The following is a 57,671-nucleotide window of genomic DNA, read 5'->3' on the forward strand; positions in this document are numbered from 1 at the left end:
TACTCACTTTATTGATCGAAGTCGGCTTTTTGATGCGTCAATACTGGCATATTAAAGCCATGTCAACGTCGTTTAGTTTTTGACACAGGTTATTCATGGAGTGTTGTTGGTATGAAATTAATTGAACTGAAAGAAGCCAAGCTCAGATTCAGCCTGGGCGAGATCAGAGGTGGTGCAAAAGTAGAGCACTATCCGACTCAAAAAGGTTTCTGCCTGCACCTGCTGGATTCAGAACAGACTCATACCCCGTACACCGTTCGCTCTCAGCGTGACCGTCGAATGCCCAAGCATTATTCCACTCTGGAAGCGGTAACCAACGAACTGAAAAACATTGGCATTGAAACCTTTACTGTTGACCTGACCAAAAAGCCGGAGCCGCGTATCGAACGATAAACTGAGACGTACCCTAGCAAATCTATGGCTTGGACCTATCTGCAAAAGAAAAGTCATAGTTACCCATAGGAACTATCCACATAAAAAAACAGGAGCCTGAGCTCCTGTTTTTTTATGGTTAACGATCAGCGAGGATCAGGACTGCTGCTCTTTAGCGCGAGCCACTTCCTTGATACTCAGCTTGATGCGGCCACGGGAATCGATATCCAGTACAACCACTTCAACCTGCTGACCCATCTGCAGATAGTCAGACACTTTCTCAACACGCTCGTCAGCAATCTGGGAAATGTGCACCAGACCATCACGACCCGGCAGCACGCTAACAAACGCACCAAAGTCTACGATACGGGTCACTTCACCAGTATAGATCTGACCAACTTCTGCATCAGCAGTGATGCCGTAAACGCGATCGTAAGCAGCCTGAGCCTTTTCCTTGTCGTCTGCAAAGATCTTCACCATACCACTGTCGTCGATATCAACAGAAGCACCGGTGTCTTCACAGATAGAACGGATAGTCGCACCGCCTTTACCGATAACATCGCGAATCTTGTCCGTATCGATCTTCAGGGACATAGTCATCGGTGCGTTTTCGTTCAGCTCGGAACGGCTTTCGCTGATGACTTTGTTCATCTCATCCAGAATGTGCAGGCGCGCATCGCATGCCTGATCCAGCGCGATTTCCATGATCTCTTCGGTGATACCGGCAATCTTGATATCCATCTGCAGGGCAGTGATACCTTCAGAAGTACCGGCTACTTTAAAGTCCATGTCACCCAGATGGTCTTCATCACCCAGAATGTCAGTCAGAACGGCAAATTGTTCGCCTTCCTTAACCAGACCCATAGCGATACCAGCGACTGGCGCCTTCAGAGGCACACCCGCGTCCATCAGAGCCAGGGAAGAACCACAGACGGAAGCCATGGAGCTGGAACCGTTGGATTCAGTGATTTCGGATACGACACGAACAGTGTACGGGAATTCGTCCTGAGTCGGCAGCATAGCCTGAACACCACGACGAGCCAGACGACCGTGACCAATTTCACGACGACCCGGTGCACCCATACGACCACACTCACCAACAGAGTAAGCAGGGAAGTTGTAGTGCAGCATGAACGGATCTTTGGTTTCGCCTTCCAGACTGTCGATAATCTGCGCGTCACGGGCAGTACCCAGAGTGGTTGTAACCAGCGCCTGAGTTTCACCACGGGTGAACAAAGCAGAACCGTGAGTCTTAGGCAGAACACCGATTTCTACGTTGATTGGGCGAACAGTCTTGGTATCACGACCATCAATACGTGGCTGTCCATTGATGATGTTGCCGCGAACAACGTTTTTCTCCAGCTTGGAGAAGGCTTTCTCAACATCACCCGCTTCGAACTGACCTTCTTCTTCACCGACCAGAGCTTCTAACACTTCCTGCTTCAGGGTGCCAACAGCTGCATAGCGATCCTGCTTGATGGTGATCTGATACGCTTCGCGCATCTTGCCTTCAAACGCAGACATTTTTTCTTTCAGTTCAACATTTTCAGCTTCAGCAGCCCAATCCCAAACAGGCTTGCCCGCTTCAGCAGCAAAGGCTTCTACAGCACTGATGACAGATTGGTATTCTTCATGAGCAAACAACACCGCGCCCAGCATTTCGTCTTCAGTCAGCTCTTCGGCTTCAGACTCAACCATCAGTACAGCGTCTTTGGTACCTGCAACCACCATGTCCAGCTCGGAGGTTTCCAGCTCAGCGTAACTTGGGTTCAGGATGTAACCTTTCTCTTCGTTGAAACCAACGCGGGCACCACCAATGGGTCCCTGGAAAGGAATACCGGAAATAGCCAGCGCTGCAGAGCAAGCCACCATCGCCAGAATGTCCGGATCGTTTTTCTTATCCACAGATACAACGGTCAGAACCACCTGAACTTCATTCATGAAGCCTTTAGGGAACAGCGGACGAATAGGACGGTCGATCAGGCGGGAGGTCAGGGTTTCTTTTTCACTAGGACGGCTTTCACGCTTCAGGAAACCGCCAGGAATTTTACCCGCAGCATAGGTCTTTTCCTGATAGTGCACGGACAGAGGGAAGAAGTCCTGTCCGGGCTTGGCCTCTTTAGCGCCCACAACAGTGGCCAGAACAGACGTTTCACCCATAGTCGCCAGAACCGCACCAGATGCCTGACGGGCAATGCGGCCTGTTTCCAGAGTGATAGTCTGGTCACCGAATGTAAAAGTTTTGGTTACCGGAGTCACAATGTTTTCCTTTAGTAAAACCCCGACCATCTGTGGCTGTCACGAGACACGGATGCAATTCAAAACCTTCTGGCCCAAAGCCACCCAGTAAAGTGCTATCTGGTTAAAAAAACCCAGAGAGACTTGGAATTGCACCCCGATTTGACAGCAAAATAAGGTCAGGGCTGGATAGAGAGCCTCAACAGCTCTTTTTCATACAGATACACAAAATCCAGTACCTGCTCAACGCAAAACACCGCCAACCTCACAATGGAAGCTAGCGGTGCTCTGACTGTGGAAGCCTTGCCCAGCAAGGGCTGGAACAACACTTCCTGTTCTGCTGGCGATTTCAACAGAAACCACCAGAGCTAATCCCGAAGGCTATTAGCGACGCAGACCCAGACGTTCGATCAGGCTGCGGTAGCGCTCAACGTCCTTACGCTTCAGGTAGTCCAGCATGCTGCGACGCTGGTTTACCATGCGGATCAGGCCACGACGGGAATGGTGATCCTTGTGGTTAGCTTTGAAGTGAGACTGCAAACCTTCGATGTTAGCAGTCAGCAGGGCTACCTGAACTTCAGGACAACCGCTGTCACCTTCAGAGCGACCGAATTCCTTGATGATTTCAGCTTTCTTTTCAACAGTCAAAGCCATGATAAAGTCTCCATAGAATATGCTTAAACATAAAGCGGGTACGACCGTGCATATTTACAGCCGACCTTGTAGCCAGCGCGCCTCTATACCCTTGCAGGCAGTAGTATGGCAGCACTGGCAAAATCAAGCGCGCATTCTAACACTAAGGCTGGTAATTATCCAAATCAGGGCATGCCGACACCCCTTCACTCTGAACAGGCACGGTCTGTCATCCAATCTGACTTTATCCCCAAAGCAGTTGCAGCTGGCATCAAATATTGGTAGCGTGCTGCCGGTTTCAATACCCTGAATTTCTTATGCATCATTACGCCATCCTTGCCAACCCCGGCCACAATCGCATCTATTTTGATACTGCACTGACAATCGCCAGCAACGAAATTCGTGCGATTACCCAGGCAAAAGATATAGAAATCAACGACGTTGGCGAACGCGACCTTAACCTGCCTGCCTGCATCTGCTTCAGCACAGAAGAACCACTGGGCAGCAAGGCACTGAAAGCCCTGTCGGCTTCTTCTATCTACTACGCCATTTTTGGAGTTCTTGAACAGGGCTTGCTCAAGCCGCTGACGGTCGAGCCTTTTCAAACCTTTCCGGAAAGCCTGAACCAGATTCTCAAGTACACCGGCAAAACCAATGAACAGTTCACCCGCATGATGGTGAATCTGGCCCTGAGTGCCTGCAAAACCGGCAGCGATCAGATTACCCTGCTTGACCCTATGTGCGGCAAAGGTACAACGCTGTTTGAAGGCATGGTTCGCGGTTTCAGCGTGGTTGGCGTAGAAATCAATGACAAATGGACCCGGGAAATTCAGGCTTACCTGATTAACTATCTGAAGAAAGGCCGCTATAAGCACACAAAGGCCAAAGAACGACGCACTCACAACGGCAAGCGCCTGTCCGACGGCTTTACTCTGGAAACCGCTGCCAGCAAAGAAGACTTCAGCAATGGCAAAATCCAGACACTGAAAGTATTTCCTGCCGATACCCGAAAAACCCAGTTTCTGGTGAAAAAGAACTCCTGCGACATTCTGGTATCCGACCTTCCTTATGGTGTTCAACACGGCAGCAAAAATGCCAAAGACCCCAAACTGGATCGCAGCCCTGTAGAGCTGTTAAAAGAAGCTGCACCGGCATGGAAGCAGGCCATGAAACCCAAGGGCGCCCTGGTGATCTCCTTCAATGAATTCACTTTGAAGTGGAAAGACGCTGCTGAAGCATTAACAGAAGCCGGATTCAAAGTACTTGAGGCAGTCCCTTACACAAATTATTTGCATCGGGTTGATCAGTCGATTAATCGCAACCTTATTGTCGCCACCCGTTGAAGACTTCGAACTAAAAACTCTATGCGCTGTCAAATCTATTTCTACTAAAAAACAGAGGTCAGCAGCGCATGTTTAATAAAGTAAAAAAGAAAATTTTCTTAATAATACTAATCACCATTAAGATATCATTTGCTTTTGCCCATGATGAGGTTATTGAGCAAAAATTATGGGCAATATACGATCAAGACGCAGTCTTAAAAGGCTACCTATTCGGCACAGTCCACATTCCTGTTGAATCCAGCCAGCTTTTTAATAGCTACCCCAACCTAAAAAAAATTATTGCCGAAGTGGACTCCGTTGCATTTGAAAGCCCTCATATAGCATCTGATTCGCTGCCAGAAGAAGCTCCCAGGCCATATAAATTTAACTGTTCATTAGGGCTTGGCTCTTTTCTCACGCCTGTTGAACTCAAAATCATACAGCAACAATTAGCTTCCACTTATGGCCCACTATCTGAAGAAGCTCGATATAGTCACTGCTTGATGCACGGCTCACTACAAAGAAGTATCAACTTTCAAAGTAACGCAACAAGCCCCTCCAATCTGAAGATCATTGACGAGATTATTCGTCTTCAAGCAATAAAAAAAGACAAGAATCTCATCTATCTTGAAACATTCGAAGCATCTGAACTGACAAACAATCTCGACATACACTTTAAGAGAATAAAAGTTGCTAACTGGCTACATGAGAATAAATTTAATTTTAATCCTGAAGAAGAAAGCACAGAGAATGAGTTAAGGCATGATTTGTCACTTATGGCTGACTGTTATCTAAATGCTAACCAGTGCAACGTATTCAACCTTTACAAGTCATTAACTTTACTATCAAATCAAGATGACTGGGCCGTAATTGGCGAAAGCGAAGCCGATAATAAACTCTACATAGCCTACCGAAATTACTGCTGGCTCCCCTCAATTATCAAGCAGTTGAAAAAAGGCAAAACACTATTTGCTGTAGGGCTACGACACCTTAGAGAAAAAAATAATTTAATCAATTTGCTTACAGACAAAGGATATATATTAAAGCCCATTGAGCACTAAAAATTCAGCGTCAAATTCAGCGTCAAAAAGGCATGACCAGAGCTAATATCTCTAGGAGCCTGTCGGACTTACCACTGACCTACTGCGAGGATCGTAGAAAATTGAGGATAAAAATTCGGTTTTGAGAGGAGAATAGCGAGCTATTTGACGAACAAAAGCGGATTTTTAGACCAATTTACTACGACCGCAGTAGGGCAGACTATTCTCGGACAGCCTCCTGGTCACGCATGAATCATTTTTTCCTGACAGGCACTACTTTGTACCAATTAAACGCTTCGGAGCTACCAGCCCGTCGTCGTCAATCTGCCCAACACCAAGAAAGCGGAAACTCTCTTCGCCAGACTCGGATATTTCCTGCCCATATAAACGAACACCGCCGCTTGTGGGTGCCTGAGGCACCTGAACCGGCTGCCCCTGGGTTATATAGAAGCTACTGGTTTGCCCCAGACGCACCTGCGGCCAGTCGCTGACAGAAGTATCCAGCGGCAACAGCAATTCGTCCAGAGCTGAATGACCACCACCATCACGCACCGCTTCCAGTGCTTCCAGAGTATGCATACTCTCTTCAGTGTAAGGACCAGCCGCTACGCGGTGCAGTTCAATGACATGCGCCAGACAACCCAGAGCCTCACCAATATCTTCCGCCAGTGTGCGAATGTAAGTACCCTTGCTGCAGTCCACTTCCAGCGTGATGCTGTCGCCATTAAACGCCAGCATATCGAGGCGGTGAATGGTGATACGACGACTTGGGCGATCCACCACAATACCCTGACGCGCCAGCTTGTACAGAGGCTCGCCATTGTGTTTCAGGGCAGAGAACATGCTCGGCACCTGATCAATTTCACCACGAAACTGTTCCAGAATCGCTTCCACATCCGATTGAGTAACAGTTACCGGACGCTCTTCAACAATCTCGCCTTCCAGATCACCGGTTTCGGTGCGGGCACCCAACTTAACCACGGTGCGATAAGACTTGTCGGAATCCAGCAGGAACTGGGAGAACTTGGTCGCTTCACCCAGGCAGATTGGCAATACGCCAGTCGCCAGAGGATCAAGACTACCGGTATGACCCGCTTTGGCGGCTCCGTAAAGGCGCTTAACACGTTGCAGTACGTCGTTAGAGCTGGCGCCTTTTTCCTTGTTTACGACAACAATGCCATCGACCGGGCGGCCACGGCTACGTCTGCGTCTGGACATTTCGATCTTACTCCTCGGACTCACCACGATCCGCTACATCACTATTGAGCGGACCTTCATAATCACTGTCCTGAGAACGCGCCTTTTCGATCAGGTCACTCAGGAAAGCACCACGACGCATACTGGCGTCATAGCGGAAACGCAACTGCGGAGTAAAACGCAGTTTAATGGTGCGCGCCAGCTGGCTGCGCAAAAACCCTGAAGCTCGCTTCAACACTTCCAGAGATTCATCAATCTGTTCCTGGTCATCCACGCCCAGAAAAGACACAAACACGTCAGCAAAGGCCAGATCACGTGTCACGTCCACAGCACTGACGGTTACCATACCCAATCGCGGGTCTTTCATTTCCTGCTGAATCAGCTGCGCCAGTTCTCGTTGAATCTGGTCAGCGACCCGCTGGGTTCGACTGTATTCTTTTGCCATACATCATTCCGTCTGATACCAATTGCACTTTCTAAATCCCTGTTGCGCTGCTTATATAACTGCTCATTACGGGTTTAAAAAGCTTAACTGGTATGAAATCGATCAGAGACCTGTGTCGTTTACAAAAGTCCTGATATGACAAAGCCCGCGGTCGAAACCACGGGCTTTTTTATTACGCCAGACCAGCCAGCTGCCACCCTGTTATTACAGAGTACGCTGAACTTCGATGGTCTTGTAAACCTCGATCTTGTCGCCAGGCTTAACGTCGTTGTAGGACTTAACCGCGATACCACATTCCATGCCTTCGCGAACTTCCTGAACGTCGTCCTTGAAGCGACGCAGGGATTCCAGCTCGCCTTCAAAGATAACCACGTTGTCACGCAGTACACGGATACGGTCGTTGCGGTACACAGTACCTTCAATAACCATACAGCCTGCCACAGCACCGAACTTCGGAGAGCGGAAGACGTCACGTACTTCAGCAGTACCAACGATCTGCTCACGGGTATCGGAGCCCAGCATGCCGCCCAGAGCCTTCTTAACATCTTCGATGATGTCGTAGATAACGCTGTAGTAGCGCAGATCCAGCTCTTCCGCTTCAATCACCTTACGGGCAGAAGCGTCAGCACGAACGTTGAAGCCAACGATAACAGCATTAGAAGCCAGCGCCAGGTTAGCGTCGGTTTCGGTGATACCACCTACGCCGCCGGAAATAACCTTAACCTGTACTTCGTCGTTACCCTGCTCTTCCAGAGAAGAGGTCAGCGCTTCCAGAGAACCACGAACGTCGGCCTTCAGGACGATATTCAGGGTCTTCTTCTCTTCAGAGCCCATGCTGTTGAAGATGTTCTCCAGCTTGGAAGCCTGCTGACGAGCCAGACGCACTTCACGGAACTTGCCTTGACGGAACAGGGCGATTTCACGCGCCTTACGCTCGTCTTTCACGACCAGCATTTCGTCACCGGCTTCAGGCGTACCGTCCAGACCCAGGATCTCAACAGGAATAGAAGGACCCGCCACTTTGATTGGCTTGCCGTTCTCATCCAGCATCGCACGCACACGACCGTACTGCTGACCCACCAGAATGTTGTCACCCTGATTCAGCTGACCACCCTGTACCAGAACAGTCGCCACAGGACCACGACCTTTATCCAGACGGGATTCAACCACAACGCCCTTCGCAGGACCTTCGTCAGGTGCCGTCAGTTCCAGTACTTCCGCCTGCAGAACTACCGCTTCCAGCAGCTCGTCAATGCCTTGGCCAGTCAACGCAGATACGTGCATGAACTGGGTGTCGCCGCCCCACTCTTCTGGAATAACTTCCATGGCAGACAGTTCGTTCTTCACACGATCCGGATCAGCACCTTCCTTATCCATCTTGTTCACAGCAACGACCAGAGGTACGCCAGCCGCTTTCGCGTGCTGTACCGCTTCCTCGGTCTGTGGCATTACGCCGTCGTCTGCTGCAACCACCAGGATAACGATGTCAGTGGCCTTGGCACCACGGGCACGCATCTGGGTAAACGCCGCGTGTCCCGGTGTATCCAAGAAGGACACCATACCGCGCGGTGTATCAACGTGGTAAGCACCAATGTGCTGGGTAATACCACCAGCTTCGCCCGCTTGTACACGACTCTTACGGATGTAGTCCAGCAGGGAGGTCTTACCGTGGTCAACGTGACCCATAACGGTCACAACCGGCGCACGAGGCTTCTCTTCGAAACCGGTCTGACCTTCGGCCTGATCTTCAACCAGGGTATCCTCGATGTCATCCGCTTTGGTCAGCTTATAGGAGTGACCCATTTCTTCGACAACGATGGAAGCGGTATCCTGATCAATCACCTGATTGATGGTTACCATAGAGCCCATCTTGAACATGGCCTTGATAACGTCAGCTGCTTTAACTGCCATTTTCTGAGCCAGTTCTGCCACAGTGATCGTCTCAGGAATAGAGACTTCACGCACGACAGGTGCCGTTGGCTTGGTAAAGCCGTGTGCCGCCATGGATTCCGGCGCCACTGTACGATGCTGACGACGGCCTCCGCGACGATCGTCACGACCACCGCGACCACCGCGACCACGACGATCGCCATCACGACGATCATCACGATCATTATCGCGACGATCCTTGGCTTTACGATTACGACCGCGCTTGTTGTCATCAGACGGTGGAGGCGGTGGCGCTGCTGCCGGATCAAAACGTGGAGCAGACGGGCCTCGCGGAGCACCACGATTATCACCACGTGGAGCACCACGGTTATCACCGCGTGGAGCGCCACGGTTGTCACCACGCGGAGCACCACGGTTATCACCGCGCGGAGCACCACGGTTATCGCCATCACGACGAGGACCACGGTTATCACCATCACGACGAGGGGCACCACGGTTGTCGCCATCACGACGCTGACCACGGTTGTCACCATCGCGACGCTGACCACGGTTGTCACCGTCACGACGCTGACCACGATCGTCACCATCACGACGCTGACCACGGTTGTCACCGTCACGACGCTGACCGCGACCTTCGTCTTTCTTCTCTTCTTCTTCGCGCTTAACGTAAGTACGCTTCTTGCGAACTTCTACGTTAACCACTTTGTTCTTGCCTGCAGAACCGCCAGCCACTTTCATCTGGCTGACAGTCTTGCGCTTCAGGGTGATCTTGGTCGGTTCAGCACCGCCCGTGTGATCGCCATGAGTCGCCTTCAGGTGCGCGAGCAGCTGCTGCTTTTCAGCGTCAGAAACAGACTGGGACGACTGGGTATGCTTCAACCCTGCATCTTTCATCTGTTTCAACAGCCTTTCAACAGGCGCGCCGACCACCTTTGCGAGTTGTTCTACGGTTACATCTGCCATTAACACTTCTCCTCTCAGTGGCCCGCTCAGTTGCCAGCTTCCTCAAACCAGGGTGCACGTGCCGTCATAATCAGGTCACCGGCCCGTTTCTCGTCCATGCCTTCAATGTCCAGCAGGTCGTCGATGGATTGTTCCGCCAGGTCTTCCATTGTCACAACACCCCGGCTGGCCAGTTCAAAAGCCAGATCCTCTTCCATGCCATCCATGTTAAGCAGATCTTCAGCCGGCTGAACGCCGTCGAGTTTCTCTTCCCGGGCTATAGCCTGAGTCAGCAGTTTGTCCTTGGCACGCTTACGAATCTCTTCCACGATGTCTTCATCGAGACCCTCGATGGCAGTCATCTCTTCCAGAGGTACGTAGGCCAGCTCTTCCATGGTGGTAAAGCCTTCTGTCACCAGGAGTTCTGCTAACTCTTCATCAATGTCGAGCAGGTCAATAAAATTCTGTTTAATCCGACCCGCTTCCTGTTCCTGTTTGGCAGCAGCGTCGGCTTCAGTCATTACATTCAGGTTCCAGCCAGTCAACTCACTGGCCAGACGGACATTCTGACCACCGCGACCAATCGCCTGAGCCAGATTGTCTTCGCTGACGGCGATGTCCATGGTTTTGGAATCTTCGTCAACGATGATGGATGCCACCTCTGCAGGCTGCATCGCGTTGATAACATATTGCACCGGGTTGTCATCAAAGAGCACGATATCAATGCGCTCGTTACCCAGTTCGCCGGAGACTGCCTGCACACGTGCACCACGCATACCAACACAGGCACCCACCGGATCAATGCGGCCGTCGTTCGTTTTAACGGCGATCTTGGCTCGGGAGCCAGGATCACGTGCAGCACCTTTCACCTCAATCACTTCTTCAGCGATTTCCGGCACTTCAATGCGGAACAGTTCAATCAGCATTTGCGGTGCGCTGCGAGACATCATCAGCTGAGGCCCACGACCTTCAGTGGAAATCTCGTGCAGCAGGGCACGTACGTGAGCACCTACACGGAAGTTCTCACGGGGCAGAACCTGATCTTTACGCAGAACAGCTTCGGCATTACCACCCAGGTCAATAATGATGCTGTCACGGGTTGTTTTCTTAACGGTACCATTAATCAGCTCACCCAGACGATCGCGGTAAGCATCAACCATCTGAGCACGCTCAGCTTCACGTACCTTTTGTACAATCACCTGTTTGGCAGTCTGGGCTGCGATCCGGCCAAATCCAACGGACTCAACCTGCTCTTCCCACACACCACCAATTTCCAGGGATTCATCTTTTTCCTTACCCTCGTCAAGGGTAAAGTGCATTCCCGGAAACTCGAAATCTTCATCGGCTACGATTGTCCAGCGGCGGAATGTGTCGTATTCCCCGGTTTTACGATCAATCGCGACACGGATATCGACTTCAGTTTCGTAACGCTTTTTAGTCGCGGTTGCCAATGCGATCTCCATCGCCTCGAAGATCACTTCGGGGGAGACTCCTTTCTCATTGGAAACGGACTCTACGACCAACAGAATTTCTTTACTCATGCTCTGCCTCGCCTATGCTGTACCAGTCCATGCTTATGCCAACACTTCCCTGGCCGCACACCGCAGTGAATGCCTGACCAGACGGTTTGCCGGGCCATACTCTTCACTCCGATCTGAACCAAACGCAGCCTCTGTCTTTCGATCCCTTCCTCCGTTTTGAAGCAAGAAACAAAAAGATGAAACTACTCAGTCGAACCTTGGTATCACCTGAGCCTTATCAATGCTCTCGATGGGGAACAGTAGTTCATGGTCATCAACAACCACAACCACATCCTGATCCTCAACACCCTTTACAATGCCCCGGTATTTGCGACGCCCCTCAAACGGAACACGCAAACGGATATTCACCTCGGCACCGGCCCACAGCTGGTATTGCTCCAGCGTAAACAGCGGGCGGTCAACGCCTGGTGAAGAAACCTCCAGGGTATATTCCTCTGTAATCGGGTCTTCTACATCGAGAACCCCACTCACCTGACGACTCACTTTTGTGCAGTCTTCCAGGCTGATACCACCTTCCTTGCCAGGAAGGGTATCAATAAAAATTCTTAAAACGGAGTTACGTCCCTGGGATTTGAATTCAATACCCCAGAGCTGGTAATCGAGCGATTCTACTACCGGCCCGATCAACGCCTCCAATTGCGACTGCTTACCTGCCACGATGGAAACACCTGTCTGCAAAAACAAAAAAAGGGCTAAAAAGCCCTGTATCGATTAAGCACTCTTTTCCGGATACGCCTCAGGAAAAGATGCCCTAGCCTCCAGTTTTCCGGCTGGACGCAATTAAGGCTGTTTGAAAATAGCGTCCGCAGCAGAGATTACAACAGAGTCTGGTGACAGAAATTCGAACATCTCGTTCGCATCCTTCATTCACACTATCGCGCTATTACATCACTGCGCTATCACACTGTCGCAACCGCTTTTATGCCTGTTTTTACAAAGACTTTTATCATCAAAAGTCAGGCATAGCGGTCTATTTTCAAACAGCCTCTAAGCTACGTACCTAACAAAAAACCCCACAAAGGGGGTTTTAATTAGTTGGTAGCGGGGGCCAGATTCGAACTGACGACCTTCGGGTTATGAGCCCGACGAGCTACCAGGCTGCTCCACCCCGCACCAAAATCTTTTTCAGTATACTGTTTGATTAGGAAGCTAACAACCCAATACAGAAACCTTCTTTTTTACTGCATTCTGCCTTATTCAGCAGAGTTCAAACTTGGTGCCCAAGGCGGGACTTGAACCCGCACGATCATACGATCACCACCCCCTCAAGATGGCGTGTCTACCAATTCCACCACTTGGGCATCTACTTCCTGTTAAAAACACCAGCCTCAGAGGCGGAATATTTTACTGCACAGGAGGCAGGTCATTCTCTTGATTCTGACCCATCTCGTCAGTCTCGACGGGGCTAGAGTCTAACACAGGAGCATCGCTTTCAACACCCCCCGCAGCGCTTTCAATTGCAACAGGTGCATCAGAAGTCTGAGGAGCCTGTTGCTGCTGAACAGCAGCTGCCGGAACACCAGCATCGCTGATGGTGTTCGCCTTCTGTCTGGCTACCATAGCCAGAGAGAAGCTCGTCACAAAAAATACTGTTGCCAGAATAGCCGTAGTACGACTCAGAAAGCTCGCATTACCACTACTGCCGAAGACAGTCTGTGACGCGCCGGAACCAAAGCTGGCACCGGTCTCAGCACCCTTGCCCTGCTGGAGAAGGATCAGACCGATCACACCAGCAGCGGCAAGAACATGAAAAATAAGAATTATGGTTTCCATCGCTATCCCGCAGCGTGACAGATCGCCTTGAATTCTTCAGCAACCAGTGACGCACCACCTACAAGACCACCATCCACATCAGGAAGCGCGATCAGTTCGGCAGCATTGGCAGCTTTCATGCTACCACCGTACAGGATTCGAGTCTTCGCAGCCATATCAGCATTATCTTTAGCCAACAGTTTGCGAATCTCAGCGTGTACTTCCTGCGCCTGTTCAGGAGTTGCAGTCAAACCAGTACCGATAGCCCAAACAGGCTCATAAGCGATCACAAAGTTTGCCAGACGCTCCGGACCTGCAGCCCGCAGCACAACCTCAATTTGTGAAGCAACCACACTCATCGTGTCGCCTGCTTCGCGCTCTTCCAGAGTCTCACCTACACACAGGATAGGTACGATACCCTGATCAACCAGAGCATTAAACTTCGCAGCTACATCTTCGTCAGTCTCACCAAACAGAGTGCGACGCTCGGAATGACCAATGATGACATACTCGATACCGAGATCTTTAACCATCAGAGGCGAAGTTTCGCCAGTGAACGCACCGGAAGACTTGTCAGAAACATTTTGCAGACCAGTCTTAACAACAGAACCGGCCAGCTGGTCACGAACCTGCTGAGCGTAGACAGCCGGAGGACATACCAGAACTTCGGCTTTAGTTTCCAGACCGGAAACCAGTTCCTCTAGCAACTTACGGTTACTTTCGGAAGAACCATTCATCTTCCAGTTACCGGCTACGAGTGGCTGACGCATACTGCATTACCTCAACGTTCGCGAGGTCGGCATACTAACCTACGCGATAAATTTATACAACCTGAAAACACTACGATACCACTGCGGAAAACGCTTTTCCTTGACTGGCGGCATAGCTCTCAGGTCAATAATATCAATGCCTTCAGCGACTTTTCAAACACTGAAAACATTCGCACATCGAACATCGCAACCAAACTCGACGGATCAAAAAATAACACCTTGCCAATCGACTTTAGCGACAACATCCGACACAAAGCAAGGCAGCCAAATACCACCCTGCCGAGGTTGAATCAGACCATAGCCGACTTAACCACTTTTGCCAGTTTTTCCGCCTGCTGACGTACCTGAGCTGCATCTTCACCTTCAACCATGACGCGAATCACTGGCTCTGTGCCTGAAGGACGCAGCAAAACCCGCCCCTTGTCCGCAAGCTCTGCCTCAGACTGCTGAACAGCTTCAACAATGGCAGGAATCTGATCGGTGTCAGACTTCACCTTGACCCGGACATTGATCATCGTTTGTGGGTATTTACTCATTTCGGAGCGAAGCTCTGAAAGGGTTTTGCCGGAACGAACTACCGCCTTCAAAACCTGAAGGGCAGAAACAATACCATCACCGGTTGTAGACACATCATGACAGATCACATGACCTGAAGATTCACCGCCGATCTCCCAACCTTTAGCAATCATCATTTCATTGACATAGCGATCACCCACTTTCGCCCGGTCAAATTCAATACCGGCTTTCTGTAATGCCTTTTCCATGCCAAGGTTGGTCATCAGGGTACCAACAACACCACCCTTCAGCTCACCATGCGCCTGACGATCACGGGCAATGATGTACAGCAACTCGTCGCCGTCCACTATATCACCCTTGTCGTCCACCATAATGACCCGGTCACCATCGCCATCAAAGGCAATGCCCATATCAACACCCAGTTCCTGCACTACCTGCGACAAACCTTCCGGTTTGGTTGAACCTGCGTTTTTATTGATATTGACACCGTTCGGCGAAACACCCATGGCATGAACGTCTGCACCCAGCTCTTTGAACACGGAAGGTCCCACCTGATAGGTTGCGCCGTGTCCGGCATCAATGACCAGCTTCAAACCTCTCAGATCCAGCTGATGAGACGTACTGGCCTTGCAGTATTCAATATAACGACCTGCCGCATCGTCCAGTCTGGTTACTTTACCAAGCTTTTCAGAAGGAACTACATCAACATCACCTTCAAGAAGAGCTTCTATTTTCTCCTCTACCTCATCAGAAAGCTTGGTACCATTACCGGAGAAAAACTTAATGCCATTGTCGTAGAACGGGTTATGAGAGGCGCTGATAACGATACCCGCCTGACCATTAAATGTTCTGGTAAGGTAAGCAATCGCAGGAGTTGGCATTGGACCGGTCAGACAAACATCAATACCGGCGGCAGACAAGCCAGCTTCCAGTGCCGATTCAAACATATAGCCGGAAATCCGGGTATCCTTACCAATAAGAACCTGACCTTCACCTTCTGCTGCCAACACCTTGCCGGCAGCCCAGCCCAGTTTCAGAACAAATTCAGGCGTAATGGGAAACTCGCCAACACGACCACGAATTCCATCCGTTCCAAAAAACTTGCGACCCATTTGTAATACCTTACCTAACGAGATTGGATCAACGATCTGCAAACAACCGTCAACCACTGAAAACTTTATTCGGCCTGCTGCACAGCTTCAAGCATGGTCACAACATCCCTGGTCTCGGCAACATCATGAACCCGGATAATACGGGCACCTGCCTGAACGGCCATCAAAGCCACCGCCAGACTGCCTGAAAGCAACTCATCCGCCGCCTTACCCAACTGCACCTGCATGAATGACTTACGCGACAAACCTGCCAACACCGGAAAGCCTGTACCAGCCAGTTTGTCACAATGTTTCAGCAAACTGAGATTCTGTTTTGGCGTTTTGCCAAACATACCGCCTCCAAACCCGGGATCAAGAATAATCCGATCCTTTGGGATTCCGGCTGCTTCACAGTCTGACACCCGGTTCAGCAAATACTGGCAAACCTCATCAGCCACATTATGATAATGAGGCTCAAAACCCGGCTCTGGCTGATCAACCAGAGAGTGCATCAATACCACAGGCAAGCCAGTTCGGGCTGCGGCCTGCAACGCACCTTCGCGTCTCAGCGCACGAACATCATTTATCATGCCTGCGCCGATTTTAGCGACTTCCGTCATGACCAGAGCAGAACTGGTATCTACTGAAATTACCTTATCAAAACGGGCATTCAATGCTTCAACCACTGGCAGCACCCGCTCCAGCTCCATTTCACTGGTCACCACTTTCCCATCAGCACCAGGACGAGTGGACTCGCCGCCAACATCAAATATATCAACACCGTCGTTTACCATGCTATCTGCTACGCGCAGAATGGTATCCATATCCTGATAACGACTGCCTGAATAAAAAGAATCCGGAGTGATGTTGAGAATACCCATAATCCGGGTACGAGAGAGATCAAGGGTTCGACCAGCGCAATCCAACTTTGTCATGAGTACCACTGTGATATAAATCGGTTAATCGGGATAGGGTGGAGCCTCGCGGCTCCACTCCTCCCACAACACCCAGCGTACGGGTCCGTACTGGGCGTTTCGGTTAGTTAAGCGTCTACCATCAGCACAAACATGACAATGGAAGGGTCAGTGATACAAGACATATGACTCACACCACCCGCCGGGCTTTTGTAATCCTGTAATGCCGATATAGTCTCAGCTCTTATGACCTTGCAGCTTTCGGTTCCGCCGTCACCGCTTGGCATGAGCACCAGTGTTTGCTGGCCTTTGTCTGCGTCCGATATATCGAGAAACAGAAACTAATCACCGCTCTAACCGTTCAGGCCTTCACTGACTTCGCCAGCTACTATGCCGTCTGCTGACTTCTGTATGGCGATCAGGACATCTTACGATGACCTCAGTCTGAAATATCAGACACCAGACAGACCTCCCGAGGTAAGTTACACCGCCTTCCCTGCACAACTGCCGGATTTACTGTCCGAGTGTCCGGATGAGTATGGGACTTCGTCATCACATGCTGACTCGTCCTCACGCAGACAGCCTCATATCCGATTTCTATTCGTCAGCTCGCAGTTTTGCTCCACACTGCCTTCAGTCTGCACCTCGCGATACAAACCTTGTGCTTCGCTAGCCCTTCGCCCTCATCTGGCTGGGCAGGGGACTTTCACCCCCAAGCTGTGCAACATGCTCGGCACACACGAAAAAAAACGGGCAGGAAAACCTGCCCGTTAGCATAGACCGAATTAATTAAGCCTGTTCGCTGGCCGGACCACCAATGGTGTCGTCCTTTTTATCCTGATCAGCGTCACCGGCATCATCCGCTTTCGGCGCTTTGGCTTCAGGCTGTTCCTCAGAGGCTTCAACCTTCTCGCCACCTTCACCACCAGCGCCTTTATCGCTGGAATCTTTGGGCGGACGAGGCGTTCTCCCTTCCATGATGTCGTCAATCTGATCACTGTCGATGGTTTCATACTGCATTAACGCATCAGCCATCATATCGAGCTTATCGCGATTCTCTTCCAGAATAGTCGCTGCACGGGTGTAACACTCATCAATCACACGACGCACTTCCTGATCAATCAGTTTGGCTGTTTCACCGGAAACATTGGAGCCACCGCCGCCGCTGCCATAGTTCTTGCCAAGGAAGACTTCGCCTTCGTCTTCGTCGTACATCAGCGGTCCGAGCTTTTCAGACAGACCCCATTTGGTGACCATGCTACGAGCAATCTGGGTAGCACGCTGGATATCGTTAGAGGCACCAGTGGTGACACCATCTGCGCCCAGGGTCATTTCTTCAGCGATACGACCACCGAACAGAGAACAAATCTGGCTCATCAGTGCCTGCTTGCTCTGACTGTAACGATCTTCCTCTGGCAGGAACATGGTCACACCCAGCGCACGACCACGAGGAATAATAGACACCTTATAAACAGGGTCGTGATCTGGCACCAGACGACCAACAATAGCATGACCTGCTTCGTGGTAGGCTGTGTTGCTCTTTTCCTTGTCGCTCATCACCATGGACTTGCGCTCGGCACCCATCATGATTTTGTCTTTTGCCAGATCAAATTCATGCATACCTACCATGCGCTTGTCAGCACGAGCCGAGAACAGTGCCGCTTCGTTCACAAGGTTGGACAGGTCCGCACCGGAGAAGCCGGGAGTACCACGCGCGATCACCGCTGGCTGAACATCATCAGCTACAGGTACTTTACGCATGTGAACTTTAAGAATCTGTTCACGACCACGAATATCCGGCAAACCCACGACAACCTGACGGTCAAAACGACCAGGACGCAACAGCGCGGGGTCAAGTACATCAGGACGGTTAGTTGCTGCAATAACAATAATACCGTCGTTTGCTTCGAAGCCGTCCATTTCAACCAGCAACTGGTTCAGAGTTTGCTCACGCTCGTCGTGACCACCGCCCATACCGGCACCACGATGACGACCCACCGCATCAATCTCATCGATGAAGATAATGCAGGGAGCCTGTTTTTTAGCCTGTTCAAACATATCGCGGACACGGGACGCACCCACACCCACAAACATTTCAACAAAGTCAGAACCGGAAATAGTGAAGAACGGCACCTTGGCTTCACCGGCAATAGCTTTTGCCAGCAGGGTCTTACCCGTACCCGGAGGACCGACCATCAGCACACCACGGGGGATACGCCCGCCCAGACGCTGGAACTTGCCGGGATCTTTCAAAAAGTCCACCAGCTCCTGTACGTCTTCCTTGGCTTCTTCAACACCTGCCACATCGGCAAAGGTGGTTTTGATCTGATCTTCCGACAACAGGCGCGCCTTGCTTTTACCAAAGCTCATGGGGCCGCCTTTGCCGCCACCACCGCCCTGCATCTGGCGCATAAAGAACATAAAGACGGCAAGGATCACCAGAATCGGGAAACTGGCCACCAGCAACTGTGTCCAGATGCTCTGCTTTTCAATCGGTTTGGATTCAATCTGCACGTTACCACGCAACAGCTCGTCCATCAGCTGATTATCGGGCACGGCAGGCGGCAGGTTGGTTTCAAAACGTTCGCTGCTGTTAAGAACACCATTGATGGTATAACCGTCGATCACGACCTTACTGACCTGCCGGTTTTCGACCATGCTGATGAAGTCAGAATAATTGACCTTCTGCGTGGTCGTCTGCATACCATCGAAGTTTTTGAACACGGTCAACAGCACCAATGCGATGATGACCCAGAGAATTAAATTTTTCGCCATATCATTCAAAGGGCTACCCTCTCTTGAACGTACTGAAGCCTGGGATAGTCGGTCGGTTTGGGCATGTGTACCGGCTCTGCTCTCTTTATTTGGTTAATCGTCACCTGTAACAATACACGATTGGGCGTTCAGGCGACAGTCATCAACAATCTATATAGCCAATAGAAAAAAGTAATTACACGTCCTTACAAAACGCTTAACTTTTAACCTTTAAAGCCCTTTGCCAACAGATACACTTCCCGGGAACGAGCCCTTGATGCATCAGGCTTGCGAGTGATGACTTTGGTAAATGAAGAACGTAAATCCTTCAGGTATTCTTCAAAGCCTTCTCCCTGGAACACCTTGGCAAGAAATACACCATTCTTACGCAACACCTGTCTTGCCAGATCCAAAGCCAACTCGACAAGATACATTGCTTTAGGCTGATCTACAGAGTGTGCTCCACTCATATTGGGGGCCATATCGGAAATTACAAGGTCTACTTCGTCAGAACCTATCGCTCCAAGGATCTCTTCGAGCACTTGGTCTTCGGTAAAGTCACCCTGTACAAAGGTGGCACCGGCAATAGGGTCCATAGGCAGAATATCGGAAGCAACAATACGGCCACTGTCTCCAATAATTTCCGCAGCCACCTGAGTCCAGCCACCCGGGGCTGCACCAAGATCCACCACTCTCATACCGGGACGAAACAGTTTATCTTTCTCGTGAATCTCCAGTAGCTTATAGCTGGCACGAGAGCGCCAACCATCTTCCTGGGAACGCTTAACATACTGATCATCAAAATGTTCCTGCAGCCAACGCTTACTGCTCTTTGAGCGTGAGGAGCTGGAGCTTTTGGATCGGGTCATGACTTACCTTACGATTAACCTAACGGGAAACAAGGGGGGAACAAGTTCAGGATTTAGTGGTCGAACGCTTCACTTGTTCAAATAACACACTCGCTAAGCGTACAGCGAGAATGTAGAATAATGAACTTTTCACTCTAGCAATATAGGTCTCAGCATGAGGCATGCTTGGTTTTTTCTATCAGGTATCCTTCTATAGAGCCAGAAAACTATAGCGTTAGAAAACCCCAAAGTAAGCGCCTGATTGCTATGGCTGTATTGCAATCCGGCCATTGTATTGTTCAGCCTCAGGATTGTGCAATCATGAGTCTATCTACTGATAGAAAAAAACATTTCCGTTCCCTGGGCCACAAGCTCAAGCCTGTCGTTATGGTCGCCGGCAAAGGCATGACTGAAGGCGTTGTTGAAGAGGCACTGCGCGCCCTGACCGATCACGAACTGATCAAGGTAAAATTCGCAGTGGGTGATCGTGACGTTAAAAAGGCAATGATCGACGAACTGGTCAAGCAAACCGAATGTGAACTGGTACAAACTATTGGCAACATCGCTCTTGTTTATAAAGAGAATAAAGATGCCAAGCCCAACCTGTCCAACGTAAAGAGCTTCTGATTCTCTTTCGCAGGATTTGCGATCCCTGCGGATCGCAAATCTACTACGAAGTAAATCATGTCTGCAACCTTATAGCGGCTTCAAAACAAGCTTCATTGTTGTTCCTTCAACAGATGAAGAAAACGGCGTTTTTCCTTTAAAAGTAAACGAGCAACAATCAATCTCGTGCTTTTCATCAAAACCGGATTTGTTAATGAAAACTCGTTGTGAAGCAGCCCCCGTAGCTTCAGCATGAGCAAATTTAAAGCCCTTTTCCGCTGCCATCTTCACCCCCTCATTGACCAGTGCAGCAGCAATCCCCTTCCCCCCATGCTCAGCAGAAACCGCCAGAAATTTGAAATTCATATACTCATTCTTGTTAATGGACTGATCCTGAAAGAAAGCTTTATTCAACGTGAACAACAATGACATCATCGCATCACTTTCTGCCTCATAGGCAAAACCCTTATCCCCCCAGGTATCAGCCAGATCACAAGCCAGCAAACTACCAATCAACTGACCGGTCTCAGAGCAACGAGCCAGCAGACCTGACGTTTCCTTTGCGCATTTCAGAGCCACATAAGCCAGATAATCTCTAAACTCCCTGTCGCTCATATCATCACTTTCTGCAACCACCAGAGAGCTGTTACTGAATGACTTAGCCACTACACTTGCTACTTCGTCAACGTACTGCTCAGTCAGTAGTTCTATGCTAAACGCCTGATACATCCTGCTACTCGCTATCATCATAAATACGGGAAGAGCCCCTCAAGGCAATGGCGGAATATTATGATGTTTCGGAAACCTACTTTAACCCTTATTTATACGGGTACTAAAAGTAGAACAACCTGCACTCAACTCGCTTTTGTGACCGCGCTTCAGGTATTTTTACCGACCAAAACCCTCAGCGAATACTTAGGCCAGATATTAAAGAGTGAAACCTCTGCTCAAAATACTTTTTTACCGATCTCTCATCAGACAGGAAAAAACTTGGTCGTTTTTATCAATTTATAAAAAACAACCACAACATACTTATGTAAGCAAACTGTCAGTAACCCTGATTATTCTCACAGCATTTACCTGACACACAAATAAACAAAGATAATCAAAACACACAATGATAGCGCCAAACCCACTTAAAAATATTGCCTTCCATCAAAACATACAAACAAAAATAACATCAAAAGTATTACGTATGAGCCCTGTCAGGGTTTTCACTCAACTGTAAATATTTCTTCAGCAAAATTGCTTTCGATCAACTTTTTATCCCTCCGGCCTGCTTATGATTCGCGACATCATTCACTGCTTTCTGCCTTTGCCGTGAGTAGAACTTCTTTGTCTACAAACCAAAACCAAAAACGACATCGGAGAATGTCCTATGACAAGCTTTTTGATATCGCTCGCCGTATTAATTGGAGGCTACTTCATCTACGGTAAACTTGTTGAACACTGGTTTGGTATCGAGCCTGATCGCAAGACACCCGCCGTCGAATTCGAAGACGGTGTCGATTTCGTTCCCCTTCCCTGGTACAAAATTTTTCTGATTCAATTCCTGAACATTGCCGGTCTGGGCCCAATTTTCGGTGCCATTATGGGTGCCCTTTACGGTCCTGCAGCTTTCCTCTGGATTGTATTTGGTTGCATTTTCGCCGGTGCCGTTCACGACTATTTCTCCGGCATGCTGTCGATCCGGCATCAGGGCAAATCAGTGCCTGAAGTCGTTGGCCATTATCTGGGTGAACCGGCGCGTAAATTCATGCGCGGTTTTTCGGTGGTACTGCTGGTACTGGTGGGTGTCGTCTTTATGATGGGGCCTGCTGGCTTGCTTGCAAACCTTGGCGGACAGGGCGTTCTCGCAAACACCAGTTTCTGGTTGGGCATCATTCTCTGCTACTACTTCGTCGCCACCGTGCTGCCCGTTGATAAAATCATCGCTAAAATTTATCCACTGTTTGGCGCAGCCCTTTTAATCATGGCGTTTGGCGTCGGTGGCATGACCATTATTAATGGGCTGCCGGTTCCTGAAATTGGTGCCGACCTCAGCCATCCTGGCGGTCTGCCCATTTTCCCAATGTTGTTCACCACCATCGCGTGCGGTGCCATCAGTGGCTTCCACGCTACACAGTCGCCTTTGATGGCTCGCTGCACTCAGAGTGAAACTCAGGGTCGTCCTATCTTTTACGGCGCCATGATTGCTGAAGGTGTTGTGGCACTGATCTGGGCTGCGGCTGCCATGTCCTTCTTCCCGAACGGAATCGAAGGTCTTAATGCTGTACTGTCTCAGGGTGGCGCAGGTCTGGTCGTGAAAGAAGTCTCTGTCGGTCTGATGGGCACTGTGGGTGGACTACTGGCCGTTCTGGGTGTTATTGCCTGTCCGGTAACGTCCGGCGACACCGCATTCCGCAGCGTACGCCTGATTATTGCTGACGCCATTGGTATCGAACAGACCAGCAAAGCAAACCGTCTGAAACTGACTATCCCTGTCTTTGCGGTTGGTTTTGCACTGACCTTTATTGACTTCGATATCATCTGGCGCTACTTCGCCTTCTCCAACCAGTCTCTGGCGACCATCGTACTGTGGGCATCTGCCGCTTATATGGTCACCCGTGATAAGAGCCACTGGTTCGTATCACTGCCAGCTATGTTTATGACGGCTGTCTGCACCACTTACATCCTGATGGCACCTGAAGGACTGTCTTTGTCCGCCGCTATTTCTTACCCAATCGGAATTACCGCAGCCATTGCTGCCATGGTCGCCTTCCTGATGAAAAACAAAGCAACTGCCACCGCAGGCTCTGCAGCCTGATTGATGACAGAGTGCGAAGCTCAGGCTTCGCGCTCTGCACTTGCCATTGCTTGTTAAGACTTCTGAACAATCACCATACTGGTTGGCTGATTAAACAATTTAAACCGGTCTAACTGCAAAGTATTCGCTTGAATATGGTGTACCATTTTTTTCTGAATCCATTCCGGCACCTCCCGCAATTCCCCTCCCAGAATGAAGCACCCCATATCCAGTAGCGCCCTGTCATCATCCCAGATATCTGAAAAATCCAGATAACCTGGCAATAACTCTTCAGTCGCATCAATATTCAATGCTTTCAGCTCAGCCATCAATTCCTGTGAACTGGCATGGTTATTCAAGCCATTGTCACGGCAAACCATCAGATCCATAAAATCGAGCTGCAATTTGTAAAAACCGGCTGGCGGCTGCAGAAAAATCACCAGCACACCTCCGGGCTTCAATCCCGCCAAAGCTGCCTGAACATGCAGACCCATTGGCTGCATCCAGTATAGAGAGTGCGACATCAGTACCACATCCCACTCAGGCTTTAATACGGTCTCGGAGGTAAAAGCCTCGCGCCACACACTCTGTTGTCTGGCAAGCTCTGGCGACTTTGCCTGAAGCGCCTGAAAATGATCCGGATTCGACTCATAAGCCCCATATAAATCCGGCCTTCTAAAAAGCTCAGACAGAACATCACCAATGAATATCCCACGTCCTGCACCTATATCCAGAAGTGAAAACGATTCAGGGCAATACCTGCTAATGGTACGAATCAAAGCCTGCTTCATAGGCTCGTATTCTCTGGACACTCTCACAAGAAGACCAAAGGTTTCCGCATAACGCGCTTCAGAAAGAGCGGCTGGCTGTGCTATTTGCTGACCCGATTCTACCTTCACTGTCTTTGCCTTTAAATCAAAAGAACTGCGAACAGAATAGCCGCCGCCCCAGAAACTTCCTGATAAAAAAACACCCATAAAAAAACCGCACCCTTTAAAGGAGTGCGGTTTTTTTTGCAAGATCAACCGATCAATACATCATCAGATGTACTTCACTTCGTCAATCTCATACTCGATAGAGCCGGACGGCGTGCTAACGACCACAACATCACCTTCTTCCTTACCCACCAGGGCGCGGGCGATGGGCGAGTTGATGGAAATTCGGCTGGCTTTGATGTCCGCTTCGTCATCACCCACAATTTTGTATTCCACTTCACTGTCGTCATCCAGATTGACCAGAGCGACCGTAACACCAAATACAACCTTGCCGTTTTGCGTCAGCGTGCTGACATCAATGATGACCGCGTTCGACAGCTTCGCTTCAATATCATTGATGCGAGCTTCCATCAGCCCCTGCTGCTCGCGGGCAGCATGGTATTCAGCATTCTCTTTCAGGTCACCCAGCTCTCTTGCTTCCGCAATCGCCTGAGAAACACGAGGCCGCTCAACACCTTTCAGTTGTGCCAGTTCTTCGCGGAGGGCTTTTTCGCCCTCTACCGTCATTGGGTATCGATTCATCCAGTCTTACCTTCGTGCAGATCCTGAAGTCGTCTGACTGTTTTTTCCGAACCAAAAGCAATGGCCCGGGCAATAGCTTCTGCACCCGCCATGGTGGTGGTGTACAAAACCTTGTTGGTCAGAGAAGAACGACGGATTTTATACGAATCCGCTATCGCCTGACGACCCTCTGTAGTATTTACTACAAAAGCTATATCGCCATTAACGATACTGTCCACCAGATTAGGACGACCTTCCATGACCTTACGGGTGTAAGTCACCGGCAAACCGGCTTCTTCAATCACACGGGCAGTACCACTGGTCGCGACCAACTCAAAGCCGGTATCCATCAGCAGGCGCGCCAGTGCCGGAACTGCAGGTTTATCCAGATCACGGACACTGATGATCACCTTGCCACCTTTTGGCAGAGACATATTCTCAGCCAGCTGCGCTTTATAATAAGCTTCCGGGAAGGACTGACCAACACCCATCACTTCACCGGTAGACTTCATCTCAGGGCCGAGAATCGGGTCAACACCAGGGAATTTGTTGAATGGGAAAATCGCCTCTTTCACACAGAAATACGGAGGGATAACCTCTTTGGTGAAGTTCAGCTCTTCCAGCGTCTTACCCATCATAACGCGTGCTGCCACTTTCGCCAGTGAGTGACCGATACATTTGGACACAAACGGCACAGTACGAGACGCACGAGGATTCACCTCGATCACATAAATCTCGTCATCCTGAATCGCCAGCTGCACGTTCATCAGGCCGATAACACCCAGTTCGATCGCCATGTCACGAACCTGCTCACGAATCTTGTTCTGAACACGCGGACTCAGAGAGTACGGCGGCAGGGAACAACCGGAGTCACCGGAGTGAATACCCGCCTGCTCAATGTGCTGCATGATCGCACCAATAACAACGTGCTTACCATCACACACCGCATCAACGTCCACCTCAACCGCACGGTTCAGGAAGAAGTCCAGCAGTACAGGGCTGTCGTTTGATACTTTTACCGCAGAAGACATGTAGCGGCGCAGTTCGTCTTCACCGGCTACAATTTCCATGGCACGGCCACCCAGAACATAGGATGGACGTACAACCAGTGGGTAGCCAATCTCTTCTGCTTTTGTTACCGCTTCTTCGACACTGCGAACAGTGGCATTCTGAGGCTGAACCAGCTTCAGCTTCTGGATCATTTCCTGGAAACGTTCACGGTCTTCCGCACGGTCGATAGCTTCCGGGCTGGTACCAATAATCGGTACACCTTCACGCTCCAGCGCACGCGCCAATTTCAGAGGTGTCTGACCACCGTACTGAACGATAACGCCTTCTGGCTTTTCAACATCAATGATCGCCAGTACGTCTTCCAAAGTGACTGGCTCAAAGTACAGGCGGTCGGAGGTATCGTAGTCGGTAGAAACGGTTTCCGGGTTACAGTTCACCATGATGGTTTCGTAACCGTCTTCACGAGCCGCCATAGCTGCGTGTACACAGCAGTAGTCAAACTCGATACCCTGACCGATACGGTTAGGGCCGCCACCAATCACCATGATTTTCTCACGGGAAGATGGTTCTGCTTCACACTCTTCTTCGTACGTGGAGTACATGTACGCTGTCGTAGAAGCAAATTCCGCCGCACAGGTATCAACGCGCTTATATACAGGCTTGATATCCAGCACACGACGATGGCTGCGCACTTCACCTTCAGCCACGTTCAGCAACTCGGCCAGACGGGCATCGCTGAAACCTTTGCGCTTCAGACGGAACATTTGCTCGACCGTGATGTCTTTCAGGGAAGTGCCTTGCAGCTTCTCTTCCTCACGAACCAGGTCTTCGATCTGAACCAGGAACCACGGGTCGATCATGCACTGCTCAAAAATCCCTTCAACGGTCATACCGGCACGGAAAGCATCCGCCACATAGTAAGGACGATCCGCTTTTGGTGTGACCAGTTCAGCCCTGATGCGATCCATGGCGCCTTCAGCCGTCACGTCGATGATCGGATCAAAACCGTTTGCACCGGTTTCCAGACCGCGCAGGGCTTTCTGCATGGATTCCTGGAACGTACGACCAATGGCCATGACCTCACCCACAGACTTCATCTGTGTCGTCAGACGATCGTCAGCCTGCGGGAACTTCTCGAAAGCAAAACGAGGAATTTTGGTAACCACATAGTCAATGGCAGGCTCGAAGGAAGCCGGAACCACACCGCCTGTGATTTCGTTCTGGAGTTCGTCCAGGGTGTAACCCACTGCCAGTTTCGCCGCTACTTTGGCGATCGGGAAGCCGGTCGCTTTGGAAGCCAGAGCAGAAGAACGGGATACACGCGGGTTCATTTCGATCACGACCATACGGCCGGTGTTCGGGCAGATACCAAACTGAACGTTAGAACCACCGGTTTCAACACCAATCTCGCGCAGCACCTTGATGGAAGCGTTGCGCATGATCTGATATTCCTTATCAGTCAGCGTCTGCGCAGGCGCAACGGTAATGGAGTCACCGGTGTGAACGCCCATCGGGTCGAAGTTTTCAATGGAACAGACAATGATGCAGTTATCGTTACGATCACGCACCACTTCCATTTCATATTCTTTCCAGCCGATCAGGGATTCGTCGATCAACAGTTCGTTGGTCGGCGACAGGTCCAGACCACGCTTACAGATTTCTTCAAATTCGTCACGGTTGTAGGCGATACCACCACCGCTACCGCCCATGGTGAAGGAAGGACGAATGATACACGGGAAGCCAACGTCTTCCTGAACACCCCAGGCTTCGTCCATGCTGTGAGCAATGCCGGCACGAGGCGTTTCCAGACCGATGTTCTTCATCGCCTTGTCGAACATTTCACGGTCTTCAGCCTTGTCGATGGCATCGCGGCTGGCACCGATCATCTGAACGTCGTATTTGTCCAGAATGCCTTTGTGGAACAGATCCAGCGCACAGTTCAGTGCTGTCTGACCACCCATAGTTGGCAGAACCGCATCCGGGCGTTCCTTGGCAATAATCTTTTCAACGGTTTCCCAGCGAATCGGCTCGATGTAGGTGGCATCAGCCATCACCGGATCGGTCATGATGGTGGCCGGGTTAGAGTTCACCAGAATGACACGGTAGCCTTCTTCTTTCAGGGCTTTACAGGCCTGGGCACCGGAATAGTCAAATTCACAAGCCTGACCAATGATGATGGGGCCGGCTCCCAGGATAAGGATGCTTTCAATATCAGTACGTTTCGGCATCGTCGCTCTCGTAACTTGTGGTCAAGCTCCGGTGTTTGTTGCTGAACACCGGAGCTGGCTAGGAGTACTTTTTCAGACGGTTGATTGGGAAGAGCAGAGTGGCTCCCTGCATGGGAGCTCAATGCTATTCACCGTGTTGGGAGGTCGCTGCGCTCGTCCCAACCTACACCCTTGATCAGGCGGTGTGTCTGGACAGCTCATCAATAAAGCGGTCAAACAGACAGGCGACATCGTGCGGTCCGGGGCTGGCTTCAGGATGACCCTGGAAGCTAAACGCCGGACGGTCTGTCAGCTCAATCCCCTGCAGACTGCCATCAAACAGAGACTTGTGCGTAGCCCGAACATTTTCCGGCATGCCTTCTTCAGACACTGCGAAACCATGATTCTGACTGGTGATCATTACCGTGCCTTTGTCCAGGTCCTGAACCGGATGGTTAGCACCGTGGTGACCAAACTTCATTTTTTCCGTTTGCGCACCACTGGCCAGCGCCAGCAACTGATGACCCAGACAGATGCCAAAGACCGGAATACGGGTTTTCAGAATTTCGGTAATCGCATCAATGGCGTAGATGCATGGCTCGGGGTCACCAGGACCGTTGGACAGGAAAACACCATCCGGGTTCATGGCCAAGACTTCATTCGCCGGTGTTTTCGCCGGAACCACGGTCAGGCGACAACCACGCTGCGCCAGCATACGCAGAATGTTCTGCTTCACACCAAAGTCATAAGCCACCACATGGAATGGCTGCTTGGCGACACTCTGATGACTGTCAGTCTCAAGCTCCCACACCCCTTCAGTCCACTCATAAGGCTGTTCGGTGGTCACTTCCTTCGCCAGATCCATACCTTTCAGACCCGGGAAAGCACGGGCTTTCGCCAGGGCGGCTTCAACATCAATGCTTTCGTGGCTTTCGCCAGTCATGATGCAGCCATTCTGAGCGCCTTTCTCACGCAGAATGCGAGTCAGGCGACGAGTGTCGATTTCTGTGATAGCAACAACATTCTCGCGGCGGAGATAATCATCAAGGGAAATCTGGTGGCGCCAGTTGCTGGCAATAAGAGGAAGGTCACGAATAACAAGTCCGGCGGCATGAACACTGGAAGATTCATTATCAAGGGGGGTGATGCCGGTATTACCAATATGAGGATAAGTCAGGGTGACAATTTGACGGGAATAGGAGGGATCAGTGAGTATTTCCTGATAGCCTGTCATGGCTGTATTGAAAACAACCTCACCACTGGTTTCGCCATCAGCTCCGATGGCAATGCCCCGGAAAAGACTTCCGTCTTCGAGGGCCAGAACGGCAGACTTAGTCAATGGGTCCTCCCAATTTTCGACCTGTTAAATCCTACGGCAGTAACAGCGATCAATGCTGCTACGACTCAGGTGGATAACAAATGGGATTGCGCGATAAACATGTGGCTTTTTTAAGCATTCAAAGCAAGCAACATAAGAACAACCACCTAGTTAAGCAACCGCCAGCGAACTTATAAATACGCCCAAAAAAAGCGAGAGGTCAGAACACCGTCTCGCTTTCTTATCAGCTTTGTCCGAACCACTTAAAACCAGCCGGAAAGCTAACGCCTTGTTTCCATGATGTTTTTAATATCGCAAACACGCTGTTTGAGAATATTTGCCCATGGCTGCTTGCTGCCACACACGCAACAAATCAAATGCAAATTTTTCGCATTTAAACACAAAAATTTTGCATCGTCCAGATTTTCATCATCTTTTAATACAGGGCAGCCGTTAATTTAGTCCCAAAACATCTTGCATGCTGTAAAGACCTGCCGGTTTATTTGCCAGCCAGCGCACAGCTCTTAAAGCCCCACGGGCATAGATGACACGATTACTGGCTTTGTGGGTAATTTCAACCCGCTCGCCTTCAGACGCAAACAGAACCGTGTGGTCGCCAATCACATCACCGGCACGAATGGTGGAAAAGCCAATCGTTTCATGATCACGCACACCAGTCACACCTTCACGACCGTAAATGGCACATTGCTTCAGCTCCCGCCCAACCGCATCCGCCACGATTTCACCCATGGTCAGGGCCGTCCCGGATGGGGCATCCACTTTATTGCGATGGTGAGCCTCAATGATTTCGATATCTGCATCTTCATCCATTATGCGTGCAGCGGTTTCCAGCAGCTTGAATACCAGGTTCACACCCACACTCATATTGGAAGCAAAAACAATGGAAATGTCTCTGGCGGCTTCCTGCAGCTGGACTTTCTGATCATCACTCAGCCCGGTGGTGCCAATAACAATGCTTTTGCCATGCTCGCGGCACAACTCAACATTACTCAGGGTGAAGGCAGGGGTGGTAAAATCAATCACTGTATCAAACTGATCCACCACTCCTGAGAGCTGCGGCGACAACTTTACACCCAAAGCGCCAACACCCACCAGTTCACCAGCGTCAACACCGAGCAGATTGCTGTCTGGTCGCTCAATAGCAGCCCCCAACTCAACCCGTTCATCATTGGCAATTGCCTCGATAAACATACGCCCCATACGACCCGCAGCACCAACGACAGCAATTCTTGTTTTTGACATGAGCTTCTCCATGACTCCAGACTTTGGTCATTCAGGCGGACAGTCTAACGCCAGAAAAGTAAACGGCAAGTCTATCTCTGGCTAGGAGCCTGTCGGACTTAGCCGACCGTAGCGAGAAAAAGACCGGTTTGAGACAGTTTTGACGATCATTTGAGGCGAATAGCGAGCTATTCAACGAAAAGGATCGTCAAAAATGGCCAAATCCGGCTTTTTCGCAGTAGGTCAGTGGTAAGTCCGACAGGCTCCTAGAGACATTAAAGGCTCACCCCCTACCCGTAACTGTTTACATCATACTTTTGTCTAAGTCTGCTCAAAATAGCTGCATACAGGGCTTTTAATGGCTTAAACCCCTCAATCAGCTGATGCTCTTTCTGATCTCCTGTGAACTTTCAAACCTTATCTGGCTCTACTATTTGTGGGCCCAATAAATAAGGCAATAAAGGAGTATGCCTGTGAAGTTTACAAGCAACCTAAACAAACTCGTTTTTGCATTCTTTATAACTCTGACCCTGTCAGTCAGTGCAGATTTAACGGATCAAGAAAAAGAACCGTACTTGAAAGCTGGAATTACCAGCTCTGTTCAAATCGAACGTTTGATAGAAAAAGGGGTTACAGCAGAACAGGCTCGACCTTTCTATGAAAAAGCACCAATGATAAACCCTTACATCATTCACGCCTTCATTGCACATGGCATTACCGCCGAAACAGCTCTGACTTTTGACCCACGGGTTGCAGATAATCCTTACTATATTAAAGATATTCTTGATGCTGGAATAACCCCGGAAACTGCGAATTGCTTTATTAATGAGGGCATAACCAGCATTGATAGCATTACCAGCCTGACAAATGCCGGAATATCTGCAAAGACCGCCAGGAAATACTTTGACGAAAACATAGAATCTGTATATAAAATCAGTAATTTAAAAACATACCAAATTAGCCCTGAAGTTGCAGGCGCTGCAAAAAGAGCTGGAATAAGAATAACCACCCCCTATGATCTGACCGGGATGCAAACTGCCCTCCAGCAAGGACTGGCAATAGATGACATACAGAAATACAAAGGACTAGCCAGCTCCGCAGACAAATTAAAAGAGCTTTACACTTCAAAAATTCCCGTTACTTTTCTCCAGCAGGCAATGGATAAAGGCGTTAGCGTTGATGATGGCGTTTCTCTTTTCTTTCGCGGCATCGACTTGGATACCTATCAGTCTCTGACTTCAGATCAGAAAACGTGCACAACTTATCCCGGCTCACAGCTTAAATTTGAATACCTTGATAACCTGATCGGCTACCAGAGCGAAAGAGAACCAGTCCCCCTTCCAAAAGCCCTGTTTTCAACACTTAATTCTATTTTTACTCATGATTACATGTATCATTTCTCCACCGACGACCAGCTGGAAATTCTCAGATTTGTTGAAAATAAAGTTAAAGAGGTGGAAAGCCCAACAATTCACAGCCTGCTTTACCTGACAGCCGACATCGTTTCCGAAAGAATCAAATACGCAGACGTTGATGATGGAGAGCTGGAACAGACCTTTCCGAAAAACTGCTCAATCGCCGAATACTGGCGTAGAGGTATCGGTGATTGTGACAAATACACCTCACTTGGCATGGTAGTTTTCGCGCAACTTAAACAACTATTCCCTGACGTACTGAAAAATGTCTATCTCACTAAAAAGCTATTTACGAAAGTCTCCGGTCATGCCTGGAATACCGTTGTCATTGCTGAAAAAGATCAGCTTGTTATCACCTATATTGATATTACTAAATACGATGATGAAGAAAGAGAAAACGCTTGTGAAAACGAAGCTTTACTGGATATTGAGGATCTTCTTACTAGCGACGAAACGGATGGAGGACCATTTGAGGATAAAAACGGCGAACTCGGTGCACTGAACATAAAAAATTTCGACTACCACTATTTCCTCACGGGATACCAGAAGCAATTTTGTCAGCAATAACGAGCAAGGCTGCGTGCCAACCCACGAAAACCAATGCTCTACAATTTAGAAACCATTAGAAAATCAGAACATAAAAAAAGTGGCACTAAAGCCACTTTTTTTATGTTCAAAGGCAGACTGATCAGGATGCCATATCATCAAAGAACTTCTTCACACCTTCGAAGAATGATGTTTTCTTCGGAGACTGACGTTCTTCACCTTCAGCGACAAAGGTTTCTTTCAATTCTTTCATCAGTTCTTTCTGACGTTCAGTCAGCTTAACCGGTGTTTCCACCACCACACGACACATCAGGTCGCCCCGGCTGCCACCCCGAACCGGCGTTACACCCTTGTCACGCAGGCGGAACAATTTGCCAGTCTGAGTTTCTTTTGGAATTTTCAGCTTAACGCGACCGTCCAGAGTCGGCACTTCCAGTTCACCACCCAGAGCAGCGTCTACGAAAGTGATTGGCACTTCGCAGTACAGGTTCTTGCCATCGCGCTGAAAGATCGGATGATCTGCAACACTCACCTGAACATACAGGTCGCCAGAAGGACCACCGTTAACACCGGCTTCACCTTCACCGGACAGACGAATACGATCGCCGGTATCAACACCCGCTGGTACTTTAACAGACAGCGTCTTGTATTCCTGTACCCGGCCTTCTCCATGACATTCGTGACATGGGTCTTTGATCATCTTGCCGGAACCGCGACAATCAGGGCAGGTCTGCTGTACTGCAAAGAAGCCTTGCTGCATACGCACCTGACCCATGCCGCCACAGGTGTTACAGGTAGTGGGCGACGTGCCTTTTTTAGCACCCGTACCATGACAGCTGCCACATTCGTTCAGAGTCGGAATGCGAATTTTCTTGGTGGTACCTTTTACGGCTTCTTCAAGACTCAGTTCCAGCTGATAACGCAGGTCGGCACCGCGCTGAACACTGCTGCGGGAATGACCGCCGCCACCCGCACCAAAGATGTCACCAAAGACATCACCAAAGATATCACCGAAACCACCGGCACCGCCGCCGAAGCCTCCGTGTCCGCCACCCATGTTAGGATCAACACCGGCATGACCATACTGATCATAAGCAGCACGTTTCTGGTCATCCGACAAAATCTCGAACGCTTCGTTCACTTCCTTGAAGTGCTCTTCAGCGTCTTTGTCGTCAGGGTTACGGTCAGGGTGATACTTCATGGCCATCCGGCGGTAGGCCTTCTTGATTTCCTTGTCCGAAGCACCCTTTGCTACGCCGAGAACTTCGTAATAATCACGTTTTGCCATCAGTAAAACCCTGAGAGCTGCGGCGATATTACCCGCAGTCTCTTAAATATTCTTAACCGTTTTCACACCGGGAACACTCCCGATCATCTCATCTTGTTGTTAAATGCAACAACGCGGGAATAATCCCGCGCTGTCGTTTAACTCACTTCATACCGCAGCGCGGAATGCGTGTTTACTTCTTGTCTTCTTTCACTTCTTCGAACTCGGCGTCTACAGCGTCGTCCGCAGCGGAAGATGCACCTTCCTGCTGAGCAGCGCCTTCTGCGCCAGGCTGTTGCTGCTGAGCTTCGGCGTACATTTTCTGAACCAGACCGGAAGACGCTTCGGACAGAGCCTTGGACTTCTCTTCGATGGCGTCTTTGTCGTCGCCTTTCAGAACTTCTTCCAGCTCGGTCAGGGCAGCGTTGATCGCAGTTTTCTCTTCTTCAGTAGCCTTGTCGCCAGCTTCTTCCAGAGTCTTGCGAGTTGCGTGTACCAAGCCATCGCCCGTGTTGCGTGCAGCAGCCAGTTCTTCGAACTTCTGGTCTTCTGCAGCGTTGGCTTCAGCGTCCTGTACCATTTGATCGATTTCGTCGTCGGACAGGCCGGAAGACGCCTTGATCACGATGGACTGTTCTTTACCGGTCGCCTTGTCCTTAGCGGACACGTTCAGAATACCGTTAGCGTCCAGGTCGAAGCTGACTTCGATCTGAGGCATGCCACGTGGAGCCGGTGGAATGTCGGACAGGTCGAAACGGCCCAGAGATTTGTTCGCAGACGCCTGCTTACGCTCACCCTGACAGACGTGAATGGTTACCGCAGTCTGGTTGTCGTCAGCAGTAGAGAACACCTGGGACTTCTTGGTCGGGATAGTGGTGTTCTTGTCGATCAGGGAGGTCATTACGCCACCCATGGTTTCGATACCCAGAGTCAGCGGGGTAACGTCCAGCAGCAGTACGTCTTTAACGTCACCAGCCAGTACCGCACCCTGGATAGAAGCACCCATAGCTACCGCTTCGTCAGGGTTCACGTCTTTACGTGGTTCCTTACCGAAGAATTCAGCTACTTTTTCCTGAACCATTGGCATACGGGTCTGACCACCAACCAGGATTACCTCGTCGATTTCAGACAGATCCAGGTCGGAGTCTTTCATAGCGATGCGGCAAGGCTCCAGAGAGCGCTGAACCAGATCTTCTACCAGGGATTCCAGCTTGGAACGGGTTACTTTAACGTTCAGGTGCTTGGGACCGGTCGCGTCAGCCGTGATGTATGGCAGGTTAACGTCAGTCTGTTGAGCGGAAGACAGTTCGATCTTCGCTTTTTCAGCCGCTTCCTTCAGACGCTGCATAGCCAGAGGGTCGCCTTTCAGGTCGATGCCCTGGCCTTTCTTGAACTCGTCTGCCAGGTAGTCGATCATGCGCATGTCGAAGTCTTCACCACCCAGGAAGGTGTCACCGTTGGTGGCCAGTACTTCGAACTGGTGCTCGCCGTCTACGTCGGCAATTTCAATGATGGATACGTCGAAAGTACCGCCACCCAGGTCATAAACCGCAATGGTCTGGTCGCCTTTACGCTTGTCCATTCCGTAAGCCAGTGCCGCAGCAGTAGGCTCGTTGATGATACGCTTAACGTCCAGACCGGCGATGCGGCCAGCATCTTTAGTCGCCTGACGCTGGGAGTCGTTGAAGTACGCTGGTACAGTGATTACTGCTTCCGTCACAGACTCACCCAGGTAGTCTTCAGCGGTCTTCTTCATCTTTTTCAGGATTTCAGCAGAAATCTGGGGCGGTGCTTTTTTGTCGCCTTTAACTTCTACCCACGCGTCGCCATTGTCGGCTTCAACGATTTTGTAAGGCACCATTTCGATATCTTTCTGAACGACGTTATCTTTGTAACGACGACCGATCAGACGCTTGATAGCAAACAGAGTGTTATCAGGGTTGGTAACCGCCTGACGCTTGGCTGGCTGACCTACCAGAATTTCACCTTCATCAGCAAATGCGATGATGGAAGGAGTGGTACGACCGCCTTCAGCGTTTTCCAGAACCTTGGCTTTTTCGCCATCCAGAATGGATACACAGGAGTTTGTTGTACCCAGGTCAATACCGATGATTTTACCCATGATTGTTATCTCCAGTGCTCTGAATCCAGAGCGTTAAATCTTTAAAAACTGTTTAAATCCGGTTTGCCATCTGCCGTTGTCATCCGGTGTGCCTTGCCTGATCAGAAGCGGGTAAAGCGTTGTGATGATCCGGAGGTCGATGGCCTTCGTTTGCTATATGGGATCGCCTGATTTTTTTTCAAGTGCCCGATACAGACTTTTTTAACTTTTCTGATTTATGGTCAGGGTTGTTTGCCTGAAACTACTTGGACACGACGACCATAGCCGGACGAACCAGACGATCGTTCAGGGTATAACCCTTCTGGAACACATTCATAACGGTGTTGGATTCCATGTCAGGATTCGGAACCATGGACATCGCCTGATGGAAATTCGGATCAAAAGGCTGACCCACCGGATCCACCTGCTTCACGCCTGCTTTTTCCATAGCAGCCAGAAACTGCTTCAGGGTCAGATTCATACCTTCAACCAGCGCTTCATGGCTGCCTTCCGCCTGCCCGGCGCTTTCAATGCCTTTCTCCAGGCTGTCCACCACCGGGATCAGGGAATCAACAAACTTCTCCAGGGCAAACTTGTGGGCTTTTTCCACATCCTGCCGGGAACGACGCTTGATGTTCTGCATTTCCGCATGAGCGCGCAGAGTCTGATCTTTAGCCTGTGCCAGTTGTTCGGTCAGGGCTTCAACCTGCTGTTGCAGCTCGCTGTCCGACTCGCTGTCCGACTCGCTGTCCGACTCGCTGTCCGACTCGCTGTCCGAAGAGTATCCTGCTTCATTATCTGCAGGTACACCGCCTTCTTCGTTGATCACAAACTCTTCTACGGTTTCGTGCTCAGCCGCTACTGCTTCTTCAGCCACCTGTTCTTCAGGCTTACCGTTTTCAACTGTCATTCCGAATCTCCGGTTGGGAGTCAAATCTTTTACTGATGGCTTATATGGGGCTGGCTTTCAGGGTTTCAAGAGGAAGTGAAATTTTTTTTGCAAGATGACTTCAGGCTGAAAGTCAGGTGATACAGCAAAGCCTCCCCAAACTCAGACTGAATTTTGGGAGGCTTGCCTTTAGAAGCTGTTACTTAGAATCGTTGTTCTCCTCTTCAGCTTTTTTATAAAGTACAGCGTAAGGTGTAAATGAATCACTCGTTGCACTACGACTACCAAAACTGAACCCACGACTTCCTGAAGAAGGCAATGCCGCTTCCCGCCCGGAGACTTTGCTAAAATCACCTCCCCGAAGGACGGAAGCCCTTCCCCTGGTAAGGCCAAAACCGCGGTCAGCATCCAATGTTTCATTAACCATTTGCCCGAGATAATTCTGCCAGGCGGCATGTTTGGTTTTATGAAGACCTGTTTCTTCATAGAAATCTAAAACGTTTAAATCTCTGACAGACTTAATACGTTTTCCATTGGGATCCTTCAGAATAATACCCAGTTTAGATTTCCTGAAGTCACCATTATGAATAGCCGTTGTTGTAGTCACTTTGTACTTGGAAGATTCATTAAATGCTCTTCTCTCGGTTATGGCCCCCATATCAAAAATGTGATCATCTTTCGTCTCGCTTTCCGATAACTTTGTTAAAGAGCCATCAGGAGACACTTTAGTAAAAGGATAATAAAGATAGTTAAATTCCTGACCGTCATGATATCTAAGAACCAGGGTTGGCCTTATTTTGTGCGAGCAATGAGGGTCTTCATGATTATTTATGGAAACACCATCAAATGAAAGACTACTTGTTAAGATCGCTCGCTCTACCGTTTTAGAAAACGCTTTGAGATTATCAGCAATCCAACTACCATAAGAAAACTCTTTGCTTAGATCGCCAATAGAAACACCTGACTCCAGATTTTTTTTCAATTCAAAAAAAACATCCATATCACGCGCTGATTCAAGAATAGTGCTTACTTCAGTGATGATGTCTTTGTAATGACCAACATCAAGTCTTATATTTCGACCAAGATCAACCAACTGCTCTATTTTCTCATTAACCTGTTTAAGCCGCCGCTGGTATCCCGGTTGTTTCCGCCCCATACTTTTTAGTTCTTCTACCCATCCCTTTAAATCATCAATCTCTTTTAGGTAGCCTGTCAGTGGAATATTGAGTTGAATTTTTCCGACATCAGGTAAACCCTGAGTAACTTCACCGCTACTCTCTCCGAAACTTTTCTCAGGAGGAACAGGCTGCACTTTTAATAGATTCAGATGAATTTGGCTCGTCTTTTCTTGTATCAGTTGCAGCTTAGCCGCTTGCGTCACTGCCGTATGACTCGACACTTCTGAAACTTTTTGCATAAGCTCGTCCATGGTCAGCTTTCCTTCAGAAACAGCGTCCCTTACCAGCTTTTGCATTTCTTCCCTTTGTGGTTGGCTTGACTTAAAAAACTGCATCCACTCTACAATAATTTTTTCGGCATCGTACTGATCAAGCGCTTTATAAGGTTCACTCGACGTACCTTCTTCAAATAACCCGACAGTTCGAAAAGACAGCGTTTTTGGTTCTGGCTTAGGATTATCGTCTGGGCAAGGCAGATACTTCAACGCCTCTTTATCCTCTGAATCGCTCTTTCCTTCCTGAAAACCTACTTCCTGTACAGGACTACCTGATAAAAATGACATTGGATCCATGATTTCTCTCCTTACGTAATAAACTTTGTACCAGTAAAGAGTTAATAAAATAGAAAAAATTCATTTATTGTCAGGCAGGCTGTCCAGGTTGTTATACCAATTCCGCCATCGGGTATGGCTGGACTACGACTCCGTTCTGTTCTGAACCTTTATCCCTGGAAATCTTTTTTGTCCCAAGCCTTTACGGCGCAATGACTTCAGGTTACTGTATATATAAACAGTTACACTAACGTAGCCTCCGGAAGCCGTTATGCTGACCCAAATGTCTATCAGCAATTTCGCCATCGTTGACCAACTCGATCTGGATATTGAATCCGGCATGACCGTGATTACCGGCGAAACCGGCGCGGGCAAATCCATCATGCTCGACGCCCTCGGACTGGCAACGGGCGATCGTGCCGACCCGGACTGTATTCGCACCGGGGCTGACCGGGCAGAAATCCACGCCATCTTTGATCTCACCCATTGCCCGGATGCCGGCAAATGGCTGGAAAACAAAGAGCTGCTCAGTGACAACGAATGTATTCTGCGTCGCGTTATCACCAAAGAGGGTCGTTCCAGAGCATATATCAACGGAACCCCCTCTCCCCTCTCAGACCTTCGCAGCATTGGCGAGCTGCTGGTCGATATTCATGGTCAACACGAATCCCAGTCCCTGTTGAAAAAGAACAGTCACCGCCTGCTGCTGGACGACTTCGCCAACACCCGCAAACTGGCTACCGAGGTAGCCTTTATCGCCCACCAGCACAACCGTATTCAGACAGAATTAGACGAGCTGCTGAATAGTCAGCAAGAACAGCACGAACGTGTTCAGCTCCTGACTTACCAGCTGGAAGAGTTTGAACAGCTGTCCCTGCAAGAAGGCGAGCTACCGGAGCTGGAAAAAGAACTGCAACAACTGAACCATGCCGAAGCCACCTTGTCCGCCTGCCAGCAGATTAACCATATCTGTTCCGACAGCGATGCAGGCAACCTGCTTCAGCAGCTGACTCACTGTATGCATTTGCTGGGCGACCTTTCCGTTGACCACCCGGCCATTAGCAGCACCATGGATATGCTCTCATCAGCCCATATTCAGGTCGAAGAAGCCGTGGGTGAACTGAATCATTTCATTGATCATTTTGACGCTGACCCGCAACGGATGCAGGAAGTGGATGAGCGCCTCAGTGCCATATACGATCTGGCACGAAAGCATAGGGCTCATCCCGACGAGCTATTGGACAAACAACTCTCTCTTGCCAATGAGCTGGAAAGAATTCAATTCAGCGACGAACACGCTGATGCCCTGCACCAGAAGCTGGAAGAACTCAAAGAGAAGTACCAGACCAAAGCAGAAAAGCTGTCTGAACGTCGTCAGAAAGCCTCCCGAAAACTGGAAAAACAGGTCATTGGCCGAATGAGCCTGCTGGGTATGCCGCGAGGTTTGTTCAATGTTTCATTAACACCGCATGACACCAGAACGCTTTCTCCTCTTGGACGGGAAGAGATTGAGTTTCTGGTCACAACCAACCCGGGGCAACCACCCAGACCTCTGGCAAAAGTCGCCTCGGGCGGCGAACTCTCCCGCATCAGCCTTGCCATACAGGTCATCACGGCGCAAACCTCCCGCATTCCCAGTATGGTATTCGATGAAGTCGATGTCGGCATCGGCGGTGGAACCGCCGAAATTGTCGGTTCCATGCTCAGAGAGCTGGGTGAAAAAAGTCAGGTACTGTGCGTTACCCATCAGCCACAGGTCGCCTCACAAGGCCACCAACATCTGTTCGTCAGTAAGAAGCACAACAAATCAACTTCCAGTACCCGGATTGCCCGTCTGGATGGTGATCACCGCATTCAAGAAATAGCCAGAATGCTTGGCGGTGTTGAAATCACCCGCTCAACACTGACTCACGCCGAAGAAATGCTTGGTCTTCCTGCCTGAACTCAACTCATCCACGACGTTCATTCATTCCAGATACCCGTTTATACGGCAAAAAAAACCGGCAAACCGCCGGTTTTTTTCAAAGTACTACACAAATAACTGGAAACGCTTCATACCAGATCCATCTTGTGGCTCAAAGTGAGTAGTTAGAACTCAGGACTTACTTGTCCTTAGGCTTAACATAGAGCACAAGATTGTGATCGACGATTTCATAGCCATGCTGATCGGCAACTTCTTTCTGCCGACGTTCGATTTCTTCATCAACAAACTCTATGATATCGCCGCTTTCAACACACACCATATGATCATGATGTTCACCACGGGCCAGCTCAAACACGGAATGCCCACTGTCGAAGTTGTGCCGCACCACCAGTCCGGCACCCTCAAACTGGGTTAACACCCGATAAACCGTCGCCAAACCTACATCTTCTTCGGCTTCAAGCAAAGCCTTGTAGACATCTTCGGCACTCATGTGCAGTCCCTGGGAGCCTTCCAGAATCTGCAGGATTTTTACTCGCGGAAGCGTTACCTTCAGACCCGCTTTGCGCAATTCTTGATTTTCCAACACGTTTCCCTAACCTTTAACAGGTGAACCCTGCTATTATCTCATTTTCGTGTAAGTATTTCATATTGTGCAAGAAGATAGTGGAAGTCTGATACCGATGCAAAAAACTCCGGCTCTGACCGCAGCACTCCTATCTGCCGCCCTTCTGGCTGGATGCGCCAGCTCTACAGACAGCGGCTCCAGACTGATTAGCTTTCCGGGTGCATACAAGATCGACATCCAGCAGGGTACCGTGATCACCCAGGAAATGGTGGATCAGCTCCGCCCCGGCATGACCCGCAGTCAGGTACAATACGTTATGGGCTCCCCTCTACTGGAAGATGCCTTTGACCGTGACCGCTGGGACTATGTCTACAGCATGCAGCCCGGAGGCGGAAAGCGCACTCAACAGACCCTGACCATCTTCTTCAAAGATGACAAGCTGGTGTCTGTGCAGGGTGACCTTCGTCCAACACCTCAATAAGCCTGTTCAGCAGGACTTCCTGCTCTCATGCAGTTGCAAAGGCACACCAAACGCAACAGAAGAATCAGGCAGAAGCCTCTTTCTTCTGCTTAGCCTGAGCTGCGCGACGTTTTCGTACTTCTTTCGGATCGGCAATCAGAGCCCGGTAAATCTCTATCCGGTCACCTTCACGAACCGCCTGATCAGCTGGTTTCGGAACCGCTTTCCCATAGAGACCCAGCTTGGATGACTCTACGTCTATTTCCGGAAAGAAAGACTGAATACCGGACTGTCTGACAGCTTCCAACAGGCTGGTGCCTTCCTCGACCTGAATCGTCAGGATTTTCTGCTCGTGGGGCTTGGCGTAAGCCACCTCTACCCGAACCCGTGGCTTTGAATGTTCACCCGTCATTGCGCAAACCTTTACCTGTTACCCGTTCCATAAAGCTGATCCGCACGCTGGCAGAAAGCCTCCACCATTTTGTTCATAGCCTGTCCGAATACACTGCCAACGGTCGCCTGCAAAATAGGGTTAGACAGTTCAAATTCCAGATCCAGAGACACTTTACAGCCCTCATCACCCAGAGCTTTGAACGTCCATGCACCCTGAAGATGCGAGAACGGCCCTTTGAGCAACTGCATTTCTATAGACTCATTCCGGTTCATTCGGTTCCGCGTGGCAAACTCATAACCAAGACCACCTTTGGCAAGACTGAGTGATGCCTCAATGACATTACCTTCGGAAGAAAGGATCCGCGCACTCTGGCACCAGGGTAGAAACTCGGAATAAGACTCGACATCAGCCACCAGTTCATACATCTGTTCGACAGAGTGCATAATCAGTGCAGAACGAGACACCTTAGACATAGCTTTCCTCATGCCATCAGCTGATTAAATAAAAGAAGGCCGGATAGAATAACTCAATCCGGCCTTTTGAGAACAGTAACATTGGTGCTAGTCCCAACAGACTAGCACCTGTACAAGCGATTACGTCAGTGCTGATATCAACACCAGCAGTACACTGGCAGGCACAACAATTCGAATCAGAGCCAGCCAGATATTGAACATGCCGGTGTCCAGAGACAGTTCATTGGACAGCACTGAACGCTTCATTACCCAGCCTGCAAAAATGGCCGTCAGCGCACCGCCCAGAGGCAGCAGAATCAAGTCAGTGGCATCGGCGAACAGATCAAAGAAGCCCCGACCCAGAATCTTCACTTCCGACCAGTGATTGAAGGACAGAACGTTTGCCAGACCCACAAACCACACCAGACCACCAATCAGGATGGTTGCAGTCGCACGACTCATGGAGAATCGCTCGGTTACCCACGCCAGACTTGGCTCAATCAGGGAAATAGCAGAACTCAGGGCCGCAATACCTACCAGAGCAAAGAAGATAAAGCCTACCAGAGAGCCGCCGGACATGCTGGCAAAAGCAGAAGTCAGGGAGATAAACAGCAGACCCGGACCAGCAGATGGCTCCATACCATGTGCATAAACAATCGGGAATACGATCAGGCCGGAGATAATCGCCATCAACGTATCCAGAAAGGCAACATTCAGGGCAGTACGGGGAATAGAGTTATTGGCTGGCATGTACGCACCGTAAGCCATCAGGGTACACATACCCAGGCTCAACGTGAAGAATGCCTGCCCCATCGCAGCCACTACCGCTGCTCCGGTCAGATTGCTGAAGTTGAAGTCAAACATGAAGTGGAAACCGCGCATAAATTCGCCGGTCGCGAACATGCTGTAGCCCAACATAATAATCAACAACAGGAACAAGGTCGGCATCATAACCTGCAGACCTTTTTCCAAACCCTTGTGAATACCACCGGCAGTAACGAAAATGGTAAGTCCCATAAAGATGGTGTGCCAGAAAGTCTGGCGAGAAGCAGACATCACCAGTCCGTCAAATTCATTAACAACATCAGCTGGCGACATGCCAGAAAAATGACCACTCAGTAATTCAAAAGCATACGAAAGAGACCAGCCAGCTATAACGCTATAAAACGTCAGAATGACAAAGCCGGTGAGCATACCCATCCATGCAATACCGTTCCATGCCCGGGTAATGCCCAGCTCACTGGTGAGCTTACGCATAGCATTCAGCGGGCTTAAACGCGCACTACGACCAATGGCCGCTTCAGCCATCAGCAGTGGAACACCAATCATGACAATAAACAGGATATACATCAGGACGAATGCGCCACCGCCATATTGACCGGCGATGTAGGGGAACTTCCAGATATTACCCAGACCAATAGCAGAGCCAGCGGCTGCCAAAATAAAGGTCCAGCGATTATTCCATGTATTTTTCGACGCAGTCGGATTTTGTCCTGACATGAGATTCCTCAAAAACGTACAGCATTTATCGTCTTTTTTTGTATCGCCCCGGACCGGGCCTGAAAGGGTGTCGCTATCTTTGCTTATGAACTGTGTTTATGAACTGTGCTGATGAACTGTTCTTTTGACAAGCAGCTGTTTGGCAGAGAGTGGAAAACTTTTCAAATCGTGCAATTTTTAAACTACGCATAGTATAAACACGGGGCGAGCCCAGCATTCTATCGGTTTACACGTAAGGCACAATACTTTTTTCTGCCATATTTGTAAAAAAGTGTATTTTTTGCAGACGATTAAGAATAAAACACGAAATTAACCTTCAGCAGAACACAAAACAACAACATTGACTCACGCAACTGGTTTTATCAGGGAGTAACGTTATAATCCGTCCATGGCTAAGAAATCGAAAAAGGGCGGTAAGAGCGACTCCTCTATCGTCGTCAACAAAAAAGCTCGCCACGATTATCATCTTGATGAATCGTTTGAGGCGGGTCTCTCTCTCGCAGGCTGGGAAGTTAAAAGTCTCCGGCAGGGTAAAGTGCAGCTGGTCGATAGCTATGTACTGCTGAAAGACGGCGAAGCCTGGCTGATCGGTGCCCAGATTACCCCTCTGAACACCGCATCAACACATGTGATTGCTGACCCTCTGCGTGACCGAAAACTTTTGCTGAATAAGCGCGAGCTGGCGAAGCTGTTTGCCGAAACCCAGCAAAAGGGTTACACCTGCGTCGCTGTTAAACTGTACTGGAAACAACACCTGATCAAATGCCAGATTGCTCTGGCCCGAGGCAAAAAAGAGTTCGACAAGCGCGCTGCCAATAAAGAGCGTGAGTGGAACATTGAAAAACAGCGGGTCATGCATCGCGGCTAAAACATCTGCCCAAAAAAACACTCACATTCAAAAATGACTGTGAGTGTTTCAAGCGACAGATAAACTCTATCCCTTCTTCAATCGGTCAAAACGGTTCTGAAGGTCTACAAAGGCTGACTTATTCATAGTTATTTTGTGTGAAATGTCCTTTCGTCTTGCATAGTCGTCAGGAATCATTTTCTTTAAATGCACTTCTGAAATCTGATCGGCTTGTTTGGGATCTTTTGAAACTTTCACCAACATACCAACGCATCGTCCCTTGAGTGAAGACAGCTGTGAGCTTGAAATCTGACCTTTGATACCTTTGTATGTTAAGGCGTTGAACGTTTCCAGAAGATCCTTTGTCGTCGTTATTTTACCAATGTAATCTGATAGCCCCTTAAATGACGAAGGCAATATATTGGCTTTCATGTCCGCCTTCATCATGCCTGTTGGACGACCATTGCCTTTTGGTTTACCTGTCGGGGGAGAAGGCAGATTAGCCAGATCATTCTCTTGACGTAATTGTCGTAAAGCGGCTGGCTCATTCGACGGTTGTTCCTGCCGCCTCCGCTGGTTTGGTGAACCACCAACATTAGAAGGCTGCTTTCCTGCACGATGATCGGTTTTTATTGTATCAGGTGAACGACCACTGCCTTTTGGATCATCGGTTGGTGGCGCAGGCAGGTTAGTCAGTTGCTGTTCCAGTTTTTGTTGTCGGTTATTTTGCTGACGTAACTGCTTCAAGGCTGCCGGCTCATCCATTGGTTTTTTCTGACGGGCTCCGGGACGTGGCAAACCCGGAGATGCCTGACGCTGAGGAAGGTTGCTGACATTCCTTATATTGAGAGGCGAACCTTTCATCACCCTGCAGTTTGCTGCATTTCTAACGATAGATCTGCCGCCACGGGAAAGAACATTACGACATTGAAACTGTTTTTTCGCCATTCTGCCTGCTTTATTTGCCCCGCCATTGTTATCAGATGGCTGTATATTCGAGGGGCTGGTGTTCCTGCCAATAATCGTCCCTGACATAGTGTGGTACTCCTGCGACAAATTCAAATAAGTATAGAAAAGCACCAGTCAGACACGTTTCTATGCCAATTTATATAGCAATTTGAAATTACTTATTGACTTACACCCTACAAAATAGAATAAACTGGCAGCAGGTTTTTCCGGGGGCGATTAGGATTCGACGACGGTTACAAAACCTGAGGTGCATGTCGAGCGCGTAGCTGCTCTCGTAAAACCAATAGCTACAAACATTTAGTTGCAAACGAAGACAACTACCAAGGAGCTCTGGCAGCTTAAACCCTGCCTCCTCCCGATCACTCTGGCTTGCCTGTTGGCTGGTACTGATCGCAAATGCAAACGGGATCGCCATGAAGTATGCCTGAGGCGGATTGGTTAAAACTTTTCAGGATCGCGTAGTGTCACCCTGACCGTTGGGTCGTTCTGCGTTAACCTAAAGACGGAATCTAAGCATGTAGAGCCAAAGGCTGCGAATCGGCGGACGCGGGTTCAAATCCCGCCGCCTCCACCATTTCCCTAAACCATCTCAAACAGACCCAGATAAACAGAGACAGATATTCTTTACTAATATCAGGAGGTTAAAAAACCCTTAGTCTTCCATCTGAGTCTGTCTGAGGCGGTATGGCATTGCCACGAAAATGCCACTTTCCAGCATCCACTGCCACGATCCTGCCACTCAGAATGCCACTTTCTGCCACTCAAAATGCCACTTGAACGGAGCAGACCAGCCAAGCCAGAGAAAAGAAGCCAGAGATTTATTTGATGGTTTGATGCTGGCGACTTGCCAGCTGATGGGTAGGCCTGCATTTCAAGGCAGGGTTTTATTTGATGGCACGAAGCTGCTGATCGGTGAATCTCTTCCGAGGCTTATATTTGTCAGCGGCCTCTTCCAGCCAACCACCATAATGCTGGTTCAACATTTCGAGTCCTTTATGACCAAGCTGGTTAGCGATCCACCAAGGGTTCTCATTGTCACGAATCAGCATATGGGCATAAGTGTGTCGGGTCTGGTAGGGATTGCGATAACGCAAACCGGATCGCTTGAAGGCTGGAGTCCATGCAAACTTTCGGATTTGAGAGTCATCATACCAATGTCGGTTTTTGAATGGGTGATGGAATACGAAGTTCCCCTCCAGAAAAGTGAATGCTTTTTGTTTCAGCAAAGCATCCAGTGCCTGATCCAGTAAAAGCACCTTTCTGGACTTTACGCCTTTGTCTGCGGTTTTCAACTTACCCATTTCTCCTTCAACCAGCCCCTCATCAACCAGCACCTCACGGTTAACAAAGTCGATTTTTTGCCAGGTCAGCCCTGCAAGTTCATTGGTACGAAGCCCGGTATAGAAAGCAAACTGGAATAAGTTTCTGATCTGCCCATCCATGGCATCCAGCAAAATATTGATTTCATCTTCAGTGAACGGATCTGGCTTATACTCGCTCTGACGAGACTCGACCGTGATAATTCGATTCAGGTTTAACGCTCGCACTGGATTGTCACTGATAATCCGATCCATGACGGCATCATCCATGGCCTGCTTGAAAGGAGACAGTATGTTACTGATCGTTTTTCGACTCGTGCAGTGGCTCTTTTCAAACACCCAGTCACGGATGATACCCGGAGTTAAGTCCTCAACATCCATCTCGCCAAACTCAGGAATGAGCTGGTTGTTAATGATACGGTCGTAGTTTTTGAGTGTTTTTGTACGAACCTTCTTGGGTGCTTTTGCCAGAAAGGATTTTAAGTAATCCTCAACGGTTTTATGACCGTGAGTGATATGCCCATATTTTTTACAGTTTTTTGAATCAGGAAAATGATCCTGATATGAAAAAGTGTTCTGATTGATTTCGTGTCGGATTCTACCAAGCAGATCACCTGCTGCTTTTACATTCCGTTTAACGGCAGCAATGAACTCCTTATTCTGAGTAACCGACTCACCGGGCAAACTGATGGTCGTAAATACTTCACGACACCTGTCTCCTCTATAGGAGAACTGAACCTGAATCGTTACCGATTGAGCAAACGTTCTGACAGATACACCCTTCGGCAGGTCGATCCCTGATAAGTCCATACAACACCCCTATCGTTTTTTATTACGCTATGTGCTTGCTCTTTTCTGCCCAGCTATTAACCGCTTCAAGGTTGACCCAGGTAACACCATCAGCAGCAGTGCGAAACTGATTGCCTTCACGCCAAATGCCCTTTCTTTTCTTTGAGTAAAAAGCATCCTGAGTGTCACCGGACAATTCGTAGTAACGGTTTAGTTTTACCCACTTCAACATGACCGCCTCCTTGCTAGTCTTCAGACAAAGCACTACCGGGTTTCACTTCCAGAGAAATTGTTACAGGCTTTACTGCACTCACGGTCTCAGTCGAATTCTCGGTGCAGTAAACACAGTTAACCGGCTGGGCATTCGCCAACAGTTTGATTAAGTTCACAGCATGCTTCTGGTTGGTGGCCAGAAAATCATGCATGCCAATTTTTACTACATAGATAACGTCGTCCATTTCACGTCTCCTAGAGTGCCCGGTTAAGGTCTGCGGCACTGGTCACTTTTCCTTCGATGATTTCCCCGGTATCCATGTCCACAAGGACACCGCCATCACCCTCCTGAATCAGTGCTTCATTGCACTGGGACTGCCCCGCCTCGGCTTTTTCGTCGAGACCGACAGCGGTTAACGCTTCTACGGATACCGGCAGGAATTTAAACAACCTGCGAACCACGGTCTTCTTTGCCATCTCTTCAAAGTGGGTCTTCCATGGCGTGTCCTTGCCAGACTGAACCCCTTTGGAGCTGTCCCGAATTTTCAGGATGTCCTCGACGGGCATGAAGTCCACCTGGGTACCACCGCCCTGCAGCTGAGCTACTGCATAGACACCTACAACGCCACCTTTCTCCCCTGTCAGCTTGGGTTTGTGGATTATTTCAGTGATGGTGCCATAGAGCAGGCTGAACTCATCGGCGGCATAGACCACCCGAGCATCGATGCTGACGATGGAACCGGAGCGACGAGCCAGTGCCAGCATGCCCCGGTAACCGAGCATAAACTGGCATTCAAGGCTGCGGAGCTTGTTATTCCAGAATGGGATCAGGTAGCAATGCCCCAGTGCCGAGCCAGGCTCCAGCCCCAGCTGTGCCGATTGGATGATGGAACCGACGAGAGATGCCTGCGAGCATTCCCTGAGCTTCGGGGTTTTGCGGATTTCAGTCATGCACACTGACAGCAATCGTTCTGGTGTCAGTGGCGTATTTTCCAGAGCCTGGGCAATGGTGTTTTTATTGTTTCGGAGCAGGTCTTTAATGGTGGCTGGCTTTTCAGCGGTATCCACCACCTGCGTGGCCGGTGATTTTTTAGCGGTAGCTTTTGGCATGGCGCAACTCCTTATGCAAATGAATCAAGCAACTCCTTGTGCTCGGTTTGCTGGCAATTCGTGCAAATCCTTATGCAAACGAATCGTGCAAATCCTTCTTTGCCCAGTCGGGTAATTCGATGGTGCTGAACTCTTGGGGATAGGCAGGCCAGATACCGGACGCCTGACATTCAGCGAACTCTTTCAGCAGGCAGTCCATATCGACCCTGCCCAGTTCCAGCATGTCATCAGAGGCCATATACAACCCGATGGCATAGGGCTCTTCTTTTTCAATGGCTAGCCAGGCGAAACCATTAGCAGGGAGACCGACAGCCCTGCAGCCTTTGAGATACCACGAAGCCTTCATGTGATAGTGATATTTCATGATGTCACTCTGGAACCGGTGATACCGGGCATCCACACAGGACTTCAGGTCGAAGACGATGCCCAGATCCTCACGGTAATAGTCCATGCGACCACGGCAGAGTATGCCGGTGTCGGGATCTTCCCAATAGATAGAACGTTCGGCAACACCACTGGAAAAAGCTGAAGATGCCTTTTGATGGCGAGAGACAGAACCCATGACCCCATGGCACAAATCCATATCATTCTCGGACAGGATGGTTCTGCCAGCGACAGCCTTTTCAGCCACCTGATCCCAGAACCGGGTTTGAGGGTCAGCCTCCAGAATGGCAGCTTTCAGATCGTCTTTTTTCAGCTTGCTGTAACCGGAGATACCCAGTTTTTTACAGTGGGCTTTGAGATGGGTATCCGCCACCGGCACCACATCAGCGTACTGCTCATCCATGGGGTTTGGAGCCAGAATGTAGTCCGTTTCGAACCGTTCAGGCTCCAGAACCGCACAATGCAGCGCCTGACCGATTTCCAGCGCCCGTGTGCGCTTTTCCCGCAACCCATCAAGCCTTGCCTTGCAATGGGCAGGTGAACGCCCCATTTCGACCAGTGTTGAGGCTGACAGCCCTTCACCGGCATGGTACTCCTGCTCGGGGAGTTGATCATAGATTCCTGATTTCATAATGAACTCCTTTTCATGATGTCTTCTCTACCTTAGAACTCTATTTAAGTTATATCAAATGAAATAACGTTTAAAATGAGTTAAAAAAAGGCTGGATAACTCAGCCTCTTGTAAAACACTGTGAGTCAATCAGTTGTATCTATAACCTGAAAAAATAATTCTGCCAGCCAAGATTACAGTTTTGGAATCAGTACTCGTTGTTTGTGGAATCGCTAGCGTACCTCCCGGAAAAACCTGTATCTTAACTTCTAAAAGGCGTTTTTCATTCGGCATGGAGAGGTCTAAATTTCTGATGAAACTTGCATTTCCATCAGTGGCTAATTGTCTGATATCTACAAGCCCACTGTCAGGAAATACACAAACAACATAGTCATTATTTTGATAAGACCCTGCCGGATCAACAAATAGCACACAGCCAGCAGAAAAATTATACAAAGGAGTAACAAGCTGAATTGAATAGGCCTTGTCTGAGTGCTCAGTCGGACATCTGTACAGCTGATCAATCATGACAGGCTCAAAGTTCGGATCAAGAGCCAGTTGCTTGATTGTATCCATGTCATAGAGTGGAAGAGGGGCACCTTGGTTAACGACATCAACACCTACGCCTCTTATTTGCCCTATTCCCCGTTCCAACCAGCGAGCATCGACATTCAGCACATCTGCAAGAGCAAGCAGGTACTTTGACGATTTATTTCTGCCAGATTCTATGTCGTTGATATTGCCTTGCCTGGCTCCGACTCTGTCAGCCAAAGCCGCCTGAGTCAGACCACGTTGTTTACGCACCGCTTTCAGGCGCTCGCCGAGCGTAGACATCGCCTTTCTCCATTTTCTGTTCTATGCCTTCAAGTCTGCAAAGAGACAAAATAAACGCAAAATCATTATTTTAAACGTATTTTAATAAGCAGAAGCTTATCATAGATTCCGTAAAGTGTTAGTAATACTAACGTCAGAAATTGGCTCATCCTCATCAACAGGCTTCAGAGAAAATAACGCTCAATGTCATAAAAAAACGTTATAAAGCATACTATTACGTTCAAGTTTAACTGCGTTAAACTTATTATCTCTTACATTTGTACAATGCACTTACGTGAGATGTAAAGGTTCACCTTCCACAGGTCTAATTTCTCTGTCGTATATCTACAGATAAAAGAGTTCATTTTTCAAACATTCAAACGTAATAGAGTTTCATTACTACGTATAATATTTATTTTTGCGTTGACATAAAGCTTCTTTACCATTTAAAAAAGAGTAATCCTTTCAATCGATATCAGGATCGCTCAAATGGACTTTAGGGATCAGAAGTTCAGACGTAGCCCATCAATACCTGAAGTTGTGCGTTTCGTATGTAAGCACGAAGGGCATACCTCTCGTGAAATTGCTGCCCTAGAAGGGCTCGATAAATACGCTGTAGCTGAAAGCCTCTTGATTGCTAAGCAGCAAGGACTGATAAAAAACGGCTTGGCTCGGCAGTGCAATATTCAAAATGTCCGAGTAGCCACCTGGTGGCCAGCCAATGAGTAACGAACCGGAAATCATCGAGCTGCTGGGCACTCAAACCACCCTGAAACTGGAGCAAACGCTCGGCGGTCAGCGGAAATACATTGCAGCGAAACCTACTCCTGAATCCTCAATAGTCAATGTCATCGGTATGGAAGCGGCGATAAAACTCGCTACCCGGTTCGGAGGCATGCTGCTCTACATTCCGCAACACCTTGCAGCAAGGCAGCGAAATCAGGAAATAACCCTCGCCGTTTGGTCTGGTGAGCATAAGCAACTAATTGGTCAGCGTTTTGGATTGGTAGAGCGAACCATAAGAAAAGTGGTTCAGGGGGATAACCACCCTCGTTTCGGTTTGTCATGTCGCTTACTCAGAGCGCAAACGCAGGGATACATGGATGGCAGACAGCAACCAAAACGAGCTGGAAAAGAGTCTGGCGGTATTGGAACACCGGGTCAGCGAACTGGAAAGCACGCCCCCAAGAGTCATTAATCTTGAGCAGACTGTCGGGCAGCTTGAGGTTCAGTTTAAAACCATGAACGACGACATCAGCGAGATCAAAAAGGAAAGCAAAGAGACTCATAAGCTGGTGGCTAGCCTGGGCGAAGATGTCAGAAAACTGTTTTATACCGGAGTCGTTCTCGCCAGTGTTGCAAGCACTTTATTACTGGGGCTGAAGCTGTACGACACCTGGCAATCAATACAACAGCGAAATGCAACGGAATTGCAGCAATGAAACATCTGGGTGAAATCCGGGGGTGGCGTAACAATAACCCCGGTAACATAAAGCATGGCGACCCATGGCTGGGCTTGCAGTCAACACAAACGGATGATGTGTTCTGCCAGTATATCTCCCCTGAGTACGGCATCAGGGCGATGGCTCGCATTCTTCAGAACTATTACCACCGGCATAAACTCAAAACCCTTCAAGACATTATCAAACGCTGGGCTCCTCCCAGTGAAAACGATACTGACGCTTATATTCGTTCAGTCAGTCATCGACTGGGACTGGCGCACGATCAGCGACTACCTGCAGGTATCACTCATATTTTGAATCCCCTGATGAAAGCGATCATTCACCACGAACTGGGCTGCCAGCCTTATAGCGACTGGTTAATTGACGTGGGGATTACTTGGGAGCAACAAGGCGTACCGCACCGGATTATTCATTAAGAAAAGGAACTCTGATGAATTTCAGCAAAATCGCCAGTGGGCTGTCCAACGTCCTGACCGGAGGACTGGCCGACACCGTCTACGATGCCATTAAAACCTACTTTCCTCCCGACATGCCTATGGAAGAAAAAGGCAAGATCATGCTCGACCTGAAACGACTGGAGCTGGAAAAGAAGCAGCAGTCAGACCAGGTACTGCTGGATGCCGAGCGTGAAATTACCCAGCGGATCAGTGAACTGGAAGGTACCGCTAAAGACCTTCGAAGCCTGCCCATTGTCGGACGAATGGTTTTATTTGCCAGGGGAAGCCAGCGACCTATCTGGGGCTTTTACACAATCTGGCTCGACTACCAATGGTTCACCAGCTGGACACTCTCCGAATACCAACAAAAAGCCCTGATTGCCATCAACCTTTTAGTGCTTGGTTTTCTGTTTGGTGAGCGAGCAGTCAAGAACGTTGCACCCTGGTTAATTCAGGCCATAGAGAAGCGCAAGGAAAGCGCGTGATTTAGCAACAACAGAATAGCCCAGCGGGAGGTGGCGCTAATAACACCCGCAGTCGTGCCAGAAGACTCCAACCGGCAACTTTCTGGTGAGCGATGGCAGAGCATACTGCCTTAACAAACCGGAGGGTACCCCCCCGGCACCCTCCGTTAAATAACAACAAGAATGGAGTCAGCCATGAAAGCCAAGCGCAAGGTTCAAATTCCCCTGCGGTTTTTCCACTTTCCGGAACTGTTCTACCTGAACAGAGATACCAAACTCCCCGTTCGACTCACACTGCTGGGTCTGCTTTATGTGGCAGACGAGGATGGATGGTTTGAGTGGAACCCGCCCGCTATCCAAAAAGCACTGGATGGCTTTTTGATTCATGAAGACCCGACGCCTTCTATGGAGGTCATGGTGATGGAAAACATCATCACAGACGTCCAGAAGCGCAATGGCAAAACACAAGCCCGGATCGCAGAGAAGTATAGGAGTGAGTAGGCATGAAAAATAGAGAGAACCCCATATCCGCCTCATTTTTTGCAGATCCGGAAATTACAGCGTTGAGCAAGGAGGCCAAGCTGATCGCTGTTTATTTGGTTCTTTATTCGCACTCAAAAAAAAGCAGATCGTTTTATATGCCATCGGAACATTTGGAATTATTACTGGGATTGAATGTGGCGAGTACCCCAGAAGACCTCGGGGAAGTTGAAGATGCATTAAATGAATTGTCCACCAGAAAACTCGTGGAATATGACGGTGACAATTGCTTAACGGTTACCAGTAACTGGTTTAGCGACAGTGACGGAGAGTGAGAGATGAGAGAGTACTCAAAGTTACATTCTTCGTTTTGGGTTAACCCGGAAATTTTATCCATGTCGGAAGACGGACGAACGCTCTTCTTTTTTCTGTTAACAAACCCCCATGGGAACTCAGCAGGACTGTTTTTTGCCCCCGTTCAAATGCTCCAAGGATACCTTCTTTGGGATACAGACAGGGTGAAAGAAGCCCGTTCGGAGGGGCTTCGAAGGGGCTTCTTCAACCTTTCAGAGGACGAAAACTGGATAATTATTAATCGATATTTAAAGTTTAATCCTATCGATTCCATCAACAATTTAAAAAACATCATAAAAATTCTCGACAATTTGCCATCTGTTCGCATCGACGCCTCGCAAATGTTCAGTTTGCTCAAGGAAAAAATGAACGAATACAAAGAAAGCGAGGAAAAACAGTATCTTGAAGACCAGATAGAGCTATTAAAAAAGCGCTTTGAACCCCCTTCGAAGGGGCTTATTGAAGTGAAAAAAAGTCAAAACAACCCCCTTCGAAGCACAGAGACAGAGACAGAGACAGAGACAGAGACAGAGACAGAGACAGAGACAGAGACAGAGACAGAAAAAAATAAACAGCCAGTGTCTGACGACACTCGTCGAGCTAACGCTCAACCTTCCCCTGAACCGGCACCTGAACCGGATGTGGTCGAAGGTGAACTTCTGCATCACGACCATCCGCCACCAGACAGCAAACCCAAACGTGACTCACCAGAGCTGGTCAGGGAGGTGTTCTGCTTCTGGCAGGAAGCACTCAAACACCCGCAAGCCAGGCTGGACGACAAGCGCAAAAAAAATATTCGGGCAGCACTGAAAATGGGCTATTCGGTCAACGACCTGAAAACCGCCATCCTCGGCTGCAGCCTGACCCCGTTCAACATGGGTGACAACGAGCAAGGACAGAAGTACGACGGGCTCCATGTAATTCTCAAAAGTGCAGACCAGATCGACAGGTTCATCCACAACGCTGTCCATCGGGGAGAAATTCATGACAACCAACAACGATACGCAGAACACCATGGAGCTAATCCCGTCTTCTCCGACAGAGACTACGACCTTAGCGACACCAGCTGGCTCAACGACCCCGGACGTCCCCCACCCGCAGGAGAGTAGCCGTCTGACAGGCAAGACAGTGAATTATTTTTTCTTCCGGCTGAAACGCACCTACGGAGCAGATTACAAGGTGAAGTTTCCCAATGACCGGACGGAGGATACTGCCAAGGCCGAGTGGCATGACCAGATCGCCCAGCTGACCCGACCACAGATCGATGCCGGGTTTGTCAGGATGCGACAGCTGATGACCGAGGAACCGGAGAAATGGCGTTTTCCCAACGTGGCCAAGGCGATTCATCTGTGCAAACCCAGACCGGAGGATTACGGCATGCCACCCGTTGACCGGGCATGGCGGGAAGTGGAAGAACACAGCCATGAACCACTGGAGCACAATTGGTCGCACCGGGGAGTCTACATAGCGGGTCACTACACCGGCTGGTTTGATATCCGCAACGAGGAAAACCGCTTCGAGCGACAAACGCTGAAGAAAAAATTCATCGTGGAGTACCACCGTGTGGTGATGCGAATTTTTACCACCGGGCAAACGGAACCTGCCCAGGCACTGGAGCACCAGCAAACGACGTTGAGTGAAGCAGAGAAGTCTAACCGCTACCACGAACGAGAGCTGGAACAGACCATGATCCGGCAAGGGATTCACCCCAGAGCAGGCAGGAACAAGAGCCGTGAACGACTTCAGTCGCTCGGTTTCTTGTTGAAAAAGAGCTGAAAGGGCTCAAGGAGGGCATATGAACCTGACGGAACAGGACAAAGAACTTCTGGAACGCCAGATCGGTGATTCTGTAAACATCAATCGACTGGCGAACGAAAAAACGCCCGATGAGCTGGCAGGCATGGCAGTCGTGCATACGCTGGACTTTCGCCGCCTGCTTGGATCGTTGGAATGCGTCCAGATGTACCTCGAAACAGGCAAGATCAGCGAAGCCCATAAGCTGGTCAACGAAGCTGTGGAATTTTACCACTTGGTCGGCAATGTCAGGACGAGGGAGATGGCATGAACACGGATGAACTGATTCGGGACTTTACGCCCAATGTGCATGCGATAGCGGCAAAAGTAGATTCGCAGACACGTCGTCTGATCCCTCGCAATGACCTGATACAGGCAGGCTTTGTTGCACTGATTGAGTCTTTCAGCCGCTATGACGAGAGCAAAAACTGCAGCCTGGCCACTTACCTGTGCCTTCGCATTCGTGGAGCCATGATTGATGAAATTCGTCGATACGACTGTACGTCAAGGGGGATTCGACGCTTCCAGCGAGAGAAGAAACAGACCTCTCAGCAACTGAGCAATGAACTGGAAAGAGCTCCGACCAACCAGGAGATGGCCGTCAGAATGGGCAAGTCTCTGGCAGAGTATCGCAAATGGAACAACTTCCCCTGCGTTAAAAATCTCCCTATTCATGACAGCCATGACGAAGATTGTGAGCGCCAGCTGATCCCGGTTACACACAACGATCCTGCTGACGAAGCAGAACAACAAAGAACTCTGGCTCTTCTGCGAGACTGCATCAAAGGGTTACCGGAAAAAGAACTCAGAGTGATTCAATATGACCTGAGTGGACTCCCATTTGAAACCATCAGCAATGACCTCAAGGTTTCACACTCACGCATCAGCCAGATCCGCAAGTCTGCAATCAAACGCCTGCGGAAAGCCCTGGGAGAAGCATCATGAGCCGATGGAAAGACCGCATCACAGGCCAGGGCAAGGAAAACCCGGAGCAGTTACTCGCCAATCCACAGAACTGGCGCATTCACCCCAAGCATCAGCAGGATGCCCTGAAAGGCGCACTGGAGGAAATCGGCTGGATTCAGCAGGTAATTGTCAACCAGCGAACCGGGCACCTGATCGATGGCCACCTGCGGGTCGAACTCTCCATGCGGGAAGGCGAAACCGAAGTGCCCGTGATTTACGTTGACCTGAGCGAAGATGAGGAAAAGATCGCACTGGCCACCATTGATCCACTGTCGGCTATGGCTGAAACCGATCAGGGCATGCTGGATCGCTTGCTGGAAGGTATCGATGTCGATAATGACGAGCTGAACAGTCTGCTGGAAAGCCTCGCATCACCAGACCTTCTGGATGAACCCGAAGACGGTTTGACCGATGACGACGACTGCCCGGAACCCAGAGACAACACAACCTGCCAACCCGGTGATGTTTGGCTACTGGGCAGCCATCG

At 49.5% G+C, this 57,671-nt stretch carries 56 protein-coding genes, 2 tRNA genes and 1 other RNA gene (1 of these 59 cut by a window edge); 21 read left to right on the plus strand and 38 right to left on the minus strand.

Features of this window, described 5'->3' with window-relative positions; genetic code table 11:
• Window positions 1-111: 111 nt before the first annotated feature.
• Complete coding sequence (locus EZMO1_RS21685; protein ID WP_034878321.1) at window positions 112-393, plus strand: hypothetical protein; 282 nt, start codon at window positions 112-114, stop codon at window positions 391-393.
• Between the two features lie 135 nt (window positions 394-528).
• Here the strand turns inward: EZMO1_RS21685 and pnp are convergent, their stop codons facing one another.
• The 3 genes from pnp to rpsO all read right to left on the minus strand — a co-directional run bounded on the left by pnp (window position 529) and on the right by rpsO (window position 3,264).
• Window positions 529-2,631, minus strand: coding sequence for a polyribonucleotide nucleotidyltransferase (gene pnp / locus EZMO1_RS21690; RefSeq protein WP_034878820.1), 2,103 nt, complete (start codon window positions 2,629-2,631; stop codon window positions 529-531).
• A gap of 158 nt (window positions 2,632-2,789) precedes the next feature.
• A complete protein-coding gene (locus EZMO1_RS27075) occupies window positions 2,790-2,963 on the minus strand; it encodes a hypothetical protein (protein ID WP_160174107.1) in 174 nt (57 codons plus the stop codon).
• Window positions 2,964-2,994: 31 nt separating this feature from the next.
• A complete protein-coding gene (gene rpsO, locus EZMO1_RS21695) occupies window positions 2,995-3,264 on the minus strand; it encodes a 30S ribosomal protein S15 (RefSeq protein WP_034878324.1) in 270 nt (89 codons plus the stop codon).
• A gap of 296 nt (window positions 3,265-3,560) precedes the next feature.
• On the opposite strand from rpsO, the gene EZMO1_RS21700 reads away from it, so the two are divergent.
• Window positions 3,561-4,586 (plus strand): TRM11 family SAM-dependent methyltransferase, encoded by a 1,026-nt coding sequence (locus EZMO1_RS21700; protein WP_034878326.1) that lies wholly within the window; start codon window positions 3,561-3,563, stop codon window positions 4,584-4,586.
• Window positions 4,587-4,654: 68 nt separating this feature from the next.
• Window positions 4,655-5,626: a TraB/GumN family protein gene (locus tag EZMO1_RS21705; protein WP_034878328.1), complete on the plus strand. Its 972-nt coding sequence runs from the start codon at window positions 4,655-4,657 to the stop codon at window positions 5,624-5,626.
• Between the two features lie 252 nt (window positions 5,627-5,878).
• Here EZMO1_RS21705 and truB read toward each other — a convergent pair whose 3' ends face one another.
• The 14 genes from truB to rlmE form a co-directional block, all read right to left on the minus strand.
• Window positions 5,879-6,823 carry a tRNA pseudouridine(55) synthase TruB gene (gene truB, locus EZMO1_RS21710; RefSeq protein WP_034878329.1) on the minus strand — a complete coding sequence of 315 codons (945 nt, stop codon included), beginning with the start codon at window positions 6,821-6,823 and terminating at the stop codon, window positions 5,879-5,881.
• Between the two features lie 7 nt (window positions 6,824-6,830).
• Window positions 6,831-7,247 carry a 30S ribosome-binding factor RbfA gene (gene rbfA, locus EZMO1_RS21715; RefSeq protein ID WP_034878331.1) on the minus strand — a complete coding sequence of 139 codons (417 nt, stop codon included), beginning with the start codon at window positions 7,245-7,247 and terminating at the stop codon, window positions 6,831-6,833.
• A 204-nt stretch (window positions 7,248-7,451) separates the two neighbouring features.
• Window positions 7,452-10,100, minus strand: a complete 2,649-nt coding sequence (gene infB / locus EZMO1_RS21720; RefSeq protein ID WP_034878332.1) for a translation initiation factor IF-2 — start codon at window positions 10,098-10,100, stop codon at window positions 7,452-7,454.
• Between the two features lie 26 nt (window positions 10,101-10,126).
• A complete protein-coding gene (nusA, locus tag EZMO1_RS21725) occupies window positions 10,127-11,620 on the minus strand; it encodes a transcription termination factor NusA (RefSeq protein ID WP_034878334.1) in 1,494 nt (497 codons plus the stop codon).
• Between the two features lie 186 nt (window positions 11,621-11,806).
• Entirely contained in the window at window positions 11,807-12,277 is a 471-nt protein-coding gene (rimP, locus tag EZMO1_RS21730; protein WP_034878822.1) for a ribosome maturation factor RimP, read from the minus strand.
• A gap of 379 nt (window positions 12,278-12,656) precedes the next feature.
• A tRNA-Met gene (locus tag EZMO1_RS21735) sits at window positions 12,657-12,733 on the minus strand.
• A 101-nt stretch (window positions 12,734-12,834) separates the two neighbouring features.
• Window positions 12,835-12,921: transfer RNA gene (locus EZMO1_RS21740), tRNA-Leu, on the minus strand.
• 43 nt (window positions 12,922-12,964) lie between these two features.
• Entirely contained in the window at window positions 12,965-13,393 is a 429-nt protein-coding gene (secG, locus tag EZMO1_RS21745; RefSeq protein ID WP_034878336.1) for a preprotein translocase subunit SecG, read from the minus strand.
• 2 nt (window positions 13,394-13,395) lie between these two features.
• Window positions 13,396-14,142, minus strand: coding sequence for a triose-phosphate isomerase (tpiA, locus tag EZMO1_RS21750; protein ID WP_034878338.1), 747 nt, complete (start codon window positions 14,140-14,142; stop codon window positions 13,396-13,398).
• Window positions 14,143-14,432: 290 nt separating this feature from the next.
• A complete protein-coding gene (gene glmM / locus EZMO1_RS21755) occupies window positions 14,433-15,770 on the minus strand; it encodes a phosphoglucosamine mutase (protein WP_034878340.1) in 1,338 nt (445 codons plus the stop codon).
• Window positions 15,771-15,835: 65 nt separating this feature from the next.
• Window positions 15,836-16,684, minus strand: a complete 849-nt coding sequence (folP, locus tag EZMO1_RS21760; protein WP_034878342.1) for a dihydropteroate synthase — start codon at window positions 16,682-16,684, stop codon at window positions 15,836-15,838.
• Between the two features lie 107 nt (window positions 16,685-16,791).
• A complete protein-coding gene (locus tag EZMO1_RS27080; RefSeq protein WP_160173990.1) occupies window positions 16,792-16,950 on the minus strand; it encodes a hypothetical protein in 159 nt (52 codons plus the stop codon).
• A 502-nt stretch (window positions 16,951-17,452) separates the two neighbouring features.
• Window positions 17,453-19,438 (minus strand): ATP-dependent zinc metalloprotease FtsH, encoded by a 1,986-nt coding sequence (gene ftsH, locus EZMO1_RS21765; protein WP_034878344.1) that lies wholly within the window; start codon window positions 19,436-19,438, stop codon window positions 17,453-17,455.
• Between the two features lie 203 nt (window positions 19,439-19,641).
• Window positions 19,642-20,286: a 23S rRNA (uridine(2552)-2'-O)-methyltransferase RlmE gene (gene rlmE, locus EZMO1_RS21770; protein WP_034878345.1), complete on the minus strand. Its 645-nt coding sequence runs from the start codon at window positions 20,284-20,286 to the stop codon at window positions 19,642-19,644.
• 300 nt (window positions 20,287-20,586) lie between these two features.
• Between rlmE and yhbY the strand changes: the two genes are divergently transcribed.
• A complete protein-coding gene (gene yhbY, locus EZMO1_RS21775) occupies window positions 20,587-20,892 on the plus strand; it encodes a ribosome assembly RNA-binding protein YhbY (protein ID WP_034878347.1) in 306 nt (101 codons plus the stop codon).
• Between the two features lie 69 nt (window positions 20,893-20,961).
• Here yhbY and EZMO1_RS21780 read toward each other — a convergent pair whose 3' ends face one another.
• On the minus strand, window positions 20,962-21,621 hold the full coding sequence (locus tag EZMO1_RS21780; RefSeq protein WP_082212301.1) for a GNAT family N-acetyltransferase: 660 nt from the start codon (window positions 21,619-21,621) through the stop codon (window positions 20,962-20,964).
• Window positions 21,622-22,249: 628 nt separating this feature from the next.
• On the opposite strand from EZMO1_RS21780, the gene EZMO1_RS21785 reads away from it, so the two are divergent.
• Window positions 22,250-23,677 carry a carbon starvation CstA family protein gene (locus tag EZMO1_RS21785; RefSeq protein WP_034878350.1) on the plus strand — a complete coding sequence of 476 codons (1,428 nt, stop codon included), beginning with the start codon at window positions 22,250-22,252 and terminating at the stop codon, window positions 23,675-23,677.
• Window positions 23,678-23,730: 53 nt separating this feature from the next.
• Here EZMO1_RS21785 and EZMO1_RS21790 read toward each other — a convergent pair whose 3' ends face one another.
• The 5 genes from EZMO1_RS21790 to dapB all read right to left on the minus strand — a co-directional run bounded on the left by EZMO1_RS21790 (window position 23,731) and on the right by dapB (window position 30,951).
• Window positions 23,731-24,633, minus strand: coding sequence for a class I SAM-dependent methyltransferase (locus EZMO1_RS21790; protein WP_034878351.1), 903 nt, complete (start codon window positions 24,631-24,633; stop codon window positions 23,731-23,733).
• A gap of 63 nt (window positions 24,634-24,696) precedes the next feature.
• Entirely contained in the window at window positions 24,697-25,173 is a 477-nt protein-coding gene (gene greA / locus EZMO1_RS21795; RefSeq protein ID WP_034878353.1) for a transcription elongation factor GreA, read from the minus strand.
• The gene (carB, locus tag EZMO1_RS21800) at window positions 25,170-28,391 is read right to left on the minus strand and encodes a carbamoyl-phosphate synthase large subunit (protein WP_034878354.1); all 3,222 of its coding nucleotides are present in this window, start codon (window positions 28,389-28,391) and stop codon (window positions 25,170-25,172) included. Before carB ends, greA begins: the two co-directional genes overlap by 4 nt.
• A gap of 175 nt (window positions 28,392-28,566) precedes the next feature.
• A complete protein-coding gene (gene carA / locus EZMO1_RS21805; RefSeq protein WP_034878356.1) occupies window positions 28,567-29,709 on the minus strand; it encodes a glutamine-hydrolyzing carbamoyl-phosphate synthase small subunit in 1,143 nt (380 codons plus the stop codon).
• Between the two features lie 432 nt (window positions 29,710-30,141).
• Window positions 30,142-30,951 (minus strand): 4-hydroxy-tetrahydrodipicolinate reductase, encoded by an 810-nt coding sequence (gene dapB, locus EZMO1_RS21810; protein WP_034878825.1) that lies wholly within the window; start codon window positions 30,949-30,951, stop codon window positions 30,142-30,144.
• 452 nt (window positions 30,952-31,403) lie between these two features.
• Between dapB and EZMO1_RS21815 the strand changes: the two genes are divergently transcribed.
• Complete coding sequence (locus tag EZMO1_RS21815) at window positions 31,404-32,912, plus strand: hypothetical protein (RefSeq protein WP_145912695.1); 1,509 nt, start codon at window positions 31,404-31,406, stop codon at window positions 32,910-32,912.
• 121 nt (window positions 32,913-33,033) lie between these two features.
• On the opposite strand, the gene dnaJ is transcribed toward EZMO1_RS21815, so the two are convergent.
• The 4 genes from dnaJ to EZMO1_RS21835 all read right to left on the minus strand — a co-directional run bounded on the left by dnaJ (window position 33,034) and on the right by EZMO1_RS21835 (window position 38,898).
• On the minus strand, window positions 33,034-34,179 hold the full coding sequence (gene dnaJ, locus EZMO1_RS21820) for a molecular chaperone DnaJ (protein ID WP_034878359.1): 1,146 nt from the start codon (window positions 34,177-34,179) through the stop codon (window positions 33,034-33,036).
• Between the two features lie 172 nt (window positions 34,180-34,351).
• Window positions 34,352-36,280, minus strand: a complete 1,929-nt coding sequence (gene dnaK, locus EZMO1_RS21825) for a molecular chaperone DnaK (protein WP_034878361.1) — start codon at window positions 36,278-36,280, stop codon at window positions 34,352-34,354.
• Between the two features lie 241 nt (window positions 36,281-36,521).
• Window positions 36,522-37,169, minus strand: a complete 648-nt coding sequence (gene grpE / locus EZMO1_RS21830) for a nucleotide exchange factor GrpE (RefSeq protein WP_051790479.1) — start codon at window positions 37,167-37,169, stop codon at window positions 36,522-36,524.
• Window positions 37,170-37,347: 178 nt separating this feature from the next.
• Window positions 37,348-38,898: a hypothetical protein gene (locus EZMO1_RS21835; RefSeq protein WP_034878362.1), complete on the minus strand. Its 1,551-nt coding sequence runs from the start codon at window positions 38,896-38,898 to the stop codon at window positions 37,348-37,350.
• A 262-nt stretch (window positions 38,899-39,160) separates the two neighbouring features.
• On the opposite strand from EZMO1_RS21835, the gene recN reads away from it, so the two are divergent.
• Window positions 39,161-40,819 (plus strand): DNA repair protein RecN, encoded by a 1,659-nt coding sequence (gene recN, locus EZMO1_RS21840; RefSeq protein ID WP_244886715.1) that lies wholly within the window; start codon window positions 39,161-39,163, stop codon window positions 40,817-40,819.
• 160 nt (window positions 40,820-40,979) lie between these two features.
• On the opposite strand, the gene fur is transcribed toward recN, so the two are convergent.
• Window positions 40,980-41,387 carry a ferric iron uptake transcriptional regulator gene (fur, locus tag EZMO1_RS21845; RefSeq protein WP_034878366.1) on the minus strand — a complete coding sequence of 136 codons (408 nt, stop codon included), beginning with the start codon at window positions 41,385-41,387 and terminating at the stop codon, window positions 40,980-40,982.
• 94 nt (window positions 41,388-41,481) lie between these two features.
• Between fur and EZMO1_RS21850 the strand changes: the two genes are divergently transcribed.
• On the plus strand, window positions 41,482-41,847 hold the full coding sequence (locus EZMO1_RS21850) for an outer membrane protein assembly factor BamE (protein ID WP_034878367.1): 366 nt from the start codon (window positions 41,482-41,484) through the stop codon (window positions 41,845-41,847).
• Window positions 41,848-41,911: 64 nt separating this feature from the next.
• Here EZMO1_RS21850 and EZMO1_RS21855 read toward each other — a convergent pair whose 3' ends face one another.
• The 3 genes from EZMO1_RS21855 to EZMO1_RS21865 form a co-directional block, all read right to left on the minus strand.
• Window positions 41,912-42,238 carry an RnfH family protein gene (locus EZMO1_RS21855; protein ID WP_034878369.1) on the minus strand — a complete coding sequence of 109 codons (327 nt, stop codon included), beginning with the start codon at window positions 42,236-42,238 and terminating at the stop codon, window positions 41,912-41,914.
• Window positions 42,239-42,249: 11 nt separating this feature from the next.
• A complete protein-coding gene (locus EZMO1_RS21860; protein WP_034878829.1) occupies window positions 42,250-42,693 on the minus strand; it encodes a type II toxin-antitoxin system RatA family toxin in 444 nt (147 codons plus the stop codon).
• 120 nt (window positions 42,694-42,813) lie between these two features.
• Entirely contained in the window at window positions 42,814-44,172 is a 1,359-nt protein-coding gene (locus tag EZMO1_RS21865) for a sodium-dependent transporter (protein ID WP_034878370.1), read from the minus strand.
• 388 nt (window positions 44,173-44,560) lie between these two features.
• Here EZMO1_RS21865 and smpB point away from each other — a divergent pair, with 388 nt between their 5' ends.
• Entirely contained in the window at window positions 44,561-45,040 is a 480-nt protein-coding gene (gene smpB / locus EZMO1_RS21870; protein WP_034878372.1) for an SsrA-binding protein SmpB, read from the plus strand.
• 66 nt (window positions 45,041-45,106) lie between these two features.
• Here the strand turns inward: smpB and EZMO1_RS21875 are convergent, their stop codons facing one another.
• Complete coding sequence (locus tag EZMO1_RS21875) at window positions 45,107-46,054, minus strand: hypothetical protein (protein ID WP_034878373.1); 948 nt, start codon at window positions 46,052-46,054, stop codon at window positions 45,107-45,109.
• Window positions 46,055-46,196: 142 nt separating this feature from the next.
• Between EZMO1_RS21875 and ssrA the strand changes: the two genes are divergently transcribed.
• Window positions 46,197-46,562: a transfer-messenger RNA gene (ssrA, locus tag EZMO1_RS21880) on the plus strand.
• 310 nt (window positions 46,563-46,872) lie between these two features.
• Here the strand turns inward: ssrA and EZMO1_RS21885 are convergent.
• The 6 genes from EZMO1_RS21885 to EZMO1_RS21910 all read right to left on the minus strand — a co-directional run bounded on the left by EZMO1_RS21885 (window position 46,873) and on the right by EZMO1_RS21910 (window position 51,247).
• Window positions 46,873-48,117, minus strand: a complete 1,245-nt coding sequence (locus EZMO1_RS21885; protein WP_051790481.1) for a tyrosine-type recombinase/integrase — start codon at window positions 48,115-48,117, stop codon at window positions 46,873-46,875.
• Between the two features lie 22 nt (window positions 48,118-48,139).
• A complete protein-coding gene (locus tag EZMO1_RS21890) occupies window positions 48,140-48,328 on the minus strand; it encodes a hypothetical protein (protein WP_034878376.1) in 189 nt (62 codons plus the stop codon).
• A 13-nt stretch (window positions 48,329-48,341) separates the two neighbouring features.
• Window positions 48,342-48,554 carry a hypothetical protein gene (locus EZMO1_RS21895; RefSeq protein ID WP_034878378.1) on the minus strand — a complete coding sequence of 71 codons (213 nt, stop codon included), beginning with the start codon at window positions 48,552-48,554 and terminating at the stop codon, window positions 48,342-48,344.
• A 10-nt stretch (window positions 48,555-48,564) separates the two neighbouring features.
• Window positions 48,565-49,419 (minus strand): recombinase RecT, encoded by an 855-nt coding sequence (locus EZMO1_RS21900; RefSeq protein WP_034878379.1) that lies wholly within the window; start codon window positions 49,417-49,419, stop codon window positions 48,565-48,567.
• 70 nt (window positions 49,420-49,489) lie between these two features.
• Window positions 49,490-50,434 (minus strand): PD-(D/E)XK nuclease-like domain-containing protein, encoded by a 945-nt coding sequence (locus tag EZMO1_RS21905; RefSeq protein ID WP_034878381.1) that lies wholly within the window; start codon window positions 50,432-50,434, stop codon window positions 49,490-49,492.
• Between the two features lie 129 nt (window positions 50,435-50,563).
• Window positions 50,564-51,247 carry a helix-turn-helix domain-containing protein gene (locus tag EZMO1_RS21910; RefSeq protein WP_051790482.1) on the minus strand — a complete coding sequence of 228 codons (684 nt, stop codon included), beginning with the start codon at window positions 51,245-51,247 and terminating at the stop codon, window positions 50,564-50,566.
• Window positions 51,248-51,947: 700 nt separating this feature from the next.
• Between EZMO1_RS21910 and EZMO1_RS25940 the strand changes: the two genes are divergently transcribed.
• The 11 genes from EZMO1_RS25940 to EZMO1_RS21965 all read left to right on the plus strand — a co-directional run.
• Entirely contained in the window at window positions 51,948-52,424 is a 477-nt protein-coding gene (locus tag EZMO1_RS25940) for a Mor transcription activator family protein (protein ID WP_082212302.1), read from the plus strand.
• Window positions 52,375-52,668, plus strand: coding sequence for a hypothetical protein (locus EZMO1_RS25945; protein ID WP_145912696.1), 294 nt, complete (start codon window positions 52,375-52,377; stop codon window positions 52,666-52,668). Before EZMO1_RS25940 ends, EZMO1_RS25945 begins: the two co-directional genes overlap by 50 nt.
• Window positions 52,665-53,105, plus strand: coding sequence for a hypothetical protein (locus EZMO1_RS21925; protein WP_034878384.1), 441 nt, complete (start codon window positions 52,665-52,667; stop codon window positions 53,103-53,105). The genes EZMO1_RS25945 and EZMO1_RS21925 overlap by 4 nt, the downstream gene beginning before the upstream one ends.
• Window positions 53,106-53,119: 14 nt before the next feature.
• The gene (locus EZMO1_RS21930) at window positions 53,120-53,611 is read left to right on the plus strand and encodes a hypothetical protein (protein WP_034878386.1); all 492 of its coding nucleotides are present in this window, start codon (window positions 53,120-53,122) and stop codon (window positions 53,609-53,611) included.
• Window positions 53,612-53,773: 162 nt separating this feature from the next.
• Entirely contained in the window at window positions 53,774-54,091 is a 318-nt protein-coding gene (locus tag EZMO1_RS21935) for a hypothetical protein (protein WP_061509722.1), read from the plus strand.
• A gap of 2 nt (window positions 54,092-54,093) precedes the next feature.
• Window positions 54,094-54,405: a hypothetical protein gene (locus EZMO1_RS21940; RefSeq protein ID WP_034878390.1), complete on the plus strand. Its 312-nt coding sequence runs from the start codon at window positions 54,094-54,096 to the stop codon at window positions 54,403-54,405.
• A gap of 384 nt (window positions 54,406-54,789) precedes the next feature.
• Window positions 54,790-55,533 carry a hypothetical protein gene (locus EZMO1_RS27715; protein ID WP_145912697.1) on the plus strand — a complete coding sequence of 248 codons (744 nt, stop codon included), beginning with the start codon at window positions 54,790-54,792 and terminating at the stop codon, window positions 55,531-55,533.
• Window positions 55,439-56,200, plus strand: coding sequence for a replication protein P (locus tag EZMO1_RS21950; protein WP_244886752.1), 762 nt, complete (start codon window positions 55,439-55,441; stop codon window positions 56,198-56,200). The genes EZMO1_RS27715 and EZMO1_RS21950 overlap by 95 nt, the downstream gene beginning before the upstream one ends.
• 19 nt (window positions 56,201-56,219) lie before the next feature.
• Window positions 56,220-56,489, plus strand: coding sequence for a hypothetical protein (locus EZMO1_RS21955; RefSeq protein ID WP_034878395.1), 270 nt, complete (start codon window positions 56,220-56,222; stop codon window positions 56,487-56,489).
• Entirely contained in the window at window positions 56,486-57,163 is a 678-nt protein-coding gene (locus EZMO1_RS21960; RefSeq protein ID WP_034878397.1) for a sigma-70 family RNA polymerase sigma factor, read from the plus strand. The genes EZMO1_RS21955 and EZMO1_RS21960 overlap by 4 nt, the downstream gene beginning before the upstream one ends.
• Window positions 57,160-57,671, plus strand: partial view of a DNA modification methylase gene (locus tag EZMO1_RS21965; protein WP_034878398.1) — the 5' portion only. It continues 778 nt past the right edge of the window; 512 of the gene's 1,290 nt are visible here — the first part of the coding sequence; the start codon lies at window positions 57,160-57,162; its stop codon lies off the right edge, out of view. Before EZMO1_RS21960 ends, EZMO1_RS21965 begins: the two co-directional genes overlap by 4 nt.

This window comes from Endozoicomonas montiporae CL-33 (assembly GCF_001583435.1).
Classification (GTDB): Bacteria; Pseudomonadota; Gammaproteobacteria; order Pseudomonadales; family Endozoicomonadaceae; genus Endozoicomonas_A; species Endozoicomonas_A montiporae.

Bases quoted from the DNA above. Each gene is read 5' to 3' on its own strand.
- EZMO1_RS21875 (WP_034878373.1), bottom strand. From the start codon at position 46,054: ATGTCAGGGACGATTATTGGCAGGAACACCAGCCCCTCGAATATACAG.
- EZMO1_RS21700 (WP_034878326.1), top strand. From the start codon at position 3,561: ATGCATCATTACGCCATCCTTGCCAACCCCGGCCACAATCGCATCTAT.
- nusA (WP_034878334.1), bottom strand. From the start codon at position 11,620: ATGAGTAAAGAAATTCTGTTGGTCGTAGAGTCCGTTTCCAATGAGAAA.
- EZMO1_RS21790 (WP_034878351.1), bottom strand. From the start codon at position 24,633: ATGGGTGTTTTTTTATCAGGAAGTTTCTGGGGCGGCGGCTATTCTGTT.
- truB (WP_034878329.1), bottom strand. From the start codon at position 6,823: ATGTCCAGACGCAGACGTAGCCGTGGCCGCCCGGTCGATGGCATTGTT.
- EZMO1_RS21885 (WP_051790481.1), bottom strand. From the start codon at position 48,117: ATGGACTTATCAGGGATCGACCTGCCGAAGGGTGTATCTGTCAGAACG.
- EZMO1_RS21925 (WP_034878384.1), top strand. From the start codon at position 52,665: ATGAAACATCTGGGTGAAATCCGGGGGTGGCGTAACAATAACCCCGGT.
- EZMO1_RS21835 (WP_034878362.1), bottom strand. From the start codon at position 38,898: ATGGATCCAATGTCATTTTTATCAGGTAGTCCTGTACAGGAAGTAGGT.
- dapB (WP_034878825.1), bottom strand. From the start codon at position 30,951: ATGTCAAAAACAAGAATTGCTGTCGTTGGTGCTGCGGGTCGTATGGGG.
- EZMO1_RS21850 (WP_034878367.1), top strand. From the start codon at position 41,482: ATGCAAAAAACTCCGGCTCTGACCGCAGCACTCCTATCTGCCGCCCTT.
- EZMO1_RS21935 (WP_061509722.1), top strand. From the start codon at position 53,774: ATGGAGTCAGCCATGAAAGCCAAGCGCAAGGTTCAAATTCCCCTGCGG.
- EZMO1_RS21950 (WP_244886752.1), top strand. From the start codon at position 55,439: ATGGAGCTAATCCCGTCTTCTCCGACAGAGACTACGACCTTAGCGACA.
- EZMO1_RS21785 (WP_034878350.1), top strand. From the start codon at position 22,250: ATGACAAGCTTTTTGATATCGCTCGCCGTATTAATTGGAGGCTACTTC.
- carB (WP_034878354.1), bottom strand. From the start codon at position 28,391: ATGCCGAAACGTACTGATATTGAAAGCATCCTTATCCTGGGAGCCGGC.
- rpsO (WP_034878324.1), bottom strand. From the start codon at position 3,264: ATGGCTTTGACTGTTGAAAAGAAAGCTGAAATCATCAAGGAATTCGGT.
- EZMO1_RS27080 (WP_160173990.1), bottom strand. From the start codon at position 16,950: ATGCCAAGCGGTGACGGCGGAACCGAAAGCTGCAAGGTCATAAGAGCT.
- EZMO1_RS21940 (WP_034878390.1), top strand. From the start codon at position 54,094: ATGAAAAATAGAGAGAACCCCATATCCGCCTCATTTTTTGCAGATCCG.
- EZMO1_RS21895 (WP_034878378.1), bottom strand. From the start codon at position 48,554: ATGGACGACGTTATCTATGTAGTAAAAATTGGCATGCATGATTTTCTG.
- secG (WP_034878336.1), bottom strand. From the start codon at position 13,393: ATGGAAACCATAATTCTTATTTTTCATGTTCTTGCCGCTGCTGGTGTG.
- rlmE (WP_034878345.1), bottom strand. From the start codon at position 20,286: ATGACCCGATCCAAAAGCTCCAGCTCCTCACGCTCAAAGAGCAGTAAG.
- EZMO1_RS27715 (WP_145912697.1), top strand. From the start codon at position 54,790: ATGAACGAATACAAAGAAAGCGAGGAAAAACAGTATCTTGAAGACCAG.
- grpE (WP_051790479.1), bottom strand. From the start codon at position 37,169: ATGACAGTTGAAAACGGTAAGCCTGAAGAACAGGTGGCTGAAGAAGCA.
- EZMO1_RS21960 (WP_034878397.1), top strand. From the start codon at position 56,486: ATGAACACGGATGAACTGATTCGGGACTTTACGCCCAATGTGCATGCG.
- ftsH (WP_034878344.1), bottom strand. From the start codon at position 19,438: ATGGCGAAAAATTTAATTCTCTGGGTCATCATCGCATTGGTGCTGTTG.
- EZMO1_RS25940 (WP_082212302.1), top strand. From the start codon at position 51,948: ATGAGTAACGAACCGGAAATCATCGAGCTGCTGGGCACTCAAACCACC.
- EZMO1_RS21930 (WP_034878386.1), top strand. From the start codon at position 53,120: ATGAATTTCAGCAAAATCGCCAGTGGGCTGTCCAACGTCCTGACCGGA.
- recN (WP_244886715.1), top strand. From the start codon at position 39,161: ATGTCTATCAGCAATTTCGCCATCGTTGACCAACTCGATCTGGATATT.
- tpiA (WP_034878338.1), bottom strand. From the start codon at position 14,142: ATGCGTCAGCCACTCGTAGCCGGTAACTGGAAGATGAATGGTTCTTCC.
- EZMO1_RS21685 (WP_034878321.1), top strand. From the start codon at position 112: ATGAAATTAATTGAACTGAAAGAAGCCAAGCTCAGATTCAGCCTGGGC.
- EZMO1_RS21905 (WP_034878381.1), bottom strand. From the start codon at position 50,434: ATGAAATCAGGAATCTATGATCAACTCCCCGAGCAGGAGTACCATGCC.
- infB (WP_034878332.1), bottom strand. From the start codon at position 10,100: ATGGCAGATGTAACCGTAGAACAACTCGCAAAGGTGGTCGGCGCGCCT.
- EZMO1_RS21955 (WP_034878395.1), top strand. From the start codon at position 56,220: ATGAACCTGACGGAACAGGACAAAGAACTTCTGGAACGCCAGATCGGT.
- EZMO1_RS21855 (WP_034878369.1), bottom strand. From the start codon at position 42,238: ATGACGGGTGAACATTCAAAGCCACGGGTTCGGGTAGAGGTGGCTTAC.
- smpB (WP_034878372.1), top strand. From the start codon at position 44,561: ATGGCTAAGAAATCGAAAAAGGGCGGTAAGAGCGACTCCTCTATCGTC.
- EZMO1_RS21900 (WP_034878379.1), bottom strand. From the start codon at position 49,419: ATGCCAAAAGCTACCGCTAAAAAATCACCGGCCACGCAGGTGGTGGAT.
- greA (WP_034878353.1), bottom strand. From the start codon at position 25,173: ATGAATCGATACCCAATGACGGTAGAGGGCGAAAAAGCCCTCCGCGAA.
- dnaK (WP_034878361.1), bottom strand. From the start codon at position 36,280: ATGGGTAAAATCATCGGTATTGACCTGGGTACAACAAACTCCTGTGTA.
- rbfA (WP_034878331.1), bottom strand. From the start codon at position 7,247: ATGGCAAAAGAATACAGTCGAACCCAGCGGGTCGCTGACCAGATTCAA.
- EZMO1_RS21860 (WP_034878829.1), bottom strand. From the start codon at position 42,693: ATGTCTAAGGTGTCTCGTTCTGCACTGATTATGCACTCTGTCGAACAG.
- glmM (WP_034878340.1), bottom strand. From the start codon at position 15,770: ATGGGTCGCAAGTTTTTTGGAACGGATGGAATTCGTGGTCGTGTTGGC.
- EZMO1_RS21780 (WP_082212301.1), bottom strand. From the start codon at position 21,621: ATGATGATAGCGAGTAGCAGGATGTATCAGGCGTTTAGCATAGAACTA.
- EZMO1_RS21910 (WP_051790482.1), bottom strand. From the start codon at position 51,247: ATGTCTACGCTCGGCGAGCGCCTGAAAGCGGTGCGTAAACAACGTGGT.
- EZMO1_RS21705 (WP_034878328.1), top strand. From the start codon at position 4,655: ATGTTTAATAAAGTAAAAAAGAAAATTTTCTTAATAATACTAATCACC.
- folP (WP_034878342.1), bottom strand. From the start codon at position 16,684: ATGACAAAGTTGGATTGCGCTGGTCGAACCCTTGATCTCTCTCGTACC.
- EZMO1_RS21890 (WP_034878376.1), bottom strand. From the start codon at position 48,328: ATGTTGAAGTGGGTAAAACTAAACCGTTACTACGAATTGTCCGGTGAC.
- EZMO1_RS21865 (WP_034878370.1), bottom strand. From the start codon at position 44,172: ATGTCAGGACAAAATCCGACTGCGTCGAAAAATACATGGAATAATCGC.
- dnaJ (WP_034878359.1), bottom strand. From the start codon at position 34,179: ATGGCAAAACGTGATTATTACGAAGTTCTCGGCGTAGCAAAGGGTGCT.
- yhbY (WP_034878347.1), top strand. From the start codon at position 20,587: ATGAGTCTATCTACTGATAGAAAAAAACATTTCCGTTCCCTGGGCCAC.